Raw genomic sequence first — 57,671 nt, 5'->3', positions numbered from 1 at the left:
GAAATCAAGTCCAATCATTTTGACTCTGCACGCAATGGAGCTGAACGTGGCTGAACCGACTCAACTCGATTCCGCCGACCGGACACCCCGATGGGTGTTGGCGGCACTCGGCGAGAAGCGAAATGCGTACAGAAGCGACGCCTGTATTCCTTGTGGCGCAGTCGTACATATTGGCTTCTTCTTCGACGGTTTTGGTCGTCATCGCGATCATGACGATCCTGCTACATCGCGATACTCCAATGTCTGTCGGCTCTGGGAAGCTCATCGCGACAACAAAGACAAGCGTCGAGGAAAAGTTCCCAATCAATTCTGGTATCGCTTCTACTACTCCGGCCTTGGCACTGAACTGAACAAGGATGCCCGAGAAGGATTGGTCACATCCGCACTCGCCAAGGTCGCCAGCGAAAGCACAACGATCGCCGAGGAAAAGGGTATCGACATCGGAAAGAAGGTGACCGGTGTCGACCGTCTTTCGATCGACCCGGAGGGCGCTCTGATGGATGGCGCTAAGCAGAGTCTCGAAGAGTTTTCCTATCGTCCTTTGGTCGAATCCTTTACCGACCTGGTCGACCAGATAAAGGCGGCACCGGGCAACATAGGCCGTGTCCTGAAGATGACCGTCAACGGACGCTTAGTGCGCCGCGGACGGGCCGCGGTGCGCGCGATTCTCTACGACGCTAAGCAAAACCCGTTTACAGCGGGATGGAGCGCCGCGAAGGAAGTATTCAGCGGCTTGGGCCTGGATTCGATCCCATGGTGCCGAGACAACCGCGCGGTAGCGCGACTGTTCGGAACGGGTGTCGAAGTTCGCCTGGCCGCGGCCAAGAAGCAGTTCGAAAAGGCGATCGAAGACACGAAGCTGAAGGTGCCCAAGATCCAGCGCATTCAGGTCTCGATCTTCGGAGCCGACCGCGGTGGCGTACTCGCTCGAGCACTGGCGAACGAACTAACTGAAACATACCAACAGGAGGATAGCGAGGCGCTTGCGTTCGTCGACCCGAAGGATCCCAACGGCAAGCCCGTGAAGATCGAAATCAAGTTCCTTGGGTTGTTCGACGCGGTGTCGTCGTTGATGGAAGAAAACAAGCTGCTCGACATCGTGCCGGTTCTCAACTTGATCAAGGCGAACTACGGGGATCAGATGCTTGGCGTGCCCGAGTCGGTTGGTCATTGCGTCCATTTTGCGGCCGCGCACGAGCTTCGCTTTTACCAGCGGCTCGACAGTCTGGAGCAGACACGCGGCATTCAGTATCTTTATCCGGGGACCAGCGAGGACATTACGGGAGGCGCACCGGCCGGAAGACTGGGCGTCCGCGCCGAGCTGCAGCGCGTCGTTTTGCGCGACATGCTGTACGAGGCGCTATCGCACGGGGTAGTCGTCGATGGGATGGAAGATCAATTCAAGTACAAGCCCGAAACCTTTGAAAAATTCTCCCTATCCCATCCGCTCCCCGCGGGCAAAACCACCTATAAGATCGGCGAATTGATCGACGCGTATCGCGAGATCGTCCCTCGCACCCCCGGCTTGAATTTCCGCGCGCATATGGAGGTCTTGCTGCGATGGATTGCCGTGCGATATCGCTCGCCGGAATTCCGCTCGGCCCTCGCCACCCGCTCCGCGGCGCTGGAAGCCAAGCACCGTGCGCGGCTAAAGGAGATGAAGGAGGCCGAAGCGGCCTACCTAGAGGTCAGGAACCGGAAACCTCCGGCGGATAGCGCGACGCACGACCGAGCCCTGGTTCGTTGGCAGAACTCGATTTTGCCGGAGATGGAGGCCGGTCGCGCCGCGGGCATCGAGAAGCACCGCCCCTCGGAAGGCGTCTGGGAGCGCATCGAGCGCGAGGCGCAGGCGATGACGAAGCGCGAGTCCTACGAAGCGGGTTTGCGCGAGTCCGCCGACAACATGCGGCGCAAAGCAAAGGGCAACGATATGCCGTGGGGGGCCGATCCGCGGCTGGCCGCCGAGTTGATGGAGGCAGCGGCGATGTCGCCCGACCAGGAAGCGCTGCTGCAAGCGTGGAAGATGGGCTTGAGCGGTTCCCATCCGCTTCCTCCGAAGGTGATGGCGCTATTCGATTTGCTGGTTCACGACACGATGCTCACGAGCTGGCACGACCACCTCCTCTCGTCGAGCCTGTACTTCCGGACGCGAGCGACGGATGCGTTCGGCGTGACCGAGACCGGCAAGGACGATTGAACGATGGCCCTCGATTTCGCCTCGCTTCCGCCGGCACGACCGGTGCCCGATACGCCACCGTCTCGATTCGTTTGGACGGTAGCGTTCTTTATCCTGATGCTAGTCGGCATCCTTGCGGTGCTCCTGCTCTGGCCGGCGGACGAACCAACCCATACGGCGTGGTTCTGGACGTGCGTCGCCGTCTTTCCCATCGGGATCGCCGGATTCGTCGTCTCGCGCGTTTTTCGCGTCTACGAAGCGCGCCGTCTCGAAGCGATCGCTTGGAATACCGCGTCCCAGCGATATGCCGAGCAAGCGTTCGCGAAGGAAAGCGTTCCGCTGCGAATCCTCGGTGCGGCAATGCGAGTGACGGAAGACGACGCCGATAGCGACATCGAGCGCATCGTCGGAAAGCGCATCGAACTCGAGCCGAAGGCGTCCACTCATGAGGCCGACGCCTCGACCTCCGCACGGTGGTTTCAGCCGCTGGAGGCGCGCCTAGCCGCGGACGATGCCGAGCGTCACACGCTGATTCTCGAATGGCTTTACGACAAGCTATTGCTCGATCTGAAAGCGTCGTTGGCTGCGCCGCAGATCGAGGCTCGGCTTCATGTCTTGCTCGATATCAGCGGTTATGTCGGAGAAGCGGATCCGGTCGAACTTTGGCGGGTGCAATGGCGCAACCATCGGTTGAGAGAGACGCACGCTGAACGTGTCTGCGCGTCGCGCGATCTGTTCATCGTCGACGGCTGGCTCGACGGCGAGAAGGGGGCGCCTCGGCTGGATCGCTCGGTCGTGTTGCTCGTGTCCGTATCGTTAAGCGCCGTGCTGGATGCCGACCCGCGTGACGGTACTGCGGAGGCCGGTGTCGGTCTGCTCGTGACATTGCCCGCGCTTGCCGATCGACACGAGTTGCGCGCGATTGCCTCGCTGCACCGTCCGTTGCATTCCGCCAACGCGGAGCTGAACCATGCGCTGACGTATGCCCTGAGGTGGGGGCAAACCGAATTCCATGCACTGGGGGACGCCTGGCTCACCGGGTTCGACGCGCAAACGATCGGGGCGCTGCGCGTCGGGTTGAACCAGGTCGAGCGCGGCGAGCCGCGCAAGACGCCTATCGGCGAATTCGACCTCGACCGAACGATCGGGCGGGCCGGCAGTTCGTCCGGGTGGCTAGCTGCGACGTGCGCCGCGCTTCGCGCCGAGCAAACCGCAACACCCCAACTCGTCGCGCAACGCTGCGACGAATCGACTGTCGTTGCCGTCGTGGCGAGCGGCGATTGCGAACTGGATGGGACACGTACTTCAGTATGAACAGGACATTCAAACTCGATCTTTTCGGTACGCTCGTTTGCGTCATTCTTCCAGGCTTGGTCATCTGGTTACGGCCCCATTGGGTGGGGATCGCCGATGCCCATCGGGGACCGGCGATCGCCGGCCTGTGTGTCGTCTTCGTCGTCCTGTTTTTGGCATTCAGTCTCAGCGATTCACTGCATCCCACGTTCGCGTGGCTGGCCGTCCAACGATGGGTGCGCAACCGTACGACGGGGAATCGCTCCGCCACAGCGGGACAGTTGGACCACGCTCGGTCGCGGGCAGCAGCCCTTAAGCAATCGCTCGCCGACCGCCACGGCTGGCGCTGGCGCTATCGTGATCGATGGCTAGTTGTCGCGGGCGATGAGGCGTTGGTCAGACGCCTCGCTCCTGGGCTCGCCGATAAGGGGTTTCTTGTTACCGGCAGCACGGTCCTCCTGTACGCGAAGCAAACCAACGATGCGCTCGAGTGGGAATGGCTCGATCAGATCCGGCGTTTGCGCCGTCGTTGCCCGGTCGATGCGATCGCGGCGATAACGCTTCGCCGGAGCGCCCCAGGCAAACCATTCGACGCCGACGATCTCGTCCAACGCCTCGCACGCCACGCGCGCGCTCTGCGCTGGGCCGCTCCCGCGTATCTGCTCAACGTCACGGATTTCGATAGCGAGACATCGAGTCCCGACGAGTCTATCGGTTTCACGTGGTCGAACGCACGCACGGAGCCGGAGGAAATCGACGCGTCGTTGCAAAGCCTGATCGAGAACCTGGCGGATGCCGGTGTCGTACGTTTGACGAAGGATGCTTTCGACCGCTATCCGGCCGAACTTTCGCACCATATCGAGTCGCACCAAAGCGCGCTGTCGACCCTAGTGCGGCAAACTGCCCGGTCGCACGCGTGGCGCCACGCGGTTCACGGTCTTCTGTTCGCGCCGCTGTTCGACGATCGCGAACTGGCGCCGCCGGCAGTCGTGCAGGCGAATGAGGACGTACCGGCGCACGTCGTTCGACACCGAGCGATCTGGGAAACCATCGCTGGACACAGCCGCACCATTCGAGGCCGTCGCTTCGGCCTTTCGCTATCGACTTCCGCGGCATGGCTGACAGCGGGCCTGGCCGGTTGCTGGATCGGCGGCATGGTGCTGTCGGGATCTGCCAATCGCGCGACAGCGCAGCGCGCAGCCGACACCGTCGCACAACTATCCCAACTATCGGCCACGGGGGATCCTACCCAGGCTCTGCGAGTGCTCGACGAGTTCGACCGCCAACTGGACACGCTTGAAATTCATCAGCGCGACGGTGCGCCGTGGACGGTTCGATTCGGCCTCAACCGTGACGGCGAACTGCTCGACGCGTTATGGCCAAGTTACGCCGACGCCGCGAACCGGATCCTTGTCGCGCCGTTCCGGCGCGAGCTAGAGGCGCGCCTGCGACGGCTCGCCGCCTTGTCGGACGCAGAGATCGCCAGCGGCGGCGCGGCGCAGGTCCAAGCCATGTACGACACGCTGAAGGCTTACTTGATGCTGTCGAGGCCGGACCGCTCGGAGGCCGCATTTCTGACCTCCCACTGGGTCGCCTCCGCCGCACCGGTTCGTCCGGCGAACGCGTCGCTATCGGCCGGCACGTGGAAGGACCTGCGCGAACATGCCATTGCCTTCTTCTCGGATCACCTGAGTCGGGGCGTTTTGCCCGCCATGACGGCGGACGCCGGCCTCGTCGCCTCGGCGCGCCAGACCGTGATTAGTGTCCGGGGTATTCAAAACTCGACCGATGCGCTCTACCAGGACATCCTCGAGGACGCGAAGTTGAAGTATCCCCCGGTCTCGCTCGCGACGTTGCTCGGCGACACCACGAGCCGTGGTCTGTTCAATACCACAGCGACCGTGCCCGGCGTCTTCACGCACGCCGCCTGGGACGAGCGGATTTCGAAAGCGATCGACGAAGCGAGCGAACAGCGAAACGTCGCGGGAGACTGGGTGCTGTCCGAGGCGCCGCAGGCATCGAACGGTACGGCGTCTTCGTCGGACCCGCTTCCAGGGCCGAGTGCAGCGAGCGATCCGACGCGTTCGACGCTGAAGGCCGACCTACGCCGTCGTTACTTCGCCGATTACGCGCGGGCCTGGGCAGTGTTTCTCAACAGCCTGCGCTGGCAGCCGGCACCGACGTTGTCGGCCACCGCCGACCAACTGGCGCTGCTGGGGGATCCTCAGCGCTCGCCGCTTGTGGCCTTGATGCGCGTCGTTGCCTATCAAGCGAGCACCGGCGCGAATCTGCATTCGCTCGCCGACAATTTAATCAACAAGGCGCAGCAACTCGTTGGAGCAAACGAAAAGGATCCGTCGAAGCAAACGCAGCCCCAGCCTGCGCCGCTTGCCGACGCATTCGGTCCAATTTTGCGCCTGACTGGGAGCGATCTGGTATCGGGTGCACTTGCCAGCGCCAAGGCCACCGCGCAACCGACCGTCACCGGCGACCTGAGTTTGGCACGGTACCTCGAGCGGACGACGGCGATGCGCCTGAAGGTGTCGCAGATCGTGTCGAGCGCCGACCCCGATGCGCGGGCGCGTTTGGTCGCACAGGCGGTATTGCAGGGGAAGACGTCCGATCTCGCCGATAGTCGCGACTATGCCAGCCGGCTCGCCGCGAGCCTAGGCGAGCAGTGGGCCGGACTTGGCGCGGTGTTTCGGGCGCCGTTCGAACAGACCTGGGGCGTCGTCGTCCAGCCCGCTGCGTCGAGCTTGAACGAGATCTGGCGCGGGCGCATCGTGGCGGACTGGAACGAACGCTTCGGCGGCCGCTACCCATTCGCCGATTCCGACAACGACGCCTCGCTGCCCGATATGGCGCGCTTCATGCAGCCGGACAACGGGGTGATTGCGCAATTCGTGACGACGCAGCTCGCCGGCGTGGTCGAACGGCAGGGCGACCGATGGGTGGCGGCGCAAGGCGCGGACGATGGCGCGCTGACGATCGATCCGGCGTTCCTCGCCGGATTGAACACGCTGAGCGAGATCGCGACTGTGCTCTTTCCATTCGGGGATGCGCGGATTCGATACGAACTCCAGGCGGTACCGATACCCGGTGTCACCGAAATGAAACTCGTATCGTCCGGGCGCGAACTTCACTACTTCAACCAGAAGCAGGAGTGGATGCCGTTCGAGTGGCCCGGACAATCGTTGGAGAACCGATCGCGCATCGAATGGCAGACGGCCCAAGGCGGCTTGCGCACGGCACTAGATTCGCAAGGCCAATTCGGCCTGATCCGCCTGCTGGAGCAAGCCACAGTCTCGCAACAGGACCGCTCGCGTTATCTGGTGTCCTTCACACCGGATACCAGCCAAGACGCGACGCTCAAGGTGCAGCTGCGTAGCGCGGCAGGCGCGGGGCCGCTCGATGTGCTGCGGCTCAGGCACTTCACGCTGCCGCCTCGGATTTTTATAACGGGTGAGGCGAAAGCAGGGCGGAAGCGCTCCGATACCGGTCCGCCGCCGTTGCCCGCATCGGCGATCGAGGCGGCCGCGCATGCCGCGACGCCTTTGCCGCCGGGCATGCTGACGCCGGCCGAGTAACGCTGCGCCTCGCGCTCACCCCCGCCGCGCCAAACAAACCCGCGCCGCCTCCCGTTCGGCGGGCGTCAAAGCCGCGTCGAACTCGAATTGCCCGGCGATCAGCGTAGCGACGCATGCGCCGTCGCGCAAGGCGATGCGATTGCCGACTAGCGCCGGTACCTTCTCGCCGGGCAGCACGGTGCCGACGATATTGAGCGGATCGGCGGCGCTCACGGAAACGAATTGCCCATCCGGCTCGCGCTTGCGCACCTCACGCAGCAAGGCGAGCGCTTCGGGCTGCGCGAATTGCTCGCCCGATAACCCATTCACGAACCGGCCGCCGCGAATCAGCCCTCTCGCCTCCATCCGGTGAAATACGTGAAGCAGTTCGCGCCAGCGGGGCAGCCAAGCCGCCTCTCGCTCGAGCAATTGCCAAAACACGATGCCATAGCGGCGCAGCAAAGCCATCGCCACGTGTTCGATCGCATCGGGGGGCAGCGCATCCGAACCGGCGCGCGATAACGGCGTGCCATTCGTTGGTGCGGTCGGCGCGCGCTCCGTCTGTTGCGCCGCCGGCCGATCGGGCAGGCCGGGCCGCCGCAGCAATGCCCAGCGCCCCGCGTCCTGCATGCCGCCAATCCATGCGCCGCGATGGACGCCTCGCCGCGTCGAACCCCGTGCCCCGCGTTGACGCGCTACGGTCGGGGCGATGAGGGCGCGCAGCCCTGCGAAACTATCGGCATTGACGAGCCCCGCCGCGACAAGTTCGCCCAGCGCGGCCTCCACTTCGAGCGGCAACGCATGGGCTACGCCGAGCAATTCGTCGAAGAACATGGCGCCGTGCCGCGACAGCGCATCGAACAACACCGACGCACGCGGCGAAAGCGTGGCGGTGTCGGGCACCTCGGGCCGATCCGCCCGCCGATCGGCCAGTGCGTGCCAAACGGGCAAGGCGCGCCGAGGCAACAGGACGATCGGCGTCGTGCGAACCGGCGAGCTGGCGCTCTTGCCATCGGCGGCAAAGCGGGCCCAAACGAACCTGCCCGAGCGGCACAGTTCATCGAGCGCGATGCCCGTGTAATCGCGCAGCCGTGCGGGCAAAATCTCTTCTTCCCAAGCCGCGGCCGCCGCATCGAAGCCTTCGAGTTGCTCGAGCGTAGCCGCGAGCGCGTCGCGTCCCATCCCGCGGACGCTCGGTGCAAGACGCTGCCACTCGATCAAGAAACGGACGAAGTCGGCCCGCTCGACAGGCTCGATTTCGCGCCGCAGGCGTTTGATCGTGTATCGATGGATACGGGCGAGAAGGTGTCGCTCGCACCATTCGTCCTGCGTGGCGCCAGGACTGAATCGCCCGCGCATCGCATAGCCCTGGCTCTCCAGCGACACGAGTGCCGCCGCGACATCCGATGCGGGCAACGCAAGCGACCGCGCAATCGTCGGCACCGGCTCGGGGCCCAGCCCCGACAGCCGCGCGCGCAGGACCTCGACAAGCGCGGCTTCGGCGGAGTAGTCCTCGTCGAAGCCCTTCGGCGGGGTCAACCTCGGCGCGTAGGCCGCATCGGGATAGACGGCGCGCAGACAAGTCAATCGTTCGACGGGCAGCCACAGGGCTTCGTCCTGCGCCACCTGCATGCGCGTCGCACGGCCCGAACTCGCCAGCGATTCGAGCCATGGCAGCCAATGCTCGCGCGTCCGCGCTTCCGTTTCGTCGATGCAGGCCAGCGCGATCAAGGCCTCGTGCATCTCGTCGACATTGCGTGCTTGCGGCCAAGCCTCGTCGCGCACCGCCGCAATCGCATCGGCATCGAGCGCGCCGAGATCCGACGCATCCTCGGGATCGGTCCAGCGACGCGACAGCACCGCCTGCGTGCGGCGCTCTTCGAGCGGCGCGTCGTCGAGAAAGGCGTACGGCCGTGCATTGAGGATTTCGGCGGCGAGCGGCGAGGGCGCGGGCAGCTCCCGCGTCACGAGTTCGACCTCCCCGCGTTCCATCCGCCGCAGCAAGGCAAGCCATCCTTCGCAGTCCATCGCTTCGTGCAGGCAATCGTCGACCGTTTGATCGACGAGCGGATGCCGCGGCAACTCGCGTTCGCCGACGATGTTCTCGAGGCACGCCACTTGATCGGGGAAGACGGCCGCGAGCAAGTCTTCGCTTTTCATGCGCTGCAATTGCGGCGGTGTCTTGCGCCCGCCCGTGAAGCGCGGCAATGCGAGCGAGGTGACTGCGTTCCAGCGCCACCGTACGTTAAAGAGCGGCGCGTCCAGCAACGCTTGGATCAAGACATGTTCGGCACTCGCCGAACGCACAAAGCGCCATACCTCGTCGAGCGCAAAGCTGTGGCTACCGGTGAGCGATAGAACGATCGCATCCTCGGTCGCGGCCGCCTGCAATTCGAAGTTGAACGTTCGGCAAAACCGCTTTCTAAGCGCGAGGCCCCAAGCGCGGTTTACGCGGCTGCCGAACGGCGCATGAATCACGAGTTGCGTGCCGCCCGATTCGTCGAAGAACCGCTCCATCACGAGCGTGCGTTGCGTGGGCAAGACGGACAGCGCCGCTCGCGCACGAGCGAGATAGTCGACGATCTGGCGCGCCGCGCTTTCGTCGATGATCAGCTCCTGCATCAAGGCGGCGACAGCGCGCGTTTGGATCGCGGAAGGGCTTTCGTCGGCCGAGGCCGACGTTTGACCGGGTGTGCCGAGCAAAGCATCGACACGCGCTCGCAGTCTCGCTACCGCGGCCGAGAGTTCGTCGCTGCGGCCCGGCGCCTCGCCCAGCCAGAACGGAATGTTCGGCGCTTGTCCCGCGGCGTCGACGACGCGCACGCGGCCCGGTTCGACGCGCACGATCTTGTACGACGTATTGCCGAGTTGAAAGACGTCGCCCGCTAGGCTTTCGACGGCGAAATCCTCGTTGACGGTACCGATGTTCAAGCCCTGCGGCTCGAGCAGCACGGCGTAATCGGCGTTGTCGGGAATCGTCCCGCCCGAGGTCACCGCCGTCATCTTCCCGCCCCGCCTTGCGCGCAGCGTCCCCGCGACGATGTCGCGGTGCAGGTAAGCGCCGCGCGGGCCGTGACGGCTCGTGTAGCCTTCGGCGAGCATCCGCAAGACAGCGTCGTATTGTTCGCGCGTGAGTTCGGCATAGGGGGCGGCGCGCTTGACGCAAGCGAAGAGGGCGTCCTCGCCCCATTCTTCGCACGCCACCTCGGCCACGATCTGCTGGGCGAGCACGTCGAGCGGCGCGCGCGGCAGCGCGAGCGCGTCGAGTTCGCCGCGCCTCACGCAATCGATCAGTGCCGCGCATTCGATCAGATCGTCGCGCGAGGTCGGAAATAAGCGCCCCTTCGGCATGCCGCCCACTTGGTGGCCCGAGCGCCCGACGCGCTGCAGAAACGGTGCGATCGCTCGCGGCGAACCGAGTTGGCACACCAAATCGACATCGCCGATGTCGATCCCAAGTTCGAGCGAAGCCGTCGCGATCAACACACGCAGCGTCCCGCCTTTGAGGCGTTGCTCCGCATCGAGCCGGTGCGCTTTGGACATGCTGCCGTGGTGCGCGGCGACCGCATCCTTGCCGAGCCGATCCGTCAAATGGCGTGCGGCACGCTCGGCCATGCGTCGCGTATTGACGAAGATGAGCGTGGTGGCGTGCAGGCTCGCGAGTTCGGCCAGGCGATCGTAGACGCGCTCCCACACTTCGTTCGCCATGACCGCTTCGAGCGGTACGGGCGGCAGTTCCAAGGCGAGATCGCGCGCGCGTTGATGGCCCACGTCGACAATCGCGCATCGTGCCGCTTCATGGGTGCCGACGAGAAAGCGCGCGACCGCTTCGATCGGTTTTTGCGTGGCGGACAGCCCGATGCGCGGCAGGCGGCGTTTGCACAGCGCGTCGAGCCGTTCGAGCGATAGGGCCAAGTGCGCGCCTCGCTTGCTGCCCACCATCGCATGGATTTCGTCGACGATGACCGTGCGCGTCGTCGCCAACATGCGGCGGCCCGAATCGGAGGAGAGCAGGACATAGAGCGATTCGGGCGTCGTCACGAGCACGTGCGCCGGGCGCCGTTTGAGCGCATTGCGTTCCGTCGGCGTGGTGTCGCCTGTCCGCACGGCGGTGCGGATGTCGATGCGCGGTAAGCCTAACCGCTCGAGCTGATCGCCGATGCCGGCCAACGGCCGATCGAGATTGGCGTGGATGTCGTTGGAAAGCGCTTTGAGCGGCGAGACGTAGACGACGAGCGTTTCGTCGGGCAATGCGCCGCCGTGGGTGAGGCCGTCGCGCACGAGTTCGTCGAGCGCCCAGAGGAAAGCCGTCAGCGTTTTGCCCGATCCCGTGGGCGCCGCCACGAGCGTCGATTCGCCGGCGCGAATATGCGGCCAAGCGCGCGTTTGTGCGTCGGTCGGCGCGACGAAGGCCGATTCGAACCATGCGGTGACGGCGGGATGGAACGAGGCGAGCGCGCTAGCGTTCGAGGGAGCGTTCATGTCGTCGATATGAGGATGGGACATCGCGTTCTCAAGTTCGCTCGTTCGGCCCGCGCATCGTTTCGGCTCGCCTTGCCTCGCGGCACGTCGCCTCGCAAGCGCTAGCGCTCGAGCGGAAACATGTCGCGGCTCGCCGCATACGTCGACAAATAGACGAGCGGCGCGACGACGAGCAACGCCACGCCGAGCGTCAAGACGCAGGCCACCATCAAACCCGCGACGATAAGGCCGTACACGAGCGCGGCCGATCCGTTGCGCCAGGTTGCCGCGAAGCTCGCGCGCAGCGCGTCGGCGGGCGTGGCGCCGTTCAGCACGATCAATGCGGGCGCGAGCCACAGCGCCATCGTGCCGATCACCGCGGCCGTCAAATAGATTGCGCCCGCGATCAGCGCGACGACGGAGTGGCTATTGCCCGCTCCGCCGAACGCAAGGAGTTGCAGCGCGCTCAACGCCCGATCGCCGGTCAGATCGCAGACGATGGCGATCAGTAAGCCGAACACGGCGGCGGCGAACAGCGGCTGGAAATTCGTGCGGATACCGCGCACCACATCGGCCAGCCCGGCGGTGCCCGTCGTACGGCAACGTTCTATGGCGCAGATCATGCCGCCTGTCCAAAGGACGGTGAAGACAGCGGTCAGATCGCTCGCATAGGGCAGTTCGTAAAGGACGGCTGTCAAGAGCAGATCGATCACGCCAAGCAGAACCCAGGTGGCCGGGCGCAGTTGGAACAGCGTCCAACCTTCTGCGATCCATTGCGAACCTTGACGGGCGGCGACCGCGCGCATATGCATGTAATAGCGCTCCCAATTGAAAGGAAGGAAAGAAAACGAAAGGCCAGCATCCGGCCAGCCGGCCATTATCGCGCGGTTGTTCGGCCCGGGCTGGGAACCGGTGCGCCAAGGCGCGCGGGGGGCGATCGCCCCCGGCTCCCATTTGCCAGACCGAAATCGTACGCGATGGCCGAGCCGGGGTGCGCGACGGCGTCCTGGCGCGAACGGTCGCAGCGGATATCGATAGTATCGGCAGGCGTTCGCGGCCATCGCCGGGTACGCGCCTTGCTGGCAACCGCGAGATTTAAACGGTACCGGGCGATGACCATTCATATCGGCATATCGGGCTGGCGCTACGCACCCTGGCGCGGCGTGTTTTATCCGAAGGGCTTGGCGCAGGCACGCGAACTCGAATACGCTTCGCGCGCCGTCGATACGATCGAAATCAACGGCTCGCACTACGCGCTGCAAACGATCGGCAGCTACCGGTCGTGGTATGCAGCGACGCCCGAGCGTTTCGTCTTCAGCGTGAAAGGGCCGCGCTATCTGACGCACATGTTGCGCTTTCGTGACGAAAGCGCGGGACCGGCGATCGCGAACTTTTTCGCTTCGGGGGTGTTGGCGCTCGAGGAAAAACTCGGCCCGTTTCTCTGGCAATTCCCGCCAAACTTCCCGTTCGATGCGACGCGGCTCGAACGATTTTTGTCGTTGCTGCCTCGAACGACAGACGATGCGATAGCGTTGGCGCGCAGGCACGACGCACGCGTCAAAGCACCGTGGTTCGACGCGAAGCGCCGCGGGCGATTGCGTCATGCCGTGGAAGTGCGCCACGCGAGTTTTTGCGTGGGCGCGTTTGCCGAGCTCTTGCGCCGCCACCAGGCGTCGCTCGTGATCTCCGATTCCGTGGCCGGGTGGCCGTATTTCGAAGAAGTGACGACCGATTTTGTTCATATGCGCTTGCATGGCACCGAAACGCGCTATAGCGGCGCTTATGCGGAACCTGCGCTCGATCGATGGGCCGAACGCATTCGGGCGTGGTCGGTCGGCGAGGAGCCCGCGGATGCGAAGCATGTGTCCGCGACACTTCCCAAGCGGGCGCCACGCGACGTATTTTGTTATTTCGACAACGACCAAAAGGTGGAGGCGCCGTTCGACGCGCGACGGCTCATGGAGCGGCTTGGCGTCGGCGCGGGCGCATTGCCTACCGCGGAGCCCAACCGGAACCGGCCGCGGCGGGCGGCGCGCCGCCGTGCAGCGGCGCGCAAAACCCCTTAAAGTGGTGCGCTCGGAGCGTGGCGAGACGCGTATCGCGATGACAGCCCGCCTTGCCCGCTGGCCTCTTTCTACCGATAGGAGCGACCCGATGACCCTCGTCGTATCTGAATTGCAGCGCGCTTACGAGGACGTTCGGCGGCATAGCTTCGCGCTAGCGGAGCCGTTGTCGGCCGAGGACCAAGGCGTGCAGTCGATGCCGGATGCGAGCCCGACGAAATGGCATCTGGCCCATACGACGTGGTTCTTCGAGACGATTGTCCTGAAGCCGCATCTGCCCGGGTACCGCGCATTCGACGAGCGTTATGCCTATCTCTTCAATTCGTACTACGAAGCATTGGGGCCGCGCCACGCCCGCCCGCAGCGGGGATTGCTGACGCGGCCGTCGCTGCAAGAGGTGCACGCCTATCGGCGTCATGTCGACCTGTCGATGGCGAAGCTTTTCGGCGAGTTGCCTCCCGAGAAGCTGGCCGGCATCGAGCCGCTGATTACGCTTGGCTTACATCACGAGCAACAGCACCAAGAGCTGATCGTCACGGATATCGTCCATGCGCTGTCGTGCAACCCGCTTCAGCCCGCGTACCGGCCGGACGCAAGCGAGGCCGTACCGAGCCGCAAACGTGCGCCCCCGCTCGAATGGCTGCGTCAGGAAGGCGGCGTCGTGCAAATCGGGCATGACGGTCGCGGCTTCGCGTTCGACAACGAGGGGCCACGACATGACTTTCTTCTAAGGCCCTACGAGATCGCGAACCGATTGGTCACGTGTGCCGAATACGCTGCGTTCATCGCCGACCAAGGCTACGAGCGCCCCGAGCTTTGGCTCTCGGACGGCTGGGCCACCGTTCGGCGCGAAGGATGGTCGGCGCCGATCTACTGGGTCCGTTCCGAAGACGGCCAAGGGGCGGCGCACGAGTGGGGGAACTGGCGCGTGTTCGGCGTGTCGGGGCTACAGGCGCTCGATCCCGACGCACCGGTGTCGAACCTCAGCTTTTACGAGGCGGCGGCCTATGCCGAATGGGCGGGGGCCCGGCTGCCGACCGAATTCGAATGGGAGGCGGCGTTCGACGCGCCCGGCATCGAGCAGATGACGGGGCATGGCTGGCAATGGACGCGTTCGTCGTATGACCCTTACCCGGGGTTTCGCCCATTGGCCGGCGTAGCGGCCGAATACAACGGCAAGTTCATGGTGGGGCAGCAAGTGCTGCGCGGCGGCAGTATCGCAACGCCGGCGGGGCATACGCGTCGCACGTATCGCAACTTTTTCCCGCCGGCGGCTCGCTGGCAATTCACGGGAGTTCGCCTTGTACGAGACAACTGACGCAGCGGCGCTGACGGGCGCGCCTCCACGACACGTCCGCGCCGATGCCGATACGCACGACGATTTCCGTCGCGATCTCCTCGCCGGATTGTCGAAGAGCCCGCGCAGCATTGCACCGAAATACTTCTACGACGCACAAGGCTCGGCCTTGTTCGATCGCATTTGCGACTTACCGGAGTACTATCCGACTCGTACGGAGCGGCGCATCCTCGAGTTGCACGGCCGAGAAATGGCCGAAGTGGTCGGGCCGCAAGCGGACCTGGTCGAATTCGGCGCGGGCTCGCTGGAAAAGATTCGCATTCTGTTGCGTTCGTTCGACGCGCGAGCGCTGCCGCGCCGGTATTTTCCGATCGACATCTCGGCCTCGCATTTGGAAGAGGCCTCGCGTCGTCTTCACGCGGAATGTCCGTGGCTGCAGGTCCGTCCGATCGCGGCCGATTACATGAACGAAGCGCAGCTGTCGGGGCTGGATGCATCGACGGGCCGGCGGGTCGGTTTTTTCCCGGGTTCGACGATCGGCAATTTCGACCGCGACGAAGCGATGGCCTTTTTACGGCTGGCTGCTCGTCTGCTGGAGGGCGGCGGCTTGCTCGTCGGCGTCGATCTCGTCAAAGACCCGCAAACGCTGCATCGCGCTTATAACGACGCGCAAGGCGTGACGGCGGCGTTCAATTTGAATTTGCTGCGACGGGCCAATGCGGAGCTATCGGCCGATTTCGATGTGCGCCAATTCGCGCACTATGCGTTTTACGATCCGCGCCGGTGCCGGATCGAAATGCATTTGCTGAGCCGATGTGCGCAGACGGTTCATGTGGCGGGGCGCGATTTCAGCTTCGCGCAAGGAGAAAGCCTTCATACGGAGAACTCTCACAAGTTCACGATAGAAGGCTTTCGTAAGCTGGCCGCTTCCGCGGGTTTTCGGCCGGGGCCCGTCTGGACCGACGAAGCAAGCTTGTTCAGCGTGCATTGGCTCGAAAGTCCGGCGGGCGGGGCGGGCGCGTCATAGTACCTGGCGCGCCTCACCGGTTCGGGGCGAATTAGTCGTCGTCCCTGCCCCAGCCGTGATGCTCGCGCCACGCGTGCTCGCGCCACTCGTGTTCGCGCCATTCGTGCTCGCGCCACTCGCGACGGCGCCATTCGCGCTCGCGCCATCCGTCGTCGCCGTTCCAGTAGCCGACGGCGACGGGCGGCGGCGCGTAGGCAACCTGCGGTTCCACATAGACGGGCGCAGCCGGAATACCGATGCCGACGGCCAAGTCGACATGCGCCGACGCTGCCTTGGACATCGCGAGCGCCGCGATACCGACACCGATCGCTGCAGCGAAGATCTTCTTGTTCATGATAGTGACTCCTTGCGCCTTGCTTGCGCTCGTTCTCTGGGGAAGACGAGCCCAGTGTAGGGGCGCGGTCGCGATACATGTGAAAGTGGCGTGCGAGATTGGTAACGCCGTATTACGTGCAAATGCACGGACGTGGCGTCGCTGGACGCGCCCGCCGCGGGTAGGCAGTTCTGGCGAATGACATTCGATTTCCGGTCTGATAGATTCCGCATCGAACTCGATCCGGAGGGTATGTGAAGATCAGAACGGTCTACCTGAAAGTCGGCAATATGGGCGAAGCCGCGTCGTTTTGGCAGCAAGTGCTCGAACGTGCGCCGCACCGTCAATCGGAGAAGTGGACGGAATTCGCCGTGGGAGAGGTGCGCCTCGGGCTACTGCTCAACGATTTCGGCGACCCGTTCGACGGCAGCAGCGCGGTGCCGGTTTTCGAGTTCGAGAAAACCGCGCTACTCACCTTTCTCGACCGGGCGAAAGCGAGCGGGGCGATGGTCGTCGTCGACGGTCTCGACGATGAGAACATGAAGAGCATCGTCTTGCGCAGCCCTGATGGGCACGAATTCGAATTGTGCACCTGCCACGCGTAGCGGGCGGCGAGCCTGGGGGCGGGTCGTCCCGATCCGGCTGCGTAAAATGTCGATCTGTTACGGTAATAGACGGCCGATAGAAAACGCCGAATAGACGACATATGAACGAGCAAGCGTTGCCTTCGCTGACCGACGCGGCCCGATACGATGCGGCCGTTTCTCTCTATGAGAGCGGCCAACTAGCCGACGCGCTCGCGACGCTCGAGCCGCTGCTGGCAGCGAGCGAGGCCACGCGCGCCACTCGCGCGCAGGCATTGAATCTGGCCGCGGCCTGCGCTATGCGGCTGGAGCGCAAAGCCGATGCGCAGCGATATTGGCAAGGGGCGATCGAGGCCGACCCGCGATTCGCTCAGGCGCTTTACAACCTGGGCGTATTGCTGCATGGCCTCGAACGGTGGGCGCAGGCGGAGCGATGTTACCGGCAGGCGTTGGCCCTACGCTCCGGCTATCTCGACGCCCACCACAACCTGTGTGCGCTGCTGAAGGCTTGCGACCGTTTCGCCGATGCGGAGCAAGCCTGCCGGCAAGCGCTGTCGGCGCTTCCCGATCACCCGGTCCAGCTGCACGACCTCGGCACCGTACTCGTCGAACTCGGTCGCCTGACCGAAGCGGAAGCGGCCTATAGGAAGGCGCTAGCCATCGATCCGACCTACGCGGACGCCCATTGCAAACTGGGCGCGTTGTTGCTGAGCCAAGGCGGTTTCAAGGAAGGCTGGGCACGCTTCGAGGCGCGTTACGATGCGCGGCTCACCGATCGTACGGCGTTTCCGCCGAACGTGTCGTACCCGCAATGGCGCGGCGAGCCGCTGCAGGGCAAGGCGGTGCTCGTTTGGCAAGAGCAGGGTTTCGGCGACATGATTCAATTCGGCCGATACCTCGCTTCGCTCAAGGCGCTAGGGGCGGCATGGATCACCTTGGCCTGCGCACCGGCGCTGCATCGCTTGTTCAAGACGCTCGCCATGATCGACGCGGTGGTCGACGCCGATGCCGAGCTTGCCCGCGCCCCTCACGATTATTGGACGTTGCCGCTCAGCATTGCCCATTGCCTCGGCACCACGCTCGACTCGATTGCTCCGGCCGTTTATCTGAAGCCCGATCCCGCGCTCGTCGACACGTGGCGGCATAAGCTCGCCGGGCTCTCCAGATTCAAAGTGGGCCTCGTATGGAAAGGCCACGCCGGCCACGGTAACGATCGCCATCGATCGCTGCCGTCGCTCGAAACGCTGAGGCCGTTACTGAACGTGCCGGGTATCGGCTTCGTCAGCCTGCAGAAGGGGCAGGCCGAAGCCGAAGCGCGTGCGATCGCGGCAGGGCCGGCGATATTCGATGCGGGACCCGACATCGCGGATTTCGCCGATAGCGCGGCGTTGATCGCCCAGCTCGATCTGGTCGTTTGCGTCGACACGGCCGTGGCCCACCTTGCCGGTTCGCTCGGCAAGCCGTGCTGGGTGATGCTGCCCACAATCGGGCTCGATTGGCGTTGGGTGCGCGGGCGGACCGATTCGCCCTGGTATCCCGCGACGATGCGCTTGTATCGGCAAGCGCATCCCGGCGAGTGGGCGAGCGTTGTCGAACGAATCGCCAGCGATTGTTTAGAAAAGTCGACGGGGCGCGGTTAGTTCGCGGTTGCCAACGCCTGCCGCAACAGCGCGTCGATCAGCCCATTCATGCCTTCGGGATGGGCGGCGGCGCGCTCCTTCAACTGCGCGACCAGTTCCGCATCGAGCTTGCAGGCGAACGGCACGAGGCCTTTCGCCTGGTCGAGCTTGCGTTGTTCGCGGCGATTGGCCGGCGCTTGCTCGGCGCCTTTGCCGAACCGTTCCGACTGCGATTGCTTCAAGGATTGAGTCAGTTTTAGCGCCTTGTTCTTTTCAAGGTCGAATTTCTTCATTGCCATGGCGTACGTCCTGCGGGTTGGATCGGTGAGCGCGTATTGTACGCAGTCGGAGCGCGCGCTCGAAACGTGGTGCTCACGCGTGCCCCAAGCGCAGGTCGTCGCGAATCAAGCTGGCCAACTTCTGAACGAGCGGGACAAACGACGATTCGGAGGTGTTGCCGTAGCCGAGCACGAGCCCGGTATCTTCGGGCAGCGGGCACGAAGCGAAGCGCGATAGCGGCATCGGCGCCATCTCCAACGCGCGCGCAGCCTGAGCGATGCGAACGTCGCTGCAATCGGCGGGTAGCTTGATCGTCAAGTGCATGCCGCTGTTGCCGCCGGCGACAACGTGCGGGACGTCGAGGTAGCGCTTCAAAGCCGCGCGCAACGCGTCCTGCCGCCGCTTGTACAAGCGGCGCATCCGCCCCAGGTGACGGCTGAATTGCCCGCTTTCGATGAATTCGGCCAAGGCGAGCTGTTCGAAGCGATGACCGCCGCGTAGCGATTCCTTCAGCAACGGCCCGGCTTGCGCGGCCAGGGTTTCGGGCAACACGAGGAATCCGAGGCGCAGCGAAGGAAAGAGCGTCTTGCTGAACGTGCCGACATAAAGAACCGGTGCGTTCGGCACGAGGCCTTGCATGGCGCCGACGAGTTCGCCCGCATGGCGGTACTCGCTGTCGTAGTCGTCCTCTACGATCCAGGCGCCGTATCGCTGTGCCTGGCCGATCAGATCGAGCCGGCGCGCGGCCGTGAGTACGGCCCCGGTCGGATATTGATGCGACGGCGAGACGTAGACGAGCCGTGGCGTGTGTGCAGCCCATGCCTCGTCGGGAATCCGCAAGCCCTGTTCGTCGACGCGCATCGGAACGATGTCGAGGTCGCCGCAGAGCATGGCAGTACGCGCGCCTCGGTAGCCGGGGTCTTCGATCCAGGCTTTATCGCCGGGATTCGTCACGAGCCGAACACATAGCGAAAGGGCTTCTTGCGCCCCCTCGGTGATGACGATGCGATCGGGCTCGCAGCGTACGCCGCGGGCGACGGCGAGGTGCCGCATGATGGCTGCGCGCAACGCGGGTTCGCCCTGCGGGTCGCCGTACCAGAGGCCGGCCGTTCCGACGCGCCTAACGGCACGGTCGAGACAGTTTCGCCAAGCGCTCAAAGGGAACCGCGCGAGCGCGGGGACGCCCGGGCGAAACGGCAAGTCCTGGCCGGCATTGAGCAAACTGTCGCGTACGCGTGCGGCGCGCCGCGCGAGTTCGGGCGCCGCAGCCTGCCGGGCCTCCCGTCCGCGCGTTCGTTCGGCGGGGCGATCGAGCGTGCTGACACGCGTTCCTTGACGGCTCAGCGCAATATAACCCTCCGCACCCAGCAGTTCGTAGACGGCGGTGACGCTATTGCGCGAAATGCCGAGCGCTGTGGCGAGCGTGCGCGATCCAGGCAGCCGGCAACCCGACGGCAAGCGGCCATCCAAGATTGCGTCGCGGATGCGCTGATGCAGTTGCCGTTGCAAAGACGCGCCGCGCGTATCCCTGACAAGGGGCGTTTGGCGCAGCAGGTCCAGCACGGGGCCGGCGGATTCATCGAACGGTGGCATGCGAGCGGTCGACTCGGAAGCGGGCCACGGCCAATCGTGGCACCATGAAATAGGGAGTAGGTGGCTCTTTTGTGCGAGCCACGCCCCATTTTAGAGTGTTCGCACGACGACGCAACTTGGGAGCTTCCATGTCCATCTTCACGAACGAATACGGCCAACCCATCGGGGCGCCCGTCCCCGGTTGGTCGCCGCGCCCGGCGCCGAGCGCGGTGACGCTCGAAGGCCCGTATTGCCGCATCGAGCCGCTCGATGCGCAGCGGCATGCGCAAGATCTTTACGAGGCGTATCGCGCGGCACCCGACGGCCGAGACTGGACCTATCTTCCCGTGGAGCCGTTTGCCGAAATCGAGGACTTTCGCCGCCACGCCGAGTCCGCCGCGCGCAGTACCGATCCAAGGCATTACGCCGTTGTCGATCGCAAGACCGGAAAAGCGGTTGGCACGTTGGCATTGATGCGCATCGAGCCCAAGTCCGGCGTGATCGAAGTCGGCTTCGTGGCGTTTTCGCCGTTGCTCAAGCGCACCCCGCTATCCACCGAGGCGCAGTACTTGTTGATGGCGTACGTATTCGACGAACTCGGGTATCGGCGCTACGAATGGAAATGCGACAGCTTGAATGCGCCGTCGCGCAAGGCGGCGCAGCGGCTCGGCTTCCAATTCGAGGGCATTTTCCGGCAGGCCGTGGTTTATAAAGGCCGCAGCCGCGACACCGCTTGGTTCTCGATCCTGGATAGCGAGTGGCCGGCGCAAAAGCAAGCGTTCCAAGCGTGGCTGGCCGCGGACAACTTCGACGAGCAGGGCCGGCAGCGCCACTCGCTCGACGCGCTACGCCGGCGCGACCGCTGACCGCTACGCTTCGAGCCGGCCTAACGCATCGAGTTCGGCCAACGTCGCCTCGGATAGCTGCAATGCCTGCGCTTGCAAGTTTTCGCGCAAATGGCCGACCGACGATGTCCCCGGTATCAAGAGGATGTTCGGCGCTCGATGCAGCAGCCAGGCGAGCGCCATTTGCATCGGCGTGGCGCCGAGCGTGTCGGCGAGTGTTGAAAGTGCGGCCGACTGGATCGGCGAAAAGCCCCCGAGCGGAAAGTAAGGCACGTAGGCGATGCCTTGCGCCGCGAGTGCGTCGATGAGCGCGTCGTCGTGCCGGTGCATCAAGTTGTAGTGATTCTGCACGCACACGATCGGTGCGATTCGCTGCGCTTGCGCGACCTGGGCCGCTGTTGCGTTGCTTACGCCGATGTGCCTCACGAGCCCTTCCTGCTGGAGCGCCGCCAGCGTTTCCATCTGCTGTTCGATCGGGCCTTCCTTCGGCGCATGCGGGTCGAACATGAGCCGCAGATTCACGACGTCGAGCACGTCGAGACCCAGGTTGCGCAGGTTATCGTCCACGGCCCGGCGGATGTCGTCCGGCGCTTGTGCCGGCAGCCATGAAGCGTCGCTGCCGCGGACGGCGCCGACCTTCGTGACGATGACGAGCGAATCGGGGTAGGGATGCAGCGCTTCGCGAATGATCCGATTCGTGACGTGCGGCCCGTAGAAGTCGCTCGTGTCGATATGATCGACGCCCGCGGCGACTGCTGCGCGCAGCACGGCCAGCGCGGCATCGTGATCTTTCGGCGGGCCGAAAATGTTCGGACCCGACAGGCGCATGGCCCCGTAGCCGAGCCGGCGCACCGTATGTCCGGCGAAGGGGTAGGTTGAATGGATCGAGGTTGACGGCATAGCGCCTCCTTGTTCGGCGATGAGTGATCGACCTCGCCGAGTATGGAAGCGATTGCGCCGTTCGATAATCCGATCTAAGGTGCACGGGTTGTTCAAAATCATGAACAGTTTCCCTTCCCATGGATTTCAACGATCTTGCGGCGTTTGCCTCCGTCGCTCGCGCTGGCGGGTTTCGCGATGCGGCGCGGGCGAGCGGGGTATCGGCGTCGAGCCTGAGCATCGCGGTCAAGAGGCTGGAGGCGAAGCTCGGCTTGCGCTTGTTGCATCGAACCACGCGCAGCGTGGCGCCGACCGAGGCCGGCACGCATTTGCTTGGGCGCTTGATGCCGCTGTTCGGCGAGATGGAAGCCGCGCTCGATGTGCTGAACGCGTTCCGCGACACGCCCACCGGAACGCTGCGGCTGAACGTGCCGGCGAGCGCCGCGCGCACGATACTGCCCGGTATCGTGACGCCGTTCATCCAGGCCTATCCGGGCATTCAGGTGGAAGTGATTGTCGAGGATGGGTTCGTCGACGTCCTTGCCATGGGCTGCGATGCAGGGATTCGCTACGATGAGCGGCTCGAGCAGGACATGGTGGCGATTCCGATCGGCCCGCGCGTGCAGCGCATTGCCACGGCGGCGGCGCCGAGTTATCTCGAGGGGCGCGGAAGGCCCACTCATCCGCGCGACCTGCTTTCGCACGCGTGCTTGCGCGTCCAGTTCTCGAGCGGGGCGATGGCGACTTGGCAGTATCGGCGAGGCGAGGAGGCGTACCGGCTCGAGCCGCCGGGACCGCTCTTGGTCAAGCCTTCCTTGGCGCTCGATCTGGCCATTAGCGTCGCGCTGGGCGGCGCGGGTGTCGTCCACTTGTTCGAGGAGATGCTGCAGCCTTACTTCGACAGCGGCGAGTTGGAGCCGCTGCTCGAGGCGTGGTGGGTGCCGTTCACCGGCCCCTTTCTCTACTACCCCGGCCACCGGCATGTGCCCGCGCCACTGCGTGCGTTCATCGATTTCATCCGCGGACGGGAAGAGACGAAGCCCGGCGGCGCGGCCTAGGGAAAGCGACGGCCGCTTCGATTGCACCTATAGCGCATAAGGCACGCGTACCCCGGGCTCGTCGGCCGGGAAGTCCTTCGTATTGCGTGAAACGAGCAACAACGAATTGACGTCGGCGCACGCCCAGACGATCGCGTCCGGAAGCCGAATGCGCCGTTGCTCGCGGATTTCGACCGCTCGGCTCGCGATCTCGCCGTCCAGTTCGATGACCTCGAACGACGAAAGCCATGTGCGGATCGTCGGCTCCTCGCTTGCGGCCGTGCCGACGAGCACCTCCATCCACGTGATGACGCTGATCGCACGCTCCCGATAGCGCGCCAATTCCTGCTTGGCGGCCGCGACACCGTTCAGGTAGTCGATGAGGATGTTCGTGTCGAAGAGCGCTTTTACCATTCCGACCGAAGCTCCCGTTGATATTCGAGGCCGTCGACGTTTCTGTGCTTCCACAGGCCGAAAGCGTCGGCGCCGGCGGTGCGGTTGTGCGTGGCGATATAGGCGTCGATCGCGTCGCGAACGATGGCGGCGCGCGGGCGCCGCTGTGCTTCGACGAGTGCTGCAAGTTGGGAAATCTGCATTTCGGATAGGTCGACCAGGATTCGACTCATGGTTAGCACTCCTCACATGATATCCATATCATATATCAAAACAACCCAGCCAAACGATATAGGCGCGCAGCCCGTGGCGAAAAGGTTCAGCCGATAGTTTTTCTTTTGTTTCGCTCAAATAACCGTCGTTTGTGGCCAAGCGGCGGCGAGCGGATACTCCAGTGCCCATAGCGCCGGCATGCACCGAGGCCGAAGCAGGCTTCGGCCCACATGCAAGCGAAACTGTCGAGTGGCGGGCGTTACGCTCGCGCTCGTTCCTCGATCACAGAACGGCGGTACCAGGAGAATCCACCCATGAAGACGAGCGTCATTGGCCTCATTGCAGCGGCCGGGCTGGCCGCCATTACCTCAGCGGCGGTCGGCCGCACGGCCGACACACCGAAAGCCCGCACCCAAAAAATCGTCGATGCCGTCATCGAACCGCTGATGCGCAAAGACGGCATCCACGGTATGGCCGTTGGGATCGTCGAGCGCGGCAAGCCTTATGTGTTCGACTATGGCGTCGCATCGGCCGAAACGGGCCGGCCCGTCGACGACCGAACGTTGTTCGAACTGGGATCGATCAGCAAGACGCTCACGGCGACGCTCGTTTCCTACGCGAATACGAATGGCTATCTATCGTTGTCCGATCCGGCGAGCCGCTATCTGCCGGCGCTGAACGGCACGGCGTTCGGCGCGGTCGACCTGGTCGATCTCGGCACGCACACGCCGGGTGGGGTGCCGCTGCAGGTGCCCGACTCGATCGAGCGCGACGACGATCTGATCGCCTATTTGAAAGCTTGGCGCCCCGCGTACGCGGCAGGCACGTACCGCACCTACTCGAACCTCGGGATTGGCTTGCTGGGAATGATCGCGGCCAAGAGCATGAACGACGACTTCATTTCGTCGATGCAGCAGCGGCTCTTTCCCGCCCTCGGCATGGCGAGTACGTATATCGACGTCCCCGCCGCGCGCGAGCCCGATTACGCCCAAGGCTATACGAAGCAAGACACGCCGATTCGCTTGGGGCGGGGCATGTTGTGGGCACAGGCATACGGCCTCAAAACGACAGCCGGCGACATGCTTCGGTTCATCGAAGCGAACATGAATCTGGCCAAGGTGGACGACAAATGGCAGCGCGCCGTGACGCAGACGCACACGGGCTACTATCGCGTGGGCCCGATGACGCAGGATTTGATCTGGGAGCAATATGCGTATCCCGTCGCGCTGGATGCCTTGCTGCAAGGCAATTCGGCCGCGGTCATCCTGAACCCGACACCGGTATCGCGCATCGTGCCGCCGCAGGCGCCGAGCAAGGACGTGTGGATCGACAAGACCGGTTCGACTAACGGCTTCGGTGCCTACATTGCCTTCATTCCTAAGCGCCAAATGGGCATCGTCTTGCTGGCGAACAAGAACTTTCCGATCGACGAGCGTGTGCGTGCCGCGTATCGAATTTTGAGCGCCATTGCGTCGTCGCCCATTTCGTCGCCACGATAACGAGCAGGCGCGCAGATGAACCGCTATCATTGCTTCCCTCTTCACGGTTGCGCGCGTTGACGATGCCGTTCGCTCATGCGAAGCCCCGTCGCTGTACCAACCGATCGATTCAGATTCAGGCATGCATCGACAAATACAAGAAAACTTAGGGCTAGCAACGGATCTATTACTGCATGCCGAGATCGGCTCCGTGTCGCATGACGATCGATATGTCTTCATGCGCACGGCGCAGGCACCGGACTATTTTTCGGGGAATATGCTCGTATTGCCGGCGCGTCCATCGCAAGACGATCGTCAGCGGTTGGAGGCCGATTTCGCCCGCCTCGTCGGCAGCCCGCCGGCCTACGTCCACCGCCAGTTCGCCTGGCCCGAGGGCATGGGCCCGCTCGCCGATCTCGACGCGTACGTCGCCCACGGCTACGAGGCCGGCCTATTTAGTGTGCTCGTCGCCGAACGTAACGCAGTGCATTCGAACGCGATCAACGAAGCGATCGCGGTCAGGCTGCTCGATTCCGACCGCGATTGGGACGATTGGGCGCGCATGTCGCTGGCGAACATGCCGGATCCCGAGAGCGAAGTCTCGCTGCGCTGCGTCGATTTCCAGCGCTCGGCTTATCGCGGGCTGATCGAGCGGCAATGGGGCAATTGGTGGGGCGCCTTCATCGACGGCGAGATGGTCGGCAACTTGGGCCTGTTCTTTTTCGGGCGCATCGGACGTTTTCAATCGATCGTCACGCGCGAAGATCAGCGCAATAAGGGGGTTTGCCGAACGCTGCTGACCGAGGTCGTCAAGCGTGCGGCCGGTGCGCGGGACCGTCTCGTGATCGTGGCCGACGAAGCGTATCATGCGATCCGGCTCTACGAATCGCTCGGTTTCGTCCGGGAGGGCCGAATCGGTACCCTTTGCCAAGCGCCGAGCTAGCCACGCATGGGCGGCTCGTCTTTTGACGCTAACTTATGCATCGTTCGACCGTCGACGAGCCGCATCGCGCTCCGCCCCCCGTATCGCCCGAACCGCCGAGCGCGACAGTCCCGATCTCGCTTGTGAAGGCGTTTCTCGCGGGTGCTCAGGCGCGCCCGGAAACGATGGGCCGGTATTTGGAGGAGGCCGGCGTCGCGCCGGAGCTGCTGGCCGAGCCCGGCGCGCGCGTGACGGAGGAGCAATTTTCCACGCTCTATCAGGCGATCGCCATCGCGCTCGACGACGAAATGCCGGGCTTTTTCAGCCGGCCGCTGCGCAGCGGGACCTTGAAATTCCTATGCTTGAGCTTGCTCGATGCGCGCAACCTCGAAACGGCGCTGCATCGTTTCTGCCAGTTCTTTCACATCGTGCTCGACGATTTTCGTCTCGAGTCGCGGCGTAACGGCGCGCTCGCCCAGTTGACCCTGCGCCCCAATCCGGTCGCGCACGACATCGGCCCGCTGGGGCATGAGCTGATGCTCAAGCTGGTTCACGGCGTGTCCTCCTGGCTCATTGGTCAGAACATCTCGCTGCTTCGAGTGGAGCTTGCCTGCCCGCGTGCCGCGCATGCGCTCGATCACCGCTATTTCTTTTCGGGGCCGGTGCTGTTCGATCGCGATCGGACGCTCATGCACTTCAGCGCCGCTTACCTCGACCTGCCGATTCGGCAAAGCAAGCGCAACTTGCGCAAGTTTCTGGCACGCGCGCCCGGCGATTGGATCTTCGGTTCGTTCAGCGAGCAGTTGGTCAGCCACCGCGTCCGGCAATATCTGGCCGGCCAACTGCCCGACCTGCCGACGATCGAGCAGGCCGCCGCCCATCTGCACTGTTCCGTCCGTACCCTGTGCCGGCGTCTCGCGGGGGAAGAAACGACGTTCCAAGCCTTGAAGGACGAGCTTCGTCGCGATATTGCCATCCAGCGGTTGACCGAGACGGACGAAACGATCGCGAAGATCGCCGGCGACATCGGCTTCGACGATCCGAGTGCCTTTCATCGCGCCTTCCGCCATTGGACGGGCAGCACGCCCGGAACGTACCGCAGGCGCGCGTAGTCCGCCTCCGCGCTTGCCTGCCTATTTCGCGCTTCTGGCCAGATTTGTCAGTAGGTGGTCCGGTTTCGCCAGCACGCGCTGGCACTTTATCGTTACGATCTAGTCCAAACCATGCCGAAATGGCCGTATATGTCATGCCGCGGCCGGCTCGCTTCCTCTCACTCATTTGGACAGTGCGCTATGAGCTATACCGCCCCGATCAAGGACATGTTGTTCGTGCTGAAGGAGCTGGCCGGCCTCGACGAGGTGGCCCGTCTTCCCGGTTTCGAGGATGCCGGCATCGATACGGCGCAAGCGGTGCTCGAAGAGTCCGCCAAGCTGTGCGAGGAGGTGTTGGCGCCGCTCAATGTCGAAGGCGATCGGAATCCCAGCACGTGGAAGGACGGCGTCGTGACGGCCACCCCGGGTTTCAAGGAGGCGTTCCGCCAGTTCGTCGAAGGCGGCTGGCAAGGCGTGCAGCACCCGTCCGAATACGAGGGGCAGGGCCTGCCGAAGTCGATCGCCACACCGTGCATCGAAATGCTGAACGCGTCGAATCTGTCGTTCGCGCTGTGCCCGTTGCTGACGGACGGCGCGATCGAAGCGTTGCTCACGGCGGGTAGCGAACAGCAGAAACAGCGTTACGTGCCCAAACTCATCTCGGGCGAATGGACCGGCACGATGAACTTGACCGAGCCGCAAGCCGGTTCGGATCTGGCGCTCGTACGCACGCGCGCCGAGCCGCAAGGCGACGGCACCTATCGCGTGTTCGGCACGAAGATCTTCATCACGTGGGGCGAGCACGACATGGCCGAGAACATCGTCCATCTCGTGCTGGCGCGCACCCCCGATGCGCCCGAAGGCGTGAAGGGCATCTCGCTCTTTATCGTGCCGAAGTTCATGATCCGCGAGGATGGCACGCTCGGCGAACGCAACGACGTGCATTGCGTCTCGATCGAGCACAAGCTCGGGATCAAAGCCAGTCCGACGGCCGTGCTGCAATTCGGCGATCACGGCGGAGCGGTCGGCTATCTCATCGGCGAGGAAAATCGCGGCCTCGAATACATGTTCATCATGATGAACGCGGCGCGTTTCGCGGTGGGCATGCAAGGGGTTGCCGTGGCCGATCGCGCCTATCAGAAAGCGCTCGCCTATGCGAAGGAGCGCGTGCAGAGCCGCCCCGTCGACGGCTCGGCGAAACAGGCGGTGACGATCGCGCATCACCCCGATGTGCGTCGCATGCTGGGCACGATGCGGGCGCTCACGGAAGGCGCGCGCGCGCTCGGTTACGTGGCGGCCGCGCACAGCGATATCGCGCATCGTCATGCCGACGAGCAAGTGCGGGCCGAGCACCAGGCCATCTACGAATATTTGGTGCCGATCGTGAAGGGATGGAGCACGGAAATATCGCTCGACGTGACGAGTCTCGGCGTGCAAGTGCATGGCGGGATGGGCTTCATCGAGGAAACGGGCGCCGCGCAGTACTACCGCGACGCGCGTATCTTGCCGATCTACGAAGGCACGACGGCGATCCAAGCGAACGACTTGGTGGGGCGCAAGACGCTGCGCGACGGCGGCGCGGTGGCGCGTAGCCTGCTGCGCGAAATCGACAAGACCGTCGACGCGTTGAACGCGCAGCAAGACGGCGCGTTCCGGTCGATCGCGACGCAGCTGGAAGCCGGCCGGCGCGCATTGGGCGCCGTTGTCGAATTCGTCGTCGCGCAAGGCAAGCGCGATCCGAACGCCGTGTTCGCCGGCAGCGTCCCGTACCTGAAGCTGGCGGGCGTCGTCCTCGCGGGGTGGCAGATGGCGCGCGCGGCATTGGTCGCGCAAGACAAGCGTGCCGAGGACCCTTCCTTTTACGGTGCCAAGATTTTGACCGCGCAATGCTTTGCCGAGCATTTGCTGCCGCACGCTGCCGCGCTGCACACGTCGATCGTCACGGCGAAAAACGGCGAAGGTCTGCTGGCGCTCGATATCGAACAATTCTGAGCCCGAAGGATCATTGAGGAGAGCACCGATGAACAAGGAAGTGGTCGTGGTAGGCGGCGTGCGTACCGCCATCGGCAAATTCGGCGGCAGCCTGAAGGACGTCGCGCCGACCGAACTGGCGACGATCGTCGTGCGCGAGGTGCTGGCGCGCACGGGCGTCGAGCCGGAGCGGGTCGATCACGTCGTGTTCGGCAATGTGATCGCGACGGAGCCGAAAGACTTGTACCTGTCCCGCGTGGCGGCGATCGACGCGGGCATTCCGGAAACGACGCCCGCCTTCAACGTGAACCGCCTGTGCGGGTCCGGCTTGCAAGCGATCGTGTCCGCCGCGCAAACCATCATGCTCGGCGATGCCCAAGTAGCGATCGGCGGCGGGGCGGAAAACATGAGCCGCGCGCCGTACATCGCGAGCGACGTGCGTTTCGGTGCGCGCATGGGCGATGCTCGCATGGTCGATATGATGCTCGGCGCGCTGAACGATCCGTTTCACAAAGTGCCGATGGGGGTGACGGCGGAAAACGTCGCACGCAAGTTCGGCATCTCGCGCGAAGACCAAGATGCGCTCGCGCTGGAATCGCACCGGCGCGCCGAACGCGCGATCGCCGAAGGCCGGTTCGCCGGACAGATCGTGCCGGTACTGCGGCGCGTCAAGGGTAAGGAGGTGGCATTCGATACGGACGAGCACCTGCGGTTGAATGCCACCCTTGAGGATTTCTCGCAACTGAAGCCGGTGTTCGATCGCGAGAGCGGCACGGTGACGGCAGGCAACGCGTCGGGCATCAACGATGCGGCCGCGGCTGTCTTGCTGATGTCGCGCGAGGCGGCCGAGCAACGCGGCGTCAAGCCGTTGGCGCGTCTCGTTGCCTATGCGCACGCCGGCGTCGATCCGCTGCAGATGGGCATCGGCCCCGTCCCGGCGACGCGCAAGGCGTTGGAGCGCGCGGGCTTGTCCGTGGGCGACATCGATGTCGTCGAGGCCAATGAGGCATTCGCGGCGCAGGCTTGCGCGGTCACACGCGAACTCGGCTTCGATCCGGCGAAGGTCAATCCGAACGGATCGGGCATTTCGCTCGGGCATCCGATCGGCGCCACGGGCGCGCTGATCACGGTGAAGGCGATCCACGAATTGCGGCGCATCGGCGGCCGCTATGCGTTGGTGACGATGTGTATCGGCGGCGGACAGGGCATTGCCGCGATTTTCGAAAACATGCAGTGAGATCGAGTTCGTGCCGATGATCGACGAAGCGTTTTTCGTGTTGGCCGAGGGTGTGGCGAAGGCGGAAGCGCGCGAACTCGTGGCGGCTGGGCGCCTCGGTCGCAAGACGGGGCGCGGCGTGTACGAATACGCTTGAGCGGCCGTTGCTTCGTTTCAATCGTCCTGTGTCGCGATAGATACCGCCTCGCGCATCAGGGCGATGAACCGCAGCAGTCGCGACGGATAGTATTGGGCGTGCGGATAGAGCAGGTAGACGGGCAGCGCGTGCGCCTGCCACCTAGGCGCAAGCTGAATCAAACGGCCCGCGGCGAGATCGTCGGCCAGCAGCCAGGCCGAGCTTGCGCATGCCCCCATGCCGAGCAGCGCGGCGCTGCGCAGCGCATAGAGATTGTCGGTGCTCACGCGCGGCTGGATCGGGATGCGGCGCGTCTCGCCGGTCTCTTCGTGCGTGAGCGTCAGCTCGGTACGGTAATACGTTCGCAACGCCATCCACGGCAACGAGACCAGTTCGTCGGGCGCTTGCGGCACACGGCCGCCCTCGAGCAGCGAGGGCGAACTCACGACGATCCGCGGTACCTTCGACAGCCGAATCGCCACCACCGCCGGGTCGTTGGGTTCGCCCACTTGAATGGCACAATCGATTCCCTTGGCGATGAAATCGCGCACGTCGTCCTGCAACAACCACTCCACCTGCACGCGCGGATAGTCGTTCAAATACCGAACCAACGGTTCGACCAAACGCTGCTGGCCGAAGGCATGCGGCACCGCCACGCGCAATAGGCCCTCGGGTTCTTCTTGCGCGCCGCGCATGTCCGCCTCGAACGACGCCCAGCTCGCCAGCAATTCCTTGGCACGCTTAAAGCAGCGCTCGCCGTCCACGGTCAGCCGCATCGTATGCGTCGAGCGATGCAGCAGGCGCACGCCTAGCGAGCGTTCGAGCGCTTGCAAGCGGCGGCTTACGGTTGGCTGCGTGGTGTGCAGTTGGCCTGCTGCCGCCGAGAGATTGCCGGATTCGACTATACGTACGAACGTTTCCATGAGCTGAAAACGCTGGCTGGCGCCCTCCAACGAAAGCGCGGTGGCACGTTTGGTGCCGTGTGGGGCCGATGAATGGCGATTTTTCTCGGTCATACGTGCAGCGTATAGCAAATCTACGGCTCGCGGTACTACCGGCATTGGGCTTGGCCCGTCAAACTCGCGTCCATTCAGTCGATCCCTTTTGCGAGGCACCCGCTATGTCCACTACGGAAACGCTCGAGACGACGCCCGCTAACGCGTCTCGGCCGTCTACGCCAGCCCATGGGGCGGCCATGCCGCATCCGCGTCTCGTCTTGCTGTTGGCGACGGCGGCCGGCCTGGGCGTGGCGCCGCTCTATTACTGCCAGCCGATGCTGGGCGTGCTCGAGTCGGATATGGGCGCATCGGCGCAAGCGGTCGGCATGGTGCCGACGCTAACGCAGCTCGGCTATGCGGCCGGCATTTTGTTGTTGGCGCCGCTCGGAGATCGTTTCGACCGGCGCCGGGTCATTCTCGCCAAAGCGACGGCACTCGTCGTGGCGCTGTTGCTGGCGGCAGTTGCGCCGTCGATCGGATGCTTGCTCGTCGCAAGCTTTGCCATCGGGTTGTCCGCGACGATGGCGCAAGACGTCGTGCCGGCCGCGGCCGTTTTAGCCCCCGATGCGCATCGCGGCAAGGTGGTGGGCAAGGTGATGACGGGCTTGTTGCTAGGCATTTTGCTCTCGCGCGTCGTCAGCGGCTTGGTCGCGGCCCACTACAGTTGGCGTGCGATGTTCGTCGCGGCCGCGGCGAGCGTCGCCGCAATCGGCCTGGCCGCCGCACGCGGTTTGCCCCCTTTCAAGCCAACCACCCATTTGCCGTACCGCGCGCTGATCGCATCGCTCGGGCATCTGTGGCGGCATCAAAGGGCGCTGCGGCGCGCCGCGATCGCACAGGGCTTGCTGGCGATGGGTTTCAGCGCATTCTGGTCGACGCTGGCCGTCTTGTTGCACGGCGCACCGTTTCATCTGGGCAGCGCCGTCGCGGGCGGCTTTGGGCTCGCCGGTGCGGCAGGAGCGCTCGGCGCGCCGATCGCCGGCCGCTTGGCCGACCGACACGGGCCGGAGTGGGTGACGCGGCTCGGTATCGGCATTGCGACGATTTCGTTTGCCGCGATGGCGCTGGGCGCCGCGATGACGCCGCATGCGCAATTGGTGCTGCTGGCGTTGACGACGGTCGGGTTCGATCTGGGCGTTCAAACTACGCTGATCGCGCATCAGACGATCGTCTACGGGATCGATCCCGCTTCGCGCAGCCGTCTTAATGCGGTGCTGTTCGTGGGCATGTTCGTCGGCATGTCGGCCGGCGCGGCCATCGGCTCGGCGATGTTGGCGCAGTGGGGATGGATGGGCGTGATCGCGATGGCGGTGACGACGTCGCTCGCGGCATTGGCGGTGCGGATGTGGCCGCATCCCACGGCGGCGCAAGGCGGCGCGCGAAGGCATGGCGTTTGATCGGCTCGGCTGCCGCTGGACGGCGGCCGAGGTCGCTCACCGGTGCCGGTGCGCCTGGCCTCGCCCAGCGAAAAGCGCGGATAGCGGCATTGCCCCGCATCTGTCAATACCCGCTCGGTCGCAGCCGCGGATTCGCGGCTCGACTGTTGTTAATTGGCAGTGCCAACATGAGACGCCCCTAGGATTGCAGGCTGATCGGCTACAATCGCCCGCAAAAGACGACCAATAATTGCGGCGATCCACGGGGCTATGATGATCAGCGGTAGCGTTTTTTATCCTCTTCTTCCAGCAGGCGGCGCCATTCGCGCGCACCGTATTTTCTTTCATTCCGCCGCGCCTCGTTAAAACCCGACTGCTTTCACTGCACGTTCGTCATGCCTAGGGCAAAACGGCGCTCGCTTGCGTTGTCCAAAACTATTTCAACGTAGTGCTTTCTGAAAAACCAAGGGGTAAGACTTTGAGACCATCGAAACTATCCGGTGCCTTGTTGATCGGGGTCGTGGCCGCAGCGTTGAGCGGTTGCGCCACCGAATCGTCGCAGACGCTCGCCGTTCCCGTCGTCGCCGTCGCGCAAACGCCGTATGCCGGCAAACCCGTGGCGATCTCGATCGGAAAGTTCGACAACCGTTCGGAATACATGCGCGGAATCTTCTCGGACGGCGTCGATCGACTGGGTAGCCAAGCGAAGACGATTCTGACGACGCGCTTGCAACAAAGCGGCCGTTTCAGCGTGCTCGATCGCGACAACCTGAGCGAGATCAAGCAAGAAGCTGGCTTCATGCATAAGGCGCAGTCGGTGAAAGGCGCGAATTACGTGATCACGGGCGACGTGTCGGAGTTCGGGCGCAAGGAAATCGGCGATAACGAGCTGTTCGGCATTCTGGGGCGCGGCCGCAAGCAAATCGCCTATGCCAAGGTCAGTTTGAATGTCGTCGATACGACGACGTCGGAAGTCGTACTCTCGGCCCAGGGCGCCGGCGAATACAGTTTGTCCGATCGCGAAATCGTAGGCTTCGGGGGCACGGCGGGCTACGACTCCACGCTCAACGGCAAGGTGCTCGATCTCGCGATTCAAGAGGCCGTCAATCATTTGGCCCAGCGAATCGACGCGGGCGCATTGCGGACGAATTGATCGGCGCTGATTGATCGGCACTTAGGTTCCCGATTCGCACACCATCGATAACGATAACGATAGCAATAAAGATGAAACACACGCTCATATCGCGCGGCGCGGGGTTCGCCGCGCTTGCGGCCACGCTGCTGTTTACCGGCTGCGCGCCGACGACACCGTCGCTTTACCAATGGACGGCCTACCAGCCCGAGGTGTATGCCTACTTCAAGGGCAAGGACAGCCCGCAACAGCAGATCGATGCACTAGAGAAGGCGCTGCAGGAAATTCAGGCGAAAGGTCATGTGCCTCCGCCCGGTTTCCACGCCCAGCTCGGCATGTTGTACGCCAGTGTCGGCAACGATCGTGAGTCCCAGCAAGAGTTCGCGGCAGAGGAAAAGCAATTCCCCGAGTCGGCGCCTTTCATGGACTTCTTGATGAAGAAACCCAAGTAAATTGCGGCCCGACCATGTTCAAATTCTTTTCTCTCCGACTGTGGCTGGCCTTCTTCGCGCTGGCCTGCCTGGCCGCCTGCGCGGCACCGGTTAAGCACGTCGATTACACGGCGTTCAAGAGCAGCCGGCCTCGTTCGATCTTGCTGTTGCCGCCCGAGAACGCGACGCCCGATATCAAGGCGTCGTACAGCATGCTCTCGCAGATGACGATGCCCGTTGCCGAAGCGGGCTACTACGTCGTGCCCGTGGCGGTGATGGATGAAGCGTTCAAGCAAAACGGCTTGACGACGCCGACCGATATCGAAATGGCCCCGGCCGCCAAGCTGCGCGAGATTTTCGGCGCCGACGCCGCGCTGTACACGAAAGTGACGCAGTACGGCTCCGTCTATCAGGTGATCAACAGTTCGACGGTCGTCAGGGCGTCGTCCAAACTCGTCGATTTGCGCACGGGCGATGTGCTCTGGCAAGGATCGGCGGTGGCGACCGGCGACGAGCTGCACGGCAACGCCAATGCCGGCGGAGGCTTGATCGGTTTGCTGGTCCAAGCCGCCGTGAAGCAGATCATCCACAGCTTGACCGACGAAAGTCATGACGTCGCCGGCTTGACGAGCTGGCGGTTGCTGCACGCCGGGCCGCCGAACGGCTGGCTCTATGGCCCGTATTCGCCCAAGTATCAGACGGACTAATGACGGGTTCGCGATAGGCCTGGCCCGGGACGGCAATCGGTCGTTCCGCGCCGCGTCCGCCTCGTTCGATCGCGGATGATCTAGTCGTCGGTCATCGCGGCTAAGGGTGGGGCGCGCGCTCAAACCGCAGCGGCAATCTGCTCTCTGAGCCATGCGTGAGCCGGATCGCGGTGCGCGCGCTCATGCCAGAGCATGGACATCTCGTAGCCCGGAACATCGACGGGCGGCTCGACCACCCGCAAGCCGGGATGGGCCGATGCCAACCGAAACGGGGCCATGGCCACGAGGTCCGTGCTCGCCACCGCCGACACCAAAAAGAGAAAGTGCGGAACGGAGAGCACGACCTGCCGCGTAAGGCCGACTTGCCCGAGCGCTTCGTCGGTCACCCCATGAAATCCACCGCCGTCGGGCGACACGATGGCGTGCTCGAGCTTGCAAAATTGCGCGACGGTGGGCCGCCGCTTTAGGCGCGGATGATCGGCACGGCCGATCAGCACATAGCGTTCGGCGAATAGCACGCGCCGGCGCAAATGCTCGGGCGCCCCTTCGGTCGTGTGGAAAGCGAGATCGATGTCGCCTTGCTCCGCTTGTTTCTCGAACCTCGGCGGCACCATCTCGACCACAGCGAGCCGGCTCCCCGGCGCCTGCGCGCGTAGACGCTGCAGTGCGGGAAGGACGATCGTCGATTCGGCGTAGTCGGTGGCGGCGATCTTCCAGGTTCGGCTAGCGCGAGCAGGATCGAATGCTTGCGGTGGGGCGACGGCGCGCTCGATGGCCTCGAGCGCTTCGCGCAACGGCTCGCGCAATTGTTCGGCGCGATGCGTGGGGCGCATGCCGCGAGGCCCCGGTAACAACAACGGATCGTCGAATACGTCTCGCAACTTCGCGAGTTGAACGCTGACCGACGGCTGCGAATAGTGCAGGCGCTGCGCCGCGCGCGTGACGTTCTGCTCGGCAAGCAGCATGTCGAGCGTCACGAGCAAATTCAGGTCCAAGCTTCTGAGGCGATTATCCAAGGCAATACCTGTGATTTCAGGAATTCATTTCTACTATAGCGTGTCGAGTCGTACGCTGTGTCTCCATCGACCTAGGAGAACGCACTCATGAACGTATTGCTCGTCTACGCCCATCCCGAACCGAGATCTCTGAACGGGGCGCTGAAGGATTTTTCGGTCAAGCGGCTGCAGGACGCGGGACATTCCGTCCGCGTGTCCGATCTCTATGCCATGAACTGGAAGGCCTCGCTCGATGCCTCCGACAGCACCGAACACGTGCGAGGGGCCGTATTCAATCCCTCGGTTGCGTCGAAGCATGCGTTCCAAAACGGTACGCAGAGCGAAGACATCGCGCTAGAGCAAGAAAAGCTCGTGTGGGCCGATGCAGTCATTCTGCAGTTTCCGCTCTGGTGGTTCTCGATGCCGGCGATCCTCAAAGGGTGGGTGGAGCGCGTGTACGCATACGGCTTCGCCTACGGGGTGGGCGAACACTCGGATCGGCACTGGGGCGACCGATACGGCGAGGGATCGTTGGCTGGCAAACGCGCCATGCTGGTCGTGACGACTGGCGGATGGGAGCCGCATTACGGCCCGCGAGGGATCAATGGTCCGATCGACGATATTCTGTTTCCGATCCAACATGGCGTGTTGTTCTATCCCGGCTTCGATGTGTTGCCGCCATTCCTCGTCTATCGAACGAGCCGGATGGACGAAGGCCGATTCGCGCAGACGCGCGACGCATTGGGGCGCCGATTGGACGAACTGTGGAGCACGCGGCCGATTCCATACCGGCGGCAAAATGCCGGTGACTACGACATTCCCGAATGCACGTTGAAAGAAGCGATCTTGCCTGGGCAGACAGGGCTCAGCGTGCATCTTGCCGAGTGAAGATTCGAAGGGGGCTTGAAGGGGGCACCCGCAGGGCGGAGGGCGATCGAATCGACGTCGCCGCCCGATTCCATTGACAAGAAGATTTGTCGAGTCTAGTTTACTGGAAATCGTATTCCATAAAACTAGACAAGATGAACGTTCACGACACGATTGCGCGCCGAGTGCGCGAACTGCGCGATGCCAAGGGCTGGTCGCTCGATGCGCTGGCCGAGCGCAGTAAGGTGAGCCGGTCCAATATCTCCTTGATCGAGCGCGGGCAAAGCAGTCCGACCGCCATTGTTCTCGACAAACTGTCGATGGCGTTCGGCGTATCGCTCGCATCGCTATTCGAACAATCGGAACAAGTGCGCGTGCCCGAGCCGGCGCCGCATTGTTCGCGGCATGAGCAACTCGTCTGGACCGATCCCGATTCGGGCTATGTTCGGCGTAACGTTTCGCCGCCGGCATGGTCGCCGATTCAATTGGTGGAAGTGAGTTTTCCGCCAGGCAAGCAAGTGGCCTATGAAACCGGCGTGCGCGACGCCGACATCCATCAGCAAGTATGGATCTTGGACGGCACGATGGAAGTGACCGTCGGCGAACGGCAGTGGCGTTTGGCAGCGGGCGATTGCCTCGCGATGAAGCTCGATTGCCCGATCGTTTTTCGCAACCCGTCGCGTAAGGCGGCACGTTATTTGGTCGCTTTGAGCAAACCGTCGTTCGACGAATCGCGGAGCCACGGATGATCATGAGCGAAACGATTGCGATCCGGCGATTGGGGATGAGCGAGGCGATGGCCTGCGTGGACGCGCTCGCCGACGTGTTGATCGATTGCGTCGAAGGCGGCGCGTCGGTCAGTTTCATGCTGCCGATCGCCCGGCAAACCGCGCTGGCATTTTGGCGACATGTGGCCGAAGGCATCGCCCGCGACGAACGTATCTTGTTGATTGCCGAAAACGGGGCAGGGCAAATCGTCGGAACGGTGCAGCTCATCATCTCGCAGCCGGAAAATCAGCCGCATCGGGCCGATGTGGCGAAGATGCTCGTATCGCGCAGCGCTCGGCGCCAAGGCATTGCGACGCGCCTCATGGCTGCCGTCGACGAACAGGCGCAGCGTGCCGGTAAATCCGTGCTCGTGCTGGACACCGTGACGGGCGGCGAGGCCGAAGGGCTGTATGAGCGCTCGGGGTGGGTACGCGTCGGAACGGTCCCGAACTATGCGCTAATGCCCGACGGTACACTGTGCGGGACGACCTTTTTTCATAAGCAGTTATCGCCAGCCTAGGGGAAACCCCGATGAGATGTAAGTTGACTCTATGCGGGGTCACGCTAAACTAACTCGCGTCAGGTCCAAGTCGCATGCTTTCATGCGACTTTTTTCGAACAAGTAGCTAACGCGCGTTAGGTCGCTTATCCAAATGGCTCGTGTTACCAGCACCGCAGTCGCGAAACTCGCCGGCGTCTCCCGGACGACGGTCTCGTTCGTCTTGAATGGCGTTTCGGGCATGGGCATTAGCGAGGAGACGCGCGAGCGCGTGCTCACGGCGGCCAAGCAACTCGGCTACGTCCCCAACGCGCTCGCACGATCGCTCGCGAGCGGCTCGGCCAAAACCGTCGCGTTGCTGCTGCCTCACGGCGACCATGTCCACGTCGACGTCGACGCCTATCTGCCGCGCTTTCTTGCCGGGCTCAGCCTCGCGTGCCATTCGAGCCAATATAAGGTTCTGCTGGAACCCGTCAAAGAGTCCGACCGCCCGGGAACGTTCATCGATCTGATCGACAGCGGTCGTGTCGATGGTCTCGTCGTCCTGAATCCCCGTCGTCTGGACGAAGCCTATCTATGGGAGTTGGCGGAAAAGGGCTTCCCACTCGTGGTGTTCGGTTCGAATTGGGCGGATCGACCGGGGCTGTGCAGCATCGGTGTCGACAATCGAGCGGCCGCGAGGCGGGCCACCGAGCATTTGCTGTCACTGGGCCATGAGCGCATCGCGCATATCGGGTTCGCCTCCGAGAGCTATCAAGTCGTGCGCGACCGTTTGGACGGTTTTCGCGAAGCGCTCGCGGCGCACGGCACCGAGATGAATCCGGCGTGGATTGCATTCGGCGACTACAGCGCGCAAAGCGGCTATGAGGCGATGCGCTCGATGCTGGCACGTTCGCCGCGCATGTCCGCGTTGTTCGCCGGCAACGACACCATCGCTTTCGGCGCCATGGCGGCGCTGCGCGACGCTGGATTGCGCGTGCCGCACGACGTCGCTGTCGTCGGGTACGACGATATTCCGTTGGCGGCGTTCGCCGCGCCGCCGCTGACGACGATGCGCACGGAGCCTTTCAATGAAGGCATCGACGCGGCGCAAACGCTGCTCAAACTGATTCGAGGGGAATCGAAGGACGGCTCGCATCGCCGAGACGTCGCACCGCTGATCGTTAGGCAATCGTGCGGCGCGGGCACGACGTAACGCGCATATAGGCTCCATCGCACGTCGATCGGGCCGCCAACGAAGGCAACGCACGGACGATCGAACGAGGAACCGATCAACCGGTGAGCCAATAGGTTAGTACTGCTAATTAATAACGGGACGGCTGGCGCGCGGCGCCGTCGACTGCGGCGAAGCTGACCCAGGTACAACAGAGACAAGACGGAGACGAGCATGGCAAGCGTTACGCTTAGAGCGGTTTCGAAGTCGTACGGCGGCACGCCGACGGTGAGTGGCGTCGATCTCGATATTGCGCAGGGCGAGTTCTGCGTGCTGCTGGGGGCGTCGGGTTGCGGCAAATCCACTTTACTGCGCTTGATTGCCGGCCTGGAAGACATCACTCAGGGCGATCTTTTCATCGGCAATCGCAGGATGAACGACGTTCCCCCGGCGCGGCGCGGCGTGGCAATGGTCTTTCAAAGCTATGCGCTGTTTCCGCATATGACTGTCTACGAGAATCTCGCATTTGGTCTTTCGTTGGCAAAGGCGGATAAGCGGGTGATTCGCGAGACGGTCCTGTCGGCAGCACGCGCGCTGCAGATCGAACATTTGCTCGAGCGTAAGCCGCGCGCGCTTTCCGGCGGCCAGCGACAACGCGTCGCCATCGGGCGAGCGATCGTGCGGCAGCCCGGCGTGTTCTTGTTCGACGAGCCGCTCTCCAATCTGGATGCCGCATTGCGCGCGCAGACCCGCTATGAGATTGCACGGATTCACCGTGACGTAGGCGATGCCTCGACCGTTTATGTCACGCACGATCAAGTCGAAGCGATGACGCTCGCCGATCGCGTGGTCCTACTCAATTCGGGGGAAACGGCACGCCAGCAAGGCAGCATCGCTCAATGCGGCTCGCCGCTCGAACTCTACCATCGTCCTCGCAACCGCTTCGTTGCCGAATTCATCGGTTCGCCGAAGATGAATTTCATTCCGGCGGTGCTGGTCGAGGCCAGCGAAACGGTTGCACGGGTTCGCTTGACAGACGGCGAATTCCTGGCGGCCCATGTGGACGCGCGGCGGCTTGCGCCTGGCGCGCCGCTAACCTTGGGCATTCGCCCCGAGGATGCGACCGTTCAAACGCAATGGCAGCACATCGTGCGCGAGGTGAAATGGCAAGAGCGCCTGGGCGATGCGACCTACGTCTACCTGAAAAGCGGTATCGATGGCGCGCCGTGGGTCGTCAAGTTGCCCGGCACGGAGAGCGTCGTGCCCGGTCAGCGTTTGCCTTTCGCGCTACCGCGTCACGCGTTGCATGCATTCGACGCACAAGGCGACGCACTCGAGCGCTGCATCGAGCATGAGCCGAACGTGCAGTGGCAGCCGCCGGCCGGTCATGGCGTCGATCGCGGTGCGCTGCACGCTTCGTCGTTCGCCGAAATCCAACCGTAGTGCAACAACCCGCGCCGTCGATCGGCGGCGGCGCCATGCGCGATTCCAAGGAGAAAAAAATGGAGACACGAAAGAAGGTATTTAAGACCGCATTGTTCGCATTATCCGCATTGGCTGCGGCAATGGCATTGCAGGCGAGCGCGGCTACGCTCGTCATCAACACGGATACGTCCGATCAAGCGGTCCGGACGGCGTTCGACGCGGCGGTGAGCGGATTCGAAGCGGCTAACCCCGACGTCCAAGTCAAAATCAATCGCTTCGATCACGACGCGTATAAAACGGCGATTCGAAACTTTCTGACGGCCGACGCTCCCGACGTGGTGAATTGGTATGCCGGGCACAAGATGGAGCCGTTCGTCAAAGCGGGCTTGTTCGAAGACGTGTCCGACGTGTGGAAGCAAAACGATCTGAACGACAAGCTGAAATCCGCGCAAAGCGAGGTGACGCTCGACGGCAAGCAGTGGGGCATTCCCTATACCTATTACCAGTGGGGCATCTACTATCGCAAGGACATCTTCGCGAAGCTTAACATCGAGCCGCCGAAAACCTGGCAAGCACTGCTCGATGCGTGCAAAAAGCTCAAGGCAAGCGGCGTGGCGCCGTTCGTGATCGGCACCAAAGAGCCGTGGACCAACCTGGCGTGGTTCGATTACTTGGATCTACGCGTCAATGGTTTTCCGTTTCATATGGCATTGACGGGCGGCAAGGTGCCGTTCACCGATCCGCGCGTTCAATCTGTATTCGCGCACTGGGATCAGCTGACCAAGCCCGGCTATTTCATGGATAACCATGCGTCGTACACCTGGCAGGAGGCTGCTACGTGGCTGGCGCAGGGCAAGGGCGCGATGTATTTGATGGGCAACTTCGTCGTGGCGCCGATGAAGCAGACCGGCCTTGGCGAAGACAAGCTCGGCTTCATGCCGTTCCCCACGATCGATTCGTCTGTCCCCGATGCGGAGGAGGCGCCGATCGAGACGATCCATATCCCGGCCAAGGCCAAGAACAAGGCCGATGCGCGGCGCTTTCTCGCCTATATGGCGCGCGCCGACGTCCAAGCGAAATTCGGCGAAGCCACGGAGGAGTTGCCCGTCAATCGCGATGCGCCCGCGCCCACCGATCCATACCTGAAAGCGGGGGCTGCGCTGCTCGGCAAGGCCGAGGGCCTGTCGCAGTTCTTCGATCGCGATGCGCCGCCCGAGTTGACCCAGGCAGCGATGGACGGATTCGAACGATACATGTTGAAGCCCGATTCGCGAGCCGACGTGCTCGGTCGTTTGGAGCAGGTTCGTCAGCGCGTTTTCAAATAACGCTCAATTCGTATGGCGGGCGCGCGGCTGGCAGCCGTCCGCCCGCCCGTTCGGGGAGATTTCGTGCAAACCGTCGCTACGTCAATCGACGCACCCGTCGCTTCATTTTGGGAGCGCCACCAACGCGCGATTGCGCCATGGCTCTTTTTATCGCCCTCGCTCGTCTTGTTCGCCCTGTACGTGCTGATTCCGATCGTTCGCTCGATCGGCTTCGGCTTCGACGCATGGGACGGACTGAGCGCGCCGCGCTTCATCGGCCTGGGCAACTATCTGGAACTTTATAGCGATCCCAACTTTTGGGTGTCGCTGAAGAACAATTTCATTTGGCTGGCCGGTTTTCTCCTGTCTGTACCGGCCGGCCTCTTTCTCGCGCTGTTGTTGAATCAGAGCGTGTTCGGCATGCGTGCCGTCAAGTCGCTCTTTTTCTTTCCGTTCGTGATCTCGCAGGCGGTCGTCGGTCTCGTCTTCGGGTGGTTCTACGATCCGACGAACGGTTTGCTGTTTCACGTGCTGCATGCGCTCGGCGTACCGAGCGTCGCAATCCTGTCCGACGACCGATTCGTCACCTACGGCATCGTTGCGGCTGGGCTGTATCCGCAGATCGCCTATTGCATGATCCTCTACCTGACGGGCCTGGCCGGTGTGCGGGCCGATCTCATCGAGGCGGCGCGGCTCGAAGGGGCGAGCGGGTGGACGATGCTCCGGCGCATCGTACTGCCGCAATTGCGCTCGGCCACCTTCATCGCCATCGTTGTGACCGTCGTCGGCGCGCTGCGCAGCTTCGACATGGTCTCCATCATGACGCAAGGCGGCCCATACGGATCGTCGCGCGTACTCGCCTATTACATGTACGAGCAGGCGCTCGGCGATTACGGCTATCGCGTCGGCTACGGCTCTGCGATCGCCACGGTGCTGTTTCTCGTCATGCTCGTCTATATCGGCTTCGTGCTGATTCGTGTCTACCGGCAGGAAAAGGAGCACGCCTAAATGTTTCCCACTCCGATCGAGCGGGCGAGTTTGCCCGTTCAATGGCTTTATCGCGGCGTCGTTGCCGTGGCGCTGATCGTCTGGCTTCTGCCGTTGATGGCCGTTGCCTTGACGTCGATTCGCGGCCCGGCGGATATCTTCGCGGGCAATTATTGGGGCTGGCCCACGCGATGGCAATTGATCGAGAACTATCGGGCCGTGTTCCGCGACACGGCGCTCGGCCGGTACCTGCTCAATACGTGCTTGATAGCGATTCCGGCCGTGGCGGGAACCGTCTTCCTGAGCTGCATGGCGGGCTTCGCCCTCGGCGTCTATCGCTTCCGATTGAACCTGGTGGTGTTCTTTCTTTTCGTCGCCGGCAATTTCGTGCCATTCCAGATCTTGATGATTCCGGTGCGGCTGATGAGCTTGCAATTGGGCTTGTACAACTCGGTGCCAGGGCTCGTCTTGTTTCACATCGCCTTCAATACGGGCTTCTGTACCTTCTTCATGCGCAACTTCATTCGGGAGTTGCCGCACGAATTGATCGAAGCGGCGCGCATGGACGGCGCCTCCGAGTTTCAAGTCTTTCACAAGGTGGTGCTCCCGCTCGTGCGGCCGGCGATCGCGGCGCTCTCCGTGCTGGTTTTCACGTTCGTTTGGAACGACTACTTTTGGGCCACTGTGCTCGTGCAGGGCGACCATGCTATGCCCGTGACAGCCGGGTTGAAAGCGTTGAGCGGTATTTGGGTCGCGCAGTGGCATCTCGTTGCCGCCGGCTCGATCGTCGCGGCCATGCCGCCGGTGCTCGTCTTCTTTCTCAAGCAAAAGCACTTTATCGCCGGTCTGACGATGGGCGCCACCAAGGGGTAGCCGCATGACGGAAACGATGCTCATCCAATTGAACGGCGAGAACGTTTGCCTCGCAGTCGAGCCGGCGCGTGCAACGGCGCCCGTGTGGCGCCACTTCGGCCCGCCGTTGGGTCTGTTCGCACCGGTGTGGCCGCTCGACGCGGTGCGGCCGCCGCCGCCGACAGTCCTCGATGGCGATCCGCCGTTTACCGTGCTGCCGACGCACGGTTTCGGCTGGTTTCATCACCCCGCGCTGAGCGGTAGCCGGCCGGGCGCACAAGGCGATACCGATTGGGCGCACGATTTTCGGCTCGACGGCATGAGCCGCGAGGGCGACGCGCTGCTCATGAAGCTGAGCGACCCGGTCGCCGCGCTCGCCGTGACGCTCAGCTATTCGATCGATCCGGGTTCGGATGTCGTATCCGCATGGGCGGAAGTGGAGAACCGGGGCGAAACGCCCTATCGTCTCGACTGGCTTGCGGCCGCTTGCGTGCCGTTGCCCGCGCAAGCGGATCGTGTGCTTGGCTTTACGGGACGGTGGACGCTCGAGTTCCAAGAGGCACGCGAGACATTGGGTGTGGCGACATGGCGCCGCGACAACCGGAGAGGGCGTACGTCGCACGATTCGTTTCCGGGCGTAATCGTCGGAACGGCGCTCGATGACGATGAAGGCGCGGTATTCGGCGCGCATCTGGCGTGGAGCGGCAATCATACGATCCTGATCGAGCCGCTGACCGACGGACGCCGACAACTACAGCTCGGCGAATGGCTTGCGCCGGGCGAGGTCGTCCTTGCCCGCGGCGAGCGATACCGCACACCGTGCGCCTATCTCTCGGTTAGCGGCCAGGGGCTCAACGGGCTCAGCGCGCAATTTCATCGCTTCGTGCGCACACGCGTGATGAATTGGCCGCAAGGCCGCATGCGCCCGCGCCCAGTGATTCTCAATACATGGGAAGCGATGTATTGCGAGCACGAACTCGGCTCGCTCAAGGCGTTGGCGGTGGCCGCCGCGCGGGTGGGCGTAGAACGGTTCGTCCTCGACGACGGCTGGTTCCATCGGCGCGGCAACGATCGGGCCGGGCTCGGCGATTGGTGGCCGGATGTGCGCAAATATCCGAAAGGATTGACTCCGCTCGTCGATCACGTGCGCGGGCTCGGCATGGAGTTCGGCTTATGGGTCGAGCCGGAAATGGTCAATCCGGATAGCGAACTGTATCGAGCCCATCCGGAATGGGCGCTCAAACTGGCCGGACGAGCCTTGGTGACCGGGCGAAATCAACTCGTGCTGGATCTATCGGAGCCCGCGGTGTCCGATTACCTGTACGACAGCATGGCCGCGTTGTTGTCCGGTCATTCGATTGCGTATCTGAAATGGGACATGAATCGCGATCTTGCGGCGGCGGGACATGCTGGGCGAGCGGCCTATCGGTGTCAAACGCTAGCGTTCTATCGGCTGCTCGAGCGGCTACGTACCGCATTTCCCGATGTCGAAATCGAAAGCTGCGCCTCGGGAGGGGGACGTGCCGATTACGGCGCGCTCGCCTACATGCATCGGATTTGGGCGAGCGATTGCAACGACGCATTGACGCGCATCGATATCCAACGCGGCTTCTTGCGCTTTTTCCCGCCCGAGGCGATGGGCGCGCATATCGGCGCCGTCTGTGCGCACACGACCGGCAGGCGGCATTCGCTGCCGTTTCGCGCGGCGGTGGCGCTCGTCGGCCATCTCGGCCTCGAACTCGATGTTCGAACGCTATCCGATTCCGAAGCCGACGACCTCCGGCAGTGGATCGCCCTCTATAAGCAATGCCGGCCGATCTCGCACCGCGGCGTGCTACGCCAGGGGCACTTGGGCGATGCGCTGGCATGGACGCAGGCGACGCTCGATGACGGGCGCGCCGCCGTGCTGACCGTTTTGCGCCGGCGCGAGGATACTACGCGCTACCCATCGCCGATCCCCGTCAAGGGATTGCGGCGCGATCTGAGCTACCTCGTGCGTGTGTTATCCATGCCCGAAGCGCCGTACTACACGAGGCACTCGGATTGTCTCGTGGCCATGCGGGAAGGCGGCGTCGAGATGTCCGGCGCGACGCTGATGGATCTCGGGGTGCCGGTTCCGCCGATGCCGCCCGAATCGGCCGTCGTCGTCTGCATGAAGGTATTGGACACGCAAAGCTGATTTCGCAACGCTGGGTGGTGGCGGTCGGCTTTTGTATCTCGACTAGATCGGCCAATTAGGACTCCTAAAAAAGTAGGTTGCTGTAAGCGGTACATGAACGTCGGGCCATCGCAGCGGTCGTGTTGTTGCGCATGGTCCGATCGACGTGGAGAAGCGTGAGGTTCCAACCATTCATCTTGGAGAGCATCATGTCGCGTGAAAATCAAGAGCGGGCAATGTCGTCCGCCCCCTTTGCTCGTCGATATCTGGAAATAGCCGTGTTGGCGTCGCTTGCCTTCGCTTTGGCGGGGTGCGGGAACGGGGACGGCGGCATGCCTCAGGCAGCCGCCGCAACCCGCGCGATGAAAGCGGCGGCGCCGGTCGATTCGAACGGCATCTATATGAGTTCGAACGAACCGACGCCCACGGCTTCGGATCAAGGAACGATCGCGAACGGCTTCAATGCCGCGGTTGGCGAAGCCAGCAAGCTGGCGCTTACCGATGCGAACTACAACTGGCTTTACGAGCGGTTCAATTGGGCGAACGCGGGCAATGGCGCCGATTGCAGTCAAGCGGGCATGGACACGGGCGGCGGCGGGTATTTCGCATCCTTGGCGGGACGATGTGCCTATTACTCTCGCGACTATGCGCATTACCTGATCGGCGCGTACTACATGGGGTACCAGAGCCAGAACGTGAACATGGCGCGCAAGTTCTCGACGGTCATCGATACGACCGATCCATCGCACCCGATTCCCTGGTGGGCCTTTGGCATTAACGGCAAGCCCTACGAACGCCGGGCGGAGCAGCCGGCGTTGTTCGAGATCGGCGACAGCATCTTGACGCTCTATAAAATGACGGGCGACAGCAGCTATCTGAGCATGGCGTCGTATATCAACGGAGAGGTGAATTCGACCTACTGGAATGCGCAGGATGCGAACGGCAATTATTTCCGCAATACTGACGGTTTCAGGATAACCAGCTCGCCAGGCTCCGACGCGGCAACGTACAACGAGTTTGCCTACGATCCTTCGGAGTCGAAGATCATTTGGCCCGGCTACGACATCTTCTTGGGCGGCGATTCCGCCGCGTCGCAAATCGCCTATTACTGCAAACTCGCGAGTTATCCGGCCTTCCTGAGCGATCCGAGTACAGCGCCGACCTATACGGCGCGATGCAATACGCTCCGATCGAATTTCAACAACCACTGGTGGGAAAGCGGCGCCAATCGTTTCTATGTGGCGCAAGTCGGCCTTGCCAACGATACCTACACCACGCAGCCAGCGCCGAACGGACAATCGATGCCCGCATCGAATCTGGCTTACCTCGACGGCTATGCGGAAGAGCCGAACTTTTTCCCACTCTATAAGAATGTGATTACGGACTGGCAGAAGGTGACGGCCCAAGCGGACTTCGTCGACAGCTCCGCCGAAAGCAAGTACGACAACGACAACCACAATTACACACCGGGGATCGAGAGCTTCACCTATCTGCCGACATCGTTCTTCAACGTGGCCGACGGCTCGACCAACCGCTACGACTACGCCTGGAAATGGATGCGCAGGCTCGCTCATACGCAGTACGCGAACGCGTCGAACAACAGCGATGGCATTGCGACGGTGTACCCGGAAGTCCCATTCGTCTTGATTGCCGATTCGGTCACGAAAGTGTTGGGGTTGGACTTCAACGGCTTGCAGAACGCCTTTTCGACATTGCCTCGCTTGCCCTCGGATTTCACGACGAGCAACTACATCGCCGTACACAACGTTCCGCTGTATAGCAATGGACAGAATTCCTCGTATAACTTGCCCGTCGATATCACCGCGCAAAAGGTGGATGGCGGCAGCGCTTATGCGGTCCAACTCGCTTTTAACGGAACGAAGCCGTGGCAAGTCACGGGTTCTTCGGCATCGCTGACCTGGACGCCGAAGTTCTCCGCAGCCGTTGTTGCCACGGGTTGCGCCATCCAGACCACATACGATGACGGCACGTCGACGAAAACCGCTTATGGCGTCAGCAATGCTTCGGGCTATTACACATGCACGGATTCGTCGGGGAATATTGCGACGGTCAGTATCCCGCTGGGCAGTTCGGCATCTCGACATGTGACGAAGGTCATCGCCATGACCTACGAAAATGCGGTGGCGACCAGCATCTTGACGGCGGGGTTGCCCGCCAATCAGTAAGTTCGCGCCGCTAGCGGTGTAGCGACGCTGCGGCAGTGGCCGCCGCAGCGTCATCACCGCCCACGGCGAATGCGGCATCGGGCAATCTTTATCTATCTTTGAGATAGGGCGCCTCGAAACCGGTCGTTCGTGTACCGAAAAGGGGGGTCTTGGAATCCGAGAATTTGGAATCTCGGTAGCATCGCACCTCCAGTCGTGGCATAGTGCGTTCCATTCGATATAACGGGAGGAACGTATGGCCACATTGGAAGCAATCACGACGAAGATCAAGCGCCTTCAGGAACAAGCGGAAGCCATCAGACTCAAGCAAGCTTCGGCCACGCTCGCGCGTATCGCCGAACTCATGCGAGATAGCGGCGTGACCGTCGCCGATATCGAGGCACACGTTGGCGGCAAAAAGCGCAAAGGGCGTGCGGCCAAGCAAAACGCTGCCGGCCGAGCCGCGGCCGTCGCGAAGTACCAAGATCCGAAAAGCGGCGCGACCTGGTCGGGGCGCGGACGCGCGCCGGCTTGGATTGCGCAAGCGAAGAACCGCGATAAGTTTCTCGTCGACGGCAAAGCATCGGGCGTCCCCGCGCCGGCGGGTAGCGGAACGAAGCGGCGAGGCGCCTATGTTCGTGGGCCGCAGCCTGCGAAATATCGCGATCCTAAAAGCGGCGCCACCTGGTCGGGGCGAGGGCGTGCGCCCGCATGGATGGCGAACGCCAAGGACCGGACGAAATTTCTGATCGAAGCGGACGCATAAGCGCCATTCGAGCTTGCGCGTATTGACGCGAGGCTTATATCTGCTCGGAATCGCGGTGCCCGAGCGCATGTGAGCGAATGCGAGCGCGTGGCGCCAGCCGCAACGCACTCACTCCACCGTGACCGATTTAGCTAAATTCCTCGGCTTATCGATATCCGTCCCCCTGGCCAGCGCAGCATGAAACGCGAGCAACTGCATGGGGACGGTATGCAAGATTGGTGAAAGCGGCCCGTAGTATTCGTTAAGCCGAATGACGCTAACCCCTGGGCTCGGCGACAAGCCGCAATCCACATCGGCAAACACGAATAGTTTTCCGTTGCGTGCGCTCACTTCATGCATGTTCGAGCGGAGCTTTTCGAGCAACCGGTCGTTCGGGGCCACTGCAACGACCGGCATGTCGTCGCTCACCAGCGCGAGCGGCCCATGCTTGAGTTCGCCGGCGGGATAGGCCTCGGCGTGAATGTACGAAATCTCCTTCATCTTCAGCGCGCCTTCGAGCGCGATCGGATAGTGCATGCCGCGGCCGAGGAACAGAATATTTTCCTTTCGCGTCAGCGTTTCGGACCAAGCCATGATTTGCGGCTCGAGGGCCAACACCTTGCTCATCGCATCGGGCAAATGCCGCAGCGTATGCAGGTGCCGCAGTTCGTCGTCGTCGCTCAAGCGCCCGCGCATTTGCGCCAGCGTCAACGTCAAAAGAAACAACGCGACGAGCTGCGTCGTGAAGGCTTTCGTCGACGCCACCCCGATCTCGACCCCCGCTCGTGTCATGAAATTCAAGGTGCATTCGCGTACGAGTGCGCTCGTCGGCACATTGCAAATAGCAAGCGTATGGGTCATGCCCGCTCGCTTCGCCACATTCACCGCACCGAGCACGTCGGCCGTTTCGCCGCTTTGCGAGACCGCTACGACCAGCGTTTTGGGATTGGCCACGCTATCGCGGTAGCGGAACTCACTGGCGATCTCGACGCTCGTCGGCAATCCGGCCAGGCTCTCGATCCAATACTTCGCGGTGAGGGCCGCGTGATAACTGCCGCCACACGCCAGCAGCAACACCGAATCGATTTCGTTGAACGTGCGCCAAGCGTGGTCGCCGAAGAGTTCCGGCATGATGGAGTGCACATCGAGCAGCGTGTCGGCGATGGCGCGCGGCTGCTCGAAAATTTCCTTCTGCATGTAGTACCGGTAGCCGCTGAGATCCGCCGCACCGCTGTGAGCCGCCACGACCTGAACGGGCCGCTCGGCACGGCGCCCCTCTCGATCGACCACCCAATGACGATGCAATTGAATATCGGCGACGTCGCCGTCTTCGAGGTGGACGATCCGATCCGTCTCGTTCGACAGCGCGATCGCATCCGAAGCCAGAAAATTTTCTCCGTCGCCCAAGCCGATGACGAGCGGCATACCTTCGCGTGCGCCGACGATCCGGTGCGGCTCGTCGCGGCACATGACGGCGATCGCATAGCTGCCGCGCAGTCGGGCCACCGCTCGTTTGACGGCTTCCAATAAGTCGCCGTCGTAAAGGTGGTCGATCAAGTGGACGATCGTTTCGCTGTCGGTTTGGCTAGCGAAAACATAACCGTATCGTTCGAGTTCCGCGCGCAGCGTATCGCAGTTTTCGATGATGCCGTTGTGCGAAAGCGCGATGCGGGCGTTGTCGTCGCTCGGGGAGAAGTGCGGGTGCGCGTTGGTGGTAACCGGCGCACCGTGCGTGGCCCAGCGCGTGTGGGCGATGCCGGTATAACCGGACAAGCCGAGCGCCGTCACTTCGGCTTGCAATGCCGCGACGCGCTCGACGCTGCGCGCTCTTGCGAGCTTACGGTCTTGGTAAGCGACCACGCCGCACGAATCATAGCCTCGGTATTCGAGGCGCTTCAGCCCGTCGACCAGGGTAGGCAAGACATTGCGCTGGGCGACCGCACCGACGATTCCACACATTTCCGATCTCTCCGTTCGACGACCTGGATGTAGGCCAATGAACGGGGATCGTACGGTGGCCAACGTGAAATTTTCGTTCAAAAATTACGTGCAAATGAAATAAAAGATAATATAGAATACAGCATGAAATTAAATTTCATTCGCTGCGGCGAGTGCCGATGAAGAGAAGCCTGGCATGCAAACACTTGAGCTGGACGAACTCGACCGGCGGATCTTGTCGATCCTCCAAGCAGATTCATCGGTGTCGAACCTTGATCTCGCTCAAAAAGCGCTTGCTTCGGCATCTACGTGTTTACGGCGAGTCCGTCGCTTGAAGGAAGCGGGACTGATCGAACGCGAAGTGGCTATCCTCGATTTTTCAAAGATCGGGCCGAGCGTGACCGCGGTAATCGAAGTGAGCCTCGACCGCCAGACGGCGGAGGACTACGACACATTCGAAGCGTATGTCTGCGCCGAGCCTGCGGTCACCCAATGCTACCGCGTGTCGCCTGGGCCGGACTTCATCGTCGTTGTCGAATTGCTCGATATGCGTTCGTACGATGAATTCGCGCGTCGGTTGTTTACGCAATCGTCGAACGTCCGCAATGTCCGGACTTTCTTTTCGATGCGCCGGGCGAAATTCGAAGCGGGCCCTCCTGTGGCGACGTTGATCGATAGCCCAACGCGTTAGGGGGTGAGACAATCGTCTAATGTTTACGGGTGTTGCTTTCCAGCACCTATTTAGTCCGACGCATGGAGTGCGATACGATATGCCGCATATGGGGGGCGGCCGTGGATGTGCACGGATCTGTTTTGCCCGGGTGCATTCTTCTACGAACAAAAGATAAGCTCAATTCAATCATGCCCAGCACGGTCGCGCTCCTTGCCATCGCGCTCATGTCCTGCGTGATGAGCGCCGCGGTGCTCGGCTCGCTGCTGCGTGCGCAGGTGCGTGGCGTATCGCGTTGGTGTGCGGCGTACGGCATCTTTTCCGTCGGAATCGCGTTGATTCTCGCGGGACAGCGTCTGCCGCCGTGGCTTGGGCTCGCCTTCGAAAGCGGGCTGTTTCTCGTGGGCAGCTTTGCGATACTGCAAGGCGCGCGCGAGTTCTTCGGAAAGCGCAGAGGAACAGCCGCCGAATATGCGGCGGTAATAGGCGTTTATCTCGCGCTACTGTATTTCATCTGCATAAAGCCCAATCTCGATGCGAGCGTGGCCGTCAGTTCGGGCTACTTTGCCTATGTGCGGATGACGCTCGGATGGACGGTATGGCGATATCGGCCGGCGCATCGCCCGAAATATAGCTATTACTTTCTAGCGATCGCGGCATGTGTCGGTGGGCTGCTTCATGTGGCGCGCTCCATCGTTTATGGCGTGGGCTTGGCGCATCAAACGGCTTTTCTCGATCCCTCCCCGCTGAACATCGCATTCCTAGGGATGGGCATATTGAGCTTTCCGTTCATGTCGATCGGCATGGTGATGCTGGCGCACGATCGATTGGCGGAGCGGATGGAGCGGCTGGCGACGATCGACGAATTGACGGGGGCGTTGGTGCGGCGTGCGTTCATGGAGCGCGCGGAGGCTGCAATCGCGGCCTCGGAGGCGAGTGGCGCGCCGCTTGCTCTGGCATTGATGGATCTGGATAACTTCAAGGCAGTCAACGACCGGCACGGTCATGCCGCCGGCGATTGTGCGTTGGCGCATTTCGCCTCGACGGTGTCTCAGGCGTTGCGGCCCGGCGACCTGTTCGGGCGCCTAGGCGGAGAGGAGTTCGCCGTCCTGTTTCCCGCAACCCGCGAGGCACAGGCGCAGCATCTCACGAACGGCCTGCGCGCAGCGATCGCGCAGCGCCCGTGCGATCAAACGCCCTATACGTTCAGCGCGGGAGTGGACGAGTTTCGGCGCGGCGATCGACTGGCGCGCGTACTGGCGCGTGCCGATGCTGCCCTATATACGGCTAAAGCGTTGGGGCGCGATTGCGTGGTGATGGCGTCGTCGCATGGGGAGTCCGACGAGCGTATCGAACAACCCACTTGACGAGGCGAAGTGCGGGACGCGATACGGCCGCGGCGCTCGACTATCATTGAACTTATCAGACCAAAGGTCCCGTTTCCCGGAGAAAGCCTTGCCCGCGCGGTTGTTTCGATCGGCGCGGAACGATCGTAATCGTTTCGTCGCGTTGTATATAGCGCTCGTACTCGGTTTGCTGATTGCGGCTGCCGCGTTCGTCTACGAGGCGCGCGTCGTTATCGCCGATGGCATCGCCGAGGATAGCGCCTTCAGCATTCTTAGTACGACGAACCGCGTACTCGACGATCTTCAAGACGCGGAGACGGGGCAGCGGGGGTACTTGCTCACGGGATCCGCGGCCTATTTGCAGCCGTACGAGCGCGGCGCACGGGACGTCGAGCAAGCGCTGCGGCAACTCTATCTTTCGACCGGCGCCGATGCGGCGTCGATGCGAATCGTGCGGCGCATCGATGGGCTTCGGCAAACGAAGCTTGCCGAATTGGCACGGACCATCGACCTTGCGCGCGCCGGCGATCGCACGGATGCGATCGCACTCGTACAGACCGACGAGGGCAAGCGCGAAATGGATAAGCTTCGGGCCGACTTTGCGCAATTGAGCGAGCTTTGGCAAGCGCGTCAGCATCAGGCTGCGGCCGATGCTCGCCAGCGGGTGATGTTCGGTGCCGGTGCGCTCGCCGCTGTGGCGATTTTTGTCGGCGCGTTGTTGGCTTATGCGCTGGCGGTGCAACGGCGAGCGTTTGCGAATATTCGTGCTTATTCCGAAGCGATGGACCGCGAGGCCGCGCTCGATTCGTTGACGGGATTGCCGAACCGCAGACGGCTGCTGGCGGCGATCGATGCCGTGGCGGCGGAGCCCGGCATCGAGACGCGAAAGGTGGCGCTGCTTTACTTGGATGTCGATGGGTTCAAGAGCGTCAACGACGTGCTGGGACACAGCGCCGGGGACTTTTTTTTGCGACGGCTCGCGAAATGGTTATCGGCCGTGGTCAGGCGCGAGGACATGCTGGCGCGCGTGGGCGGCGACGAGTTCGTCGCGTTGCTGACCGATTATGGAAACGACGACGATTTGCGCCGGCTGGCCCGCCGATTGATCGAGCAGGTACAGGCGGTGGCGCAAGCGGAGTATGCCGGGCGGTTCTCGATCGGCCTGAGCATCGGCATCGCGACCTATCCCGATCGCGTGACCAACATCCGGCAACTGATGGACGTGGCCGACGCGGCGATGTATGTGGCGAAGCGCGAACGATCGGCGTTTCGCTTCGGGCCGGTCACGGCGAACGATCAGGCCTACGGTGTCAGTGTGTCGAAGTGAGGGGACCCCCGTCTCGGTTCCCGGCAGCGGTTAGCGAACCGCGATCGCCGCTTCATGTTTGCTCATGGGTTGCCGAAAGCCATAGCAAATTCCTCTGAATAGATCTCTGCCAGCGCAACGCGTAACGCGGCCGCACGTTCCTCCCCATACACCTCTTCAAAGCGTTTTTGCGCCTTGCGCCATAGGCGGTTAGATTCGGCAAGCTTGGCACGCCCCTCAACCGTCAACTCCACGCGGCGGCTGCGGCCGTCGCTGTCGTCGGGGCGCTGCGTGAGAAAACCGTCGCGTTCGAGCGGTTTGATATTGCGCGCCAGTGCGGATCGGTCCAGCACCATTGCACCGGCTAGTTCTGTCATCGTCGGGCTGCCCGCGCGCTCGACGTGAACGAGGATGGACCGTTGGGCGGTGCTCAGCCCACACGGCGCGAGCGTCGCGTCATACAACTGCGAGAGCCTTCGCGTCGCTTTGCGCAATGCGGCGCCATTGCAGACAAGAGGATCTTTCACGTTAGTCGGCGACATGAGGCTCTGCATCCTTACGTTCGAAGATGCCGGACACGGTATGGCCCGGCGCGGATGCACATAGTTTAGTTCATGTTGACTAGTACGGGTATATGCAAGTAGATTTCATTGCGATCTATTTGCATATACACGCATGTCGTCAACCTTGGGGGCAACTCGATGAGCACGAACTTGGCAGAACGTTCCGTCATGGCGTCTTCCGCCGTCAATCCGCGTCTGCATGCGATGCTCGAATCGCCGATCGCGCCGATGCTTGCCAACATGGGCTGGTCGAACATGCTGATGATGTTTGCGCAGGCGTCGACGGGGCTGATCGAAACCTGGTTTCTGTCAAAGCTTGGTACATCGGTACTCGCTGGCGTCGCGGTGGTCGTCCCGGTGCTGATGCTCATGCAAAACATGTCGCAAGGGGCGATGGGCGGAGGGATCTCGTCGTCGGTAGCGCGGGCACTGGGTTCTGGGAACGCGAATCTGGTCGATCGGCTCGCGCGCCATGCGCTCGTGCTCAACGTCCTGATCGGTGGGGCGTTTTCAGCGGTCCTTTTGGCGATGGCACGGCCGCTTTTCCGGATGCTCGGCGCGCACGGAGCCGCGCTGGACGCGGCCAGCGCATACGGCCACGTCGTGTTTGCCGGCCTGCCGCTCTTATGGGGAATGAATGCGCTCGCTAGCGCGATCCGCGGAACGGGCAACATGATCGTACCGGGCGCCGTGATTTGCGGCGGCGCGGCCCTTTTGGTTCCGCTCTCGCCTTGCCTCATCTTCGGCATCGGGCCGATACCGAGGCTCGGGATCGTCGGTGGTGCTTGGGCACTCATCGCGTACTATGCGGTCGGTGCGGCGATCCTCGGCTGGTATTGCGGAAGCGGCCGAAACGCGGCGCGCCTGGTCTGGGGCCCAATTCACTGGACGCCCATGAGCGGTATCCTTGCGGTCGGTGGGATAGCATGTGTCAATCCTATTCTCACGAATGCGTTAATGGCGCTGACCGGCGCGGCCGTTGGCGCGCAAGCGGGCACCGCGGCGCTCGCCGGCTACGCGACCGCTGCGCGGCTGGAATACCTGCTGATGCCGATCGCTTTTGGTCTTGGGGCGCCAATGGTGGCGCTCGTTGGGGCGAATATCGGGGCGGGCAAGCGCAAACGGGCGCAGCATATCGCGCTCATCGGCAGTGCGATGGCGTTCGTGCTCGCCGAGGGGGTTGGCGTCGCGGCGGCGCTGTGGCCACGAGCTTGGTTGGGGCTATTCGGCGCGAACGATCAGATGCTGCGAACGGGCGTCACCTGTTTGCGCGTCATCGGGCCGTTTTATGGTTTTTTCGGGCTGGGATTTTCGCTGTACTTTGCGGCGCAAGGGGCTGGCCGCCTCAAATGGCCGCTGGGTGCGGGAGCGTTGCGGCTGGCGCTCTATGCGGGGCTAGGCACAGTCGTGCTGCGCGCGACCGGATCGCTCCCGCTTTTTTTCGCCATTGGCGCAGGTGCGATGGTTGCCTACGGTTCGATCAATCTATGGGCGGTCGCATCGGGGCGCTGGTTTGCCGCGAGATGACGAGCGGGCCGATTTCGATTCCTGTTGGATGGCCTCACCGTCCCATCAAAGCCCAACTGCATCGCCCCCGAGTATCCGCATCATCGATCTCGCATTGCGCTGCCCTTGATCTTCAAAGCAGTTGTTGAAGATGACGTGAGTCGCTTTAACTTGGTTAGCGATAGCGAGAATCGGGGCGCTCAGCTCGCGCAGTTCTTCGTCGCTATAGTCGTAGTTGAAACGGCTCGAGGCCGAGGGGCCCGTTGCATTCCACGTGTCGGCGTTGCGACCATGCAGACGCACGATCGCCAGGTCGGCATTCGTCGCTTCCCAGATCGTCTGAGCGCGATTCGCAACGTCGGGCGGCGCATCCATGACGACATGCGCGATCCCGTGCTCGCGTTCGAAACCTAGCGTCCAAGCCTTGTGCTTCTCGTCGAGCCAAGAGGCGTTGCGGAATTCGAAGGCTGTCGCACGGCCGGCCATGCGCGCGGCGCATTCCTCGATATGCGCTCGGCCCTGCGAAGCGCTCGTCAGCCAAGGCGGAAACTGGAACAGGATCGAGCCCAATTTGCCGGCTTCATCGAGTGGGACGAGTGCGTCGAAAAAACGTCGCCAGATTTCGTCGATCAATTCCGGGGGGAAATCGCGGTAGTAGAGATTCTTTTTCGCGGTTTCCGGGACGTGGATCGCGATATCGGGCGGTAGTGCCTCACGGCCGGTTTGATGGCCGGTCAGTAAGCGGAAGGCTTTCACGTTGAACACGAAACCTTCGGGCGTACGTTCGGCCCATAACGCCGAATTCGTCGCGGCGGGCAGGGCGTAGTAGCTCGAATCGACCTCGACGAGCGGAAAAATGGATGCGTAGTAGGCGAGACGCGCTTGCGCGGTGGAACAGCCGCGCGGGTAAAAGCGCTTGCAAGCGATCAAGGATTTATCCGCCCATCCGGCGGTGCCGCAAAGGATATGGGTCATCGCTGATCGGCCGGCGGGCGCCGTGCGCGCATTTTGGATGATCGATTATCGAATCACCGGTGCATCGCGGGCGGAAGGCGGGATTACCCTTGGGTACGATTTTTCGGTCGCGGTCAAAACCGAAGGGCCCTACCCAGGGAAGAGGCAGGGCCCGTCTACAGCAACTTCGAGGTGAGGTAAGTCTACTGCTAGGGGTGCTTCTACTGCCAGGGGTGATGCAACTGCTAGGTGCTGCTATTCCGAGGTGAGGTGCTGCGGTACTGCGTACTGCGACTACGGTACTACCCATCAGGTACTCGTCACTGCTAGATGCTTCGAACTGCTAGATGCTTCGAACTGCTAGATGCTTCGAACTGCTAGATGCTTCGAACTGC

General features: G+C 62.8%; 48 protein-coding genes and 1 pseudogene (2 of these 49 only partly in view). 36 read left to right on the top strand and 13 right to left on the bottom strand.

Going from position 1 to position 57,671, the window contains the following annotated elements:
* Positions 1-54: the end of a hypothetical protein gene (locus ACTHN9_RS26945; RefSeq protein WP_440539878.1), read on the top strand. Its footprint begins 744 nt before the window's first position; the window shows 54 of its 798 coding nt (coding positions 745-798); its start codon lies beyond the left edge, outside the window; its stop codon occupies positions 52-54.
* On the top strand, positions 1-2,197 hold the 3' portion of the coding sequence (locus ACTHN9_RS26940; RefSeq protein ID WP_440539877.1) for a hypothetical protein. It extends 47 nt beyond the left edge of the window; 2,197 of the gene's 2,244 nt are visible here — the last part of the coding sequence; the start codon falls outside the window, past its left edge; it ends in the stop codon at positions 2,195-2,197. Before ACTHN9_RS26945 ends, ACTHN9_RS26940 begins: the two co-directional genes overlap by 101 nt.
* 3 nt (positions 2,198-2,200) lie before the next feature.
* Positions 2,201-3,490 (top strand): hypothetical protein, encoded by a 1,290-nt coding sequence (locus ACTHN9_RS26935; protein WP_440539876.1) that lies wholly within the window; start codon positions 2,201-2,203, stop codon positions 3,488-3,490.
* On the top strand, positions 3,487-7,056 hold the full coding sequence (locus ACTHN9_RS26930) for an ImcF-related family protein (RefSeq protein ID WP_440539875.1): 3,570 nt from the start codon (positions 3,487-3,489) through the stop codon (positions 7,054-7,056). Before ACTHN9_RS26935 ends, ACTHN9_RS26930 begins: the two co-directional genes overlap by 4 nt.
* 15 nt (positions 7,057-7,071) lie before the next feature.
* Here ACTHN9_RS26930 and ACTHN9_RS26925 read toward each other — a convergent pair whose 3' ends face one another.
* Positions 7,072-11,541, bottom strand: coding sequence for a DEAD/DEAH box helicase (locus ACTHN9_RS26925; RefSeq protein WP_440539874.1), 4,470 nt, complete (start codon positions 11,539-11,541; stop codon positions 7,072-7,074).
* A gap of 77 nt (positions 11,542-11,618) precedes the next feature.
* On the bottom strand, positions 11,619-12,308 hold the full coding sequence (locus ACTHN9_RS26920; protein WP_440539873.1) for a BPSS1780 family membrane protein: 690 nt from the start codon (positions 12,306-12,308) through the stop codon (positions 11,619-11,621).
* A gap of 300 nt (positions 12,309-12,608) precedes the next feature.
* Here ACTHN9_RS26920 and ACTHN9_RS26915 point away from each other — a divergent pair, with 300 nt between their 5' ends.
* The 3 genes from ACTHN9_RS26915 to egtD all read left to right on the top strand — a co-directional run bounded on the left by ACTHN9_RS26915 (position 12,609) and on the right by egtD (position 15,883).
* Positions 12,609-13,562: a DUF72 domain-containing protein gene (locus tag ACTHN9_RS26915; protein WP_440539872.1), complete on the top strand. Its 954-nt coding sequence runs from the start codon at positions 12,609-12,611 to the stop codon at positions 13,560-13,562.
* An 88-nt stretch (positions 13,563-13,650) separates the two neighbouring features.
* The gene (egtB, locus tag ACTHN9_RS26910) at positions 13,651-14,877 is read left to right on the top strand and encodes an ergothioneine biosynthesis protein EgtB (protein ID WP_440539871.1); all 1,227 of its coding nucleotides are present in this window, start codon (positions 13,651-13,653) and stop codon (positions 14,875-14,877) included.
* Positions 14,861-15,883 (top strand): L-histidine N(alpha)-methyltransferase, encoded by a 1,023-nt coding sequence (gene egtD / locus ACTHN9_RS26905; RefSeq protein WP_440539870.1) that lies wholly within the window; start codon positions 14,861-14,863, stop codon positions 15,881-15,883. The genes egtB and egtD overlap by 17 nt, the downstream gene beginning before the upstream one ends.
* A 31-nt stretch (positions 15,884-15,914) precedes the next feature.
* On the opposite strand, the gene ACTHN9_RS26900 is transcribed toward egtD, so the two are convergent.
* The gene (locus tag ACTHN9_RS26900; RefSeq protein ID WP_440539869.1) at positions 15,915-16,217 is read right to left on the bottom strand and encodes a hypothetical protein; all 303 of its coding nucleotides are present in this window, start codon (positions 16,215-16,217) and stop codon (positions 15,915-15,917) included.
* 233 nt (positions 16,218-16,450) lie between these two features.
* Between ACTHN9_RS26900 and ACTHN9_RS26895 the strand changes: the two genes are divergently transcribed.
* Both ACTHN9_RS26895 and ACTHN9_RS26890 read left to right on the top strand, forming a co-directional pair.
* Positions 16,451-16,801, top strand: coding sequence for a VOC family protein (locus ACTHN9_RS26895; protein WP_440539868.1), 351 nt, complete (start codon positions 16,451-16,453; stop codon positions 16,799-16,801).
* Between the two features lie 101 nt (positions 16,802-16,902).
* Complete coding sequence (locus ACTHN9_RS26890) at positions 16,903-18,420, top strand: tetratricopeptide repeat protein (RefSeq protein WP_440539867.1); 1,518 nt, start codon at positions 16,903-16,905, stop codon at positions 18,418-18,420.
* Here the strand turns inward: ACTHN9_RS26890 and ACTHN9_RS26885 are convergent.
* Positions 18,417-18,698 carry a hypothetical protein gene (locus ACTHN9_RS26885; protein WP_440539866.1) on the bottom strand — a complete coding sequence of 94 codons (282 nt, stop codon included), beginning with the start codon at positions 18,696-18,698 and terminating at the stop codon, positions 18,417-18,419. The two genes, ACTHN9_RS26890 and ACTHN9_RS26885, sit on opposite strands and share 4 nt — an antisense overlap.
* Before the next feature lie 73 nt (positions 18,699-18,771).
* Entirely contained in the window at positions 18,772-20,271 is a 1,500-nt protein-coding gene (gene pdxR, locus ACTHN9_RS26880; protein WP_440539865.1) for a MocR-like pyridoxine biosynthesis transcription factor PdxR, read from the bottom strand.
* 128 nt (positions 20,272-20,399) lie between these two features.
* Here pdxR and ACTHN9_RS26875 point away from each other — a divergent pair, with 128 nt between their 5' ends.
* Positions 20,400-21,116: a GNAT family N-acetyltransferase gene (locus ACTHN9_RS26875; protein WP_440539864.1), complete on the top strand. Its 717-nt coding sequence runs from the start codon at positions 20,400-20,402 to the stop codon at positions 21,114-21,116.
* A 3-nt stretch (positions 21,117-21,119) separates the two neighbouring features.
* Here the strand turns inward: ACTHN9_RS26875 and ACTHN9_RS26870 are convergent, their stop codons facing one another.
* The gene (locus ACTHN9_RS26870; protein WP_440539863.1) at positions 21,120-21,995 is read right to left on the bottom strand and encodes an oxidoreductase; all 876 of its coding nucleotides are present in this window, start codon (positions 21,993-21,995) and stop codon (positions 21,120-21,122) included.
* Positions 21,996-22,114: 119 nt separating this feature from the next.
* Here ACTHN9_RS26870 and ACTHN9_RS26865 point away from each other — a divergent pair, with 119 nt between their 5' ends.
* The gene (locus ACTHN9_RS26865) at positions 22,115-23,032 is read left to right on the top strand and encodes a LysR family transcriptional regulator (RefSeq protein ID WP_440539862.1); all 918 of its coding nucleotides are present in this window, start codon (positions 22,115-22,117) and stop codon (positions 23,030-23,032) included.
* Positions 23,033-23,059: 27 nt separating this feature from the next.
* Here ACTHN9_RS26865 and ACTHN9_RS26860 read toward each other — a convergent pair whose 3' ends face one another.
* Both ACTHN9_RS26860 and ACTHN9_RS26855 read right to left on the bottom strand, forming a co-directional pair.
* Positions 23,060-23,425, bottom strand: a complete 366-nt coding sequence (locus ACTHN9_RS26860) for a type II toxin-antitoxin system VapC family toxin (RefSeq protein ID WP_440539861.1) — start codon at positions 23,423-23,425, stop codon at positions 23,060-23,062.
* Positions 23,419-23,637, bottom strand: a complete 219-nt coding sequence (locus ACTHN9_RS26855; protein WP_440539860.1) for a ribbon-helix-helix protein, CopG family — start codon at positions 23,635-23,637, stop codon at positions 23,419-23,421. Before ACTHN9_RS26855 ends, ACTHN9_RS26860 begins: the two co-directional genes overlap by 7 nt.
* A 294-nt stretch (positions 23,638-23,931) precedes the next feature.
* On the opposite strand from ACTHN9_RS26855, the gene ampC reads away from it, so the two are divergent.
* From ampC to ACTHN9_RS26825, 6 genes and pseudogenes are all read left to right on the top strand, one after another.
* Positions 23,932-25,116 (top strand): class C beta-lactamase, encoded by a 1,185-nt coding sequence (gene ampC, locus ACTHN9_RS26850; protein ID WP_440539859.1) that lies wholly within the window; start codon positions 23,932-23,934, stop codon positions 25,114-25,116.
* A 121-nt stretch (positions 25,117-25,237) separates the two neighbouring features.
* A complete protein-coding gene (locus ACTHN9_RS26845) occupies positions 25,238-26,038 on the top strand; it encodes a GNAT family N-acetyltransferase (protein ID WP_440539858.1) in 801 nt (266 codons plus the stop codon).
* A 35-nt stretch (positions 26,039-26,073) separates the two neighbouring features.
* On the top strand, positions 26,074-27,129 hold the full coding sequence (locus ACTHN9_RS26840; RefSeq protein WP_440539857.1) for an AraC family transcriptional regulator: 1,056 nt from the start codon (positions 26,074-26,076) through the stop codon (positions 27,127-27,129).
* Between the two features lie 180 nt (positions 27,130-27,309).
* Entirely contained in the window at positions 27,310-29,100 is a 1,791-nt protein-coding gene (locus ACTHN9_RS26835) for an acyl-CoA dehydrogenase (RefSeq protein WP_440539856.1), read from the top strand.
* A gap of 28 nt (positions 29,101-29,128) precedes the next feature.
* Entirely contained in the window at positions 29,129-30,316 is a 1,188-nt protein-coding gene (bktB, locus tag ACTHN9_RS26830; RefSeq protein WP_440539855.1) for a beta-ketothiolase BktB, read from the top strand.
* 10 nt (positions 30,317-30,326) lie between these two features.
* Positions 30,327-30,452: pseudogene (locus ACTHN9_RS26825) on the top strand (3-hydroxybutyryl-CoA dehydrogenase); the annotation flags it as partial.
* A 17-nt stretch (positions 30,453-30,469) separates the two neighbouring features.
* Here ACTHN9_RS26825 and ACTHN9_RS26820 read toward each other — a convergent pair.
* Positions 30,470-31,447, bottom strand: a complete 978-nt coding sequence (locus ACTHN9_RS26820; protein WP_440539854.1) for a LysR family transcriptional regulator — start codon at positions 31,445-31,447, stop codon at positions 30,470-30,472.
* A gap of 104 nt (positions 31,448-31,551) precedes the next feature.
* Here ACTHN9_RS26820 and ACTHN9_RS26815 point away from each other — a divergent pair, with 104 nt between their 5' ends.
* From ACTHN9_RS26815 to ACTHN9_RS26800, 4 genes are all read left to right on the top strand, one after another.
* Positions 31,552-32,826 carry an MFS transporter gene (locus ACTHN9_RS26815; RefSeq protein ID WP_440539853.1) on the top strand — a complete coding sequence of 425 codons (1,275 nt, stop codon included), beginning with the start codon at positions 31,552-31,554 and terminating at the stop codon, positions 32,824-32,826.
* 457 nt (positions 32,827-33,283) lie between these two features.
* Positions 33,284-33,958, top strand: coding sequence for a CsgG/HfaB family protein (locus ACTHN9_RS26810; RefSeq protein WP_440539852.1), 675 nt, complete (start codon positions 33,284-33,286; stop codon positions 33,956-33,958).
* An 86-nt stretch (positions 33,959-34,044) separates the two neighbouring features.
* A complete protein-coding gene (locus tag ACTHN9_RS26805) occupies positions 34,045-34,389 on the top strand; it encodes a DUF4810 domain-containing protein (RefSeq protein ID WP_440539940.1) in 345 nt (114 codons plus the stop codon).
* A gap of 14 nt (positions 34,390-34,403) precedes the next feature.
* Positions 34,404-35,075 (top strand): DUF799 domain-containing protein, encoded by a 672-nt coding sequence (locus ACTHN9_RS26800; protein WP_440539851.1) that lies wholly within the window; start codon positions 34,404-34,406, stop codon positions 35,073-35,075.
* Positions 35,076-35,194: 119 nt separating this feature from the next.
* On the opposite strand, the gene ACTHN9_RS26795 is transcribed toward ACTHN9_RS26800, so the two are convergent.
* Positions 35,195-36,106, bottom strand: coding sequence for a LysR family transcriptional regulator (locus ACTHN9_RS26795; RefSeq protein ID WP_440539939.1), 912 nt, complete (start codon positions 36,104-36,106; stop codon positions 35,195-35,197).
* 72 nt (positions 36,107-36,178) lie between these two features.
* Between ACTHN9_RS26795 and ACTHN9_RS26790 the strand changes: the two genes are divergently transcribed.
* From ACTHN9_RS26790 to ACTHN9_RS26740, 11 genes are all read left to right on the top strand, one after another.
* Positions 36,179-36,958, top strand: coding sequence for an NAD(P)H-dependent oxidoreductase (locus tag ACTHN9_RS26790; RefSeq protein ID WP_440539850.1), 780 nt, complete (start codon positions 36,179-36,181; stop codon positions 36,956-36,958).
* A 134-nt stretch (positions 36,959-37,092) separates the two neighbouring features.
* Positions 37,093-37,686 carry a helix-turn-helix domain-containing protein gene (locus ACTHN9_RS26785; protein WP_440539849.1) on the top strand — a complete coding sequence of 198 codons (594 nt, stop codon included), beginning with the start codon at positions 37,093-37,095 and terminating at the stop codon, positions 37,684-37,686.
* Positions 37,687-37,688: 2 nt separating this feature from the next.
* The gene (locus ACTHN9_RS26780; protein ID WP_440539848.1) at positions 37,689-38,225 is read left to right on the top strand and encodes an N-acetyltransferase family protein; all 537 of its coding nucleotides are present in this window, start codon (positions 37,689-37,691) and stop codon (positions 38,223-38,225) included.
* A gap of 133 nt (positions 38,226-38,358) precedes the next feature.
* Positions 38,359-39,399 carry a LacI family DNA-binding transcriptional regulator gene (locus tag ACTHN9_RS26775; protein ID WP_440539847.1) on the top strand — a complete coding sequence of 347 codons (1,041 nt, stop codon included), beginning with the start codon at positions 38,359-38,361 and terminating at the stop codon, positions 39,397-39,399.
* A gap of 192 nt (positions 39,400-39,591) precedes the next feature.
* The gene (locus ACTHN9_RS26770) at positions 39,592-40,800 is read left to right on the top strand and encodes an ABC transporter ATP-binding protein (RefSeq protein ID WP_440539846.1); all 1,209 of its coding nucleotides are present in this window, start codon (positions 39,592-39,594) and stop codon (positions 40,798-40,800) included.
* Between the two features lie 59 nt (positions 40,801-40,859).
* Complete coding sequence (locus ACTHN9_RS26765; protein WP_440539845.1) at positions 40,860-42,107, top strand: ABC transporter substrate-binding protein; 1,248 nt, start codon at positions 40,860-40,862, stop codon at positions 42,105-42,107.
* A 63-nt stretch (positions 42,108-42,170) separates the two neighbouring features.
* A complete protein-coding gene (locus tag ACTHN9_RS26760; RefSeq protein WP_440539844.1) occupies positions 42,171-43,094 on the top strand; it encodes a carbohydrate ABC transporter permease in 924 nt (307 codons plus the stop codon).
* Positions 43,095-43,946: a carbohydrate ABC transporter permease gene (locus tag ACTHN9_RS26755; RefSeq protein ID WP_440539843.1), complete on the top strand. Its 852-nt coding sequence runs from the start codon at positions 43,095-43,097 to the stop codon at positions 43,944-43,946.
* Between the two features lie 4 nt (positions 43,947-43,950).
* Positions 43,951-46,104 (top strand): alpha-galactosidase, encoded by a 2,154-nt coding sequence (locus ACTHN9_RS26750; RefSeq protein ID WP_440539842.1) that lies wholly within the window; start codon positions 43,951-43,953, stop codon positions 46,102-46,104.
* Between the two features lie 311 nt (positions 46,105-46,415).
* Entirely contained in the window at positions 46,416-48,269 is a 1,854-nt protein-coding gene (locus tag ACTHN9_RS26745) for a hypothetical protein (protein WP_440539841.1), read from the top strand.
* A gap of 235 nt (positions 48,270-48,504) precedes the next feature.
* Positions 48,505-49,014: an H-NS family nucleoid-associated regulatory protein gene (locus ACTHN9_RS26740; protein ID WP_440539840.1), complete on the top strand. Its 510-nt coding sequence runs from the start codon at positions 48,505-48,507 to the stop codon at positions 49,012-49,014.
* Positions 49,015-49,122: 108 nt separating this feature from the next.
* On the opposite strand, the gene glmS is transcribed toward ACTHN9_RS26740, so the two are convergent.
* A complete protein-coding gene (glmS, locus tag ACTHN9_RS26735; RefSeq protein ID WP_440539839.1) occupies positions 49,123-50,952 on the bottom strand; it encodes a glutamine--fructose-6-phosphate transaminase (isomerizing) in 1,830 nt (609 codons plus the stop codon).
* A 175-nt stretch (positions 50,953-51,127) separates the two neighbouring features.
* Between glmS and ACTHN9_RS26730 the strand changes: the two genes are divergently transcribed.
* The 3 genes from ACTHN9_RS26730 to ACTHN9_RS26720 all read left to right on the top strand — a co-directional run bounded on the left by ACTHN9_RS26730 (position 51,128) and on the right by ACTHN9_RS26720 (position 54,274).
* Complete coding sequence (locus tag ACTHN9_RS26730) at positions 51,128-51,622, top strand: Lrp/AsnC family transcriptional regulator (protein ID WP_440539838.1); 495 nt, start codon at positions 51,128-51,130, stop codon at positions 51,620-51,622.
* A 170-nt stretch (positions 51,623-51,792) separates the two neighbouring features.
* A complete protein-coding gene (locus ACTHN9_RS26725; RefSeq protein WP_440539837.1) occupies positions 51,793-52,968 on the top strand; it encodes a GGDEF domain-containing protein in 1,176 nt (391 codons plus the stop codon).
* 142 nt (positions 52,969-53,110) lie between these two features.
* Entirely contained in the window at positions 53,111-54,274 is a 1,164-nt protein-coding gene (locus ACTHN9_RS26720) for a diguanylate cyclase domain-containing protein (RefSeq protein WP_440539836.1), read from the top strand.
* A 62-nt stretch (positions 54,275-54,336) separates the two neighbouring features.
* Here the strand turns inward: ACTHN9_RS26720 and ACTHN9_RS26715 are convergent, their stop codons facing one another.
* Positions 54,337-54,807, bottom strand: a complete 471-nt coding sequence (locus tag ACTHN9_RS26715) for a MarR family winged helix-turn-helix transcriptional regulator (protein ID WP_440539835.1) — start codon at positions 54,805-54,807, stop codon at positions 54,337-54,339.
* Between the two features lie 213 nt (positions 54,808-55,020).
* Here ACTHN9_RS26715 and ACTHN9_RS26710 point away from each other — a divergent pair, with 213 nt between their 5' ends.
* Entirely contained in the window at positions 55,021-56,343 is a 1,323-nt protein-coding gene (locus ACTHN9_RS26710; protein WP_440539938.1) for an MATE family efflux transporter, read from the top strand.
* A gap of 45 nt (positions 56,344-56,388) precedes the next feature.
* On the opposite strand, the gene ACTHN9_RS26705 is transcribed toward ACTHN9_RS26710, so the two are convergent.
* Positions 56,389-57,297, bottom strand: coding sequence for a DUF72 domain-containing protein (locus ACTHN9_RS26705; RefSeq protein WP_440539834.1), 909 nt, complete (start codon positions 57,295-57,297; stop codon positions 56,389-56,391).
* Positions 57,298-57,671: the final 374 nt, after the last annotated feature.

It is taken from the genome of Trinickia sp. (assembly GCF_051953405.1).
GTDB lineage: Bacteria > Pseudomonadota > Gammaproteobacteria > Burkholderiales > Burkholderiaceae > Trinickia.
The sequence above is the reverse complement of the archived record's forward strand: the minus strand, read 5'-3'. Positions and strand labels throughout refer to the sequence as shown.

Coding starts and splice junctions, on each gene's coding strand:
- ACTHN9_RS26935 (WP_440539876.1), top strand. CDS start 2,201: ATGGCCCTCGATTTCGCCTCGCTTCCGCCGGCACGACCGGTGCCCGAT.
- ACTHN9_RS26930 (WP_440539875.1), top strand. CDS start 3,487: ATGAACAGGACATTCAAACTCGATCTTTTCGGTACGCTCGTTTGCGTC.
- ACTHN9_RS26925 (WP_440539874.1), bottom strand. CDS start 11,541: ATGTCCCATCCTCATATCGACGACATGAACGCTCCCTCGAACGCTAGC.
- ACTHN9_RS26920 (WP_440539873.1), bottom strand. CDS start 12,308: ATGCATATGCGCGCGGTCGCCGCCCGTCAAGGTTCGCAATGGATCGCA.
- ACTHN9_RS26915 (WP_440539872.1), top strand. CDS start 12,609: ATGACCATTCATATCGGCATATCGGGCTGGCGCTACGCACCCTGGCGC.
- egtB (WP_440539871.1), top strand. CDS start 13,651: ATGACCCTCGTCGTATCTGAATTGCAGCGCGCTTACGAGGACGTTCGG.
- ACTHN9_RS26900 (WP_440539869.1), bottom strand. CDS start 16,217: ATGAACAAGAAGATCTTCGCTGCAGCGATCGGTGTCGGTATCGCGGCG.
- ACTHN9_RS26890 (WP_440539867.1), top strand. CDS start 16,903: ATGAACGAGCAAGCGTTGCCTTCGCTGACCGACGCGGCCCGATACGAT.
- ACTHN9_RS26885 (WP_440539866.1), bottom strand. CDS start 18,698: ATGGCAATGAAGAAATTCGACCTTGAAAAGAACAAGGCGCTAAAACTG.
- pdxR (WP_440539865.1), bottom strand. CDS start 20,271: ATGCCACCGTTCGATGAATCCGCCGGCCCCGTGCTGGACCTGCTGCGC.
- ACTHN9_RS26875 (WP_440539864.1), top strand. CDS start 20,400: ATGTCCATCTTCACGAACGAATACGGCCAACCCATCGGGGCGCCCGTC.
- ACTHN9_RS26870 (WP_440539863.1), bottom strand. CDS start 21,995: ATGCCGTCAACCTCGATCCATTCAACCTACCCCTTCGCCGGACATACG.
- ACTHN9_RS26865 (WP_440539862.1), top strand. CDS start 22,115: ATGGATTTCAACGATCTTGCGGCGTTTGCCTCCGTCGCTCGCGCTGGC.
- ACTHN9_RS26860 (WP_440539861.1), bottom strand. CDS start 23,425: ATGGTAAAAGCGCTCTTCGACACGAACATCCTCATCGACTACCTGAAC.
- ACTHN9_RS26855 (WP_440539860.1), bottom strand. CDS start 23,637: ATGAGTCGAATCCTGGTCGACCTATCCGAAATGCAGATTTCCCAACTT.
- ampC (WP_440539859.1), top strand. CDS start 23,932: ATGAAGACGAGCGTCATTGGCCTCATTGCAGCGGCCGGGCTGGCCGCC.
- ACTHN9_RS26845 (WP_440539858.1), top strand. CDS start 25,238: ATGCATCGACAAATACAAGAAAACTTAGGGCTAGCAACGGATCTATTA.
- ACTHN9_RS26840 (WP_440539857.1), top strand. CDS start 26,074: ATGCATCGTTCGACCGTCGACGAGCCGCATCGCGCTCCGCCCCCCGTA.
- ACTHN9_RS26835 (WP_440539856.1), top strand. CDS start 27,310: ATGAGCTATACCGCCCCGATCAAGGACATGTTGTTCGTGCTGAAGGAG.
- bktB (WP_440539855.1), top strand. CDS start 29,129: ATGAACAAGGAAGTGGTCGTGGTAGGCGGCGTGCGTACCGCCATCGGC.
- ACTHN9_RS26820 (WP_440539854.1), bottom strand. CDS start 31,447: ATGACCGAGAAAAATCGCCATTCATCGGCCCCACACGGCACCAAACGT.
- ACTHN9_RS26815 (WP_440539853.1), top strand. CDS start 31,552: ATGTCCACTACGGAAACGCTCGAGACGACGCCCGCTAACGCGTCTCGG.
- ACTHN9_RS26800 (WP_440539851.1), top strand. CDS start 34,404: ATGTTCAAATTCTTTTCTCTCCGACTGTGGCTGGCCTTCTTCGCGCTG.
- ACTHN9_RS26790 (WP_440539850.1), top strand. CDS start 36,179: ATGAACGTATTGCTCGTCTACGCCCATCCCGAACCGAGATCTCTGAAC.
- ACTHN9_RS26785 (WP_440539849.1), top strand. CDS start 37,093: ATGAACGTTCACGACACGATTGCGCGCCGAGTGCGCGAACTGCGCGAT.
- ACTHN9_RS26780 (WP_440539848.1), top strand. CDS start 37,689: ATGAGCGAAACGATTGCGATCCGGCGATTGGGGATGAGCGAGGCGATG.
- ACTHN9_RS26775 (WP_440539847.1), top strand. CDS start 38,359: ATGGCTCGTGTTACCAGCACCGCAGTCGCGAAACTCGCCGGCGTCTCC.
- ACTHN9_RS26770 (WP_440539846.1), top strand. CDS start 39,592: ATGGCAAGCGTTACGCTTAGAGCGGTTTCGAAGTCGTACGGCGGCACG.
- ACTHN9_RS26765 (WP_440539845.1), top strand. CDS start 40,860: ATGGAGACACGAAAGAAGGTATTTAAGACCGCATTGTTCGCATTATCC.
- ACTHN9_RS26755 (WP_440539843.1), top strand. CDS start 43,095: ATGTTTCCCACTCCGATCGAGCGGGCGAGTTTGCCCGTTCAATGGCTT.
- ACTHN9_RS26750 (WP_440539842.1), top strand. CDS start 43,951: ATGACGGAAACGATGCTCATCCAATTGAACGGCGAGAACGTTTGCCTC.
- ACTHN9_RS26745 (WP_440539841.1), top strand. CDS start 46,416: ATGCCTCAGGCAGCCGCCGCAACCCGCGCGATGAAAGCGGCGGCGCCG.
- ACTHN9_RS26740 (WP_440539840.1), top strand. CDS start 48,505: ATGGCCACATTGGAAGCAATCACGACGAAGATCAAGCGCCTTCAGGAA.
- glmS (WP_440539839.1), bottom strand. CDS start 50,952: ATGTGTGGAATCGTCGGTGCGGTCGCCCAGCGCAATGTCTTGCCTACC.
- ACTHN9_RS26730 (WP_440539838.1), top strand. CDS start 51,128: ATGCAAACACTTGAGCTGGACGAACTCGACCGGCGGATCTTGTCGATC.
- ACTHN9_RS26725 (WP_440539837.1), top strand. CDS start 51,793: ATGCCCAGCACGGTCGCGCTCCTTGCCATCGCGCTCATGTCCTGCGTG.
- ACTHN9_RS26715 (WP_440539835.1), bottom strand. CDS start 54,807: ATGCAGAGCCTCATGTCGCCGACTAACGTGAAAGATCCTCTTGTCTGC.
- ACTHN9_RS26710 (WP_440539938.1), top strand. CDS start 55,021: ATGCTCGAATCGCCGATCGCGCCGATGCTTGCCAACATGGGCTGGTCG.
- ACTHN9_RS26705 (WP_440539834.1), bottom strand. CDS start 57,297: ATGACCCATATCCTTTGCGGCACCGCCGGATGGGCGGATAAATCCTTG.